Genomic DNA, 57671 nt, shown 5'->3' on the forward strand with positions numbered 1-57671 from the left:
TCCCTAATGTTTCGGCGGCCATAGCGCGAGGGAAACGCCCGGTAACATTCCGAACCCGGAAGCTAAGACTCGCAGCGCCGATGGTACTGCAAGGGAGACCTTGTGGGAGAGTAGGACACCGCCGGACCCACCTTAAGAAACAAGACCAGAAGCCCACCTCACACGAGATGGGCTTCTGGTCGTTAACGCCTCGTTTCTTTCATCTAGACTCGAACCCACATCTACACAGCGCGCGTACAACAGCAGAAGGAGTGTCATGAGCGATTCACCAGACAGGGAGAAACGCCCAGGGCGCCGCGAAGACGGTGCGCGTGCAGACGGGCCACGGGGTGGTTCAGACCGGCCCCGTAGCGCGAGGCCCCCGCAGTCCGCTTCGGGCCAGGGCTATCAGGGTGCGAACAACAAGGGTGGCAGGCCCGCCAAAGACGGCGAACGTCGCCTCTGGACGAGCGACGGCAAACCCGCGCGCAGCGCCGCCCCCGGTTCTCGCGATACCCACAGCCAGCGCGGCGGTTACCGCGATGAGGGGCTGACCCCCGAAGAGTTGATGGCGCGCGAGCTGCGTGCGGTCAGGTCTCACCACGACGACCCTGATGTTCCCGAAGACGTGTCGGTGAAAGAACTCGATCGTGGGGCCTTCAACGAACTGAAGACGCTCTCGAAAGAGAACGCCGACGGCGTTGCGAAGCACCTGGTGATGGTTGCGCGGTTGATCGAGAGCGATCCAGAGCTCGCCCACAAACACGCGACGTCGGCCTCGCGGCGCGCAGGTCGTATCGCGATGGTGCGGGAGACCCTCGCGATCACTGCCTACGCCACGGGCGACTATGCCCTGGCCATCCGGGAGCTGCGCACCTATCGCCGCATCTCTGGGTCGAACGAGCAACTGGCACTCATGGTCGACAGCGAGCGTGGCCTCGGCCGACCCGACCGTGCCCTGGAGCTCGGCCGTTCGGTTGCGCGCGACACGCTGTCGCCGGCGACGCAGGTGGCAGTAGCCATCGCGATGTCGGGGGCCAGGCTCGACCTCGAGCAGCCTGAGGCGGCTCTGGCTGAGCTCAGCATTCCCCAACTCGACCCGACGCGCGCCTACACCTACAGCCCTGAGCTGTTCTGGGCGTACGCCGAAGTTCTCGACGATCTGCACCGCGACGACGAGGCGGCCACCTGGCGGGCTCATGCGGAGCGTGCCGAGCAGGCCCTCGATGCGGCTGTGGCCGTCGACGACGATGACCTGGTCGAGGTCTTTGAAGAAGACGTTTTCGAAGACGGCGATGCCTTTGTCGTGACGGCAGAAGTCGACGACGAGAACCCCGAAGAAACGGTTGACGCACCTGTTCACGACGAAGAGAAATAGGGTGACAGCGCCCACTCCGCTCGATGGGGTCGATGTCGTTCTGGCCGATCTCGATGGAGTCGTCTACAAGGGCAAGGGCGCCATCGACCACGCTGTCGATGCCCTGAACCGGGCGGCAGGCGAAGGCCACGCTGTGGCGTACATCACGAACAACGCTTCTCGCACCGACGTGCAGGTGGCCGACCACCTCTCGAGCTTCGGGCTCAGCGTGTCCCCCCACGACGTGGTCACGAGCCCGCAGGCGGCAGTTCGACTTCTGGTCGATCTCGTGGCTCCGAACTCGAAGATTCTGGTCGTGGGTGGCGAGGGGCTCACCAGTGAGGTTGAGAAGGCCGGCTTCACCGTGGTGCGTGAGGCCTCTGATCAGCCGGCGGCAGTGATTCAGGGCTTCTCGCCCGATGTGGGGTGGAAGCATCTGGCCGAGGCGAGCTTTGCGTTGCATACCGGTATTCCATGGGTGGCGACGAACACCGACTGGACCATTCCGGTGGAGGGTGGCATCGCCCCCGGCAATGGCACTCTGGTCTCTGCGGTGCACACGGCTGTGGGCACGCTGCCTGTCGTGGGCGGAAAACCTGAGCGGGCGATCTTCGATGCGGCCGTTGCACGATTCGGTGCGAAGCAGCCCATCTTCATCGGCGACAGGCTCGACACTGACATCGTGGGGGCGAACAAGGCGGGCATGCGGTCCATTCATGTGCTGACCGGCATCGACGGGCCGAAGCAGCTCATCGCGGCCGACAAAGACTCGCGCCCCACCTTCATTCTCGACGACCTCCGTGGGTTGTTCGAGCCGTATCCGGCGCTCGAACTCTCGAAAGACGGGGCCACCGCTACGGTCGGTGCCGCAGTCGTACGCATTCGCGGCAACGATGTTGAGTTGGTGAAGCCGGGGGAGTCGAGCGTGAACAGGTTGCGGGCAGCGTGCGGGTTGATCTGGGCATCCGGGCGCCCCATCTACGGCCTCACCGTGGCTCCTCAGCTCTACAGCTGACCGGCCGCGGTACCCTAGACAGGTGACTTTCGAGCCGAACGAACCAACGGGCGAGGGCTCTGCTGCCCCGACCGACTATCCGCGCGACGGTGGCCTGGTCACGCGTCTGCGGGTCATCGAAGACCAGCCGCTCGATACTCGGGCGGGGGCGTACGTGCAGGTGTACGACGAGTTGCGGGTGCGGCTCGAAGGCGGAGACGTTTCGACCAACCGTGCCTGAGCCCGAATCTGCTCGGCTCGACCAGGCGCTGGCTACGAGCGGTCTCGCCCGGTCACGAAACCACGCGGCGCAGCTCATCGTCGACGGTTTTGTGCGGGTCGATGAGGTCGTGGTGGTGAAGCCCTCAGCGAAGGTGCGCGAGGGTCAGTCGCTGCGGGTCGAGGGCGAAGACCACTATGTGAGTCGTGGTGCCGGCAAGCTCGTTGCGGCTCTCGATGCCTTCGCGGGTGTCGTGGTGAAGGGCCGCGTCGCGCTCGATGCGGGCGCCTCGACCGGCGGGTTCAGCCAGGTGCTGCTCGAGCGGGGAGCCGCGCGGGTGCTCGCGGTCGACGTGGGGCACGGGCAGATGTCGCCGGTGGTGGCACAGGATGCCCGGGTCAGCGTCGTCGAGGGCTACAACATCAGGCACGCCACGCCCGAGTCGCTCGCGGCGGCGTCGAACGAGAGCGCGGCCCCCCAGCTCGTGGTGGCCGACCTCTCGTTCATCTCGCTGACAACGGTGCTGCCCGCGCTCGTGGCGGTGGCGGCACCCGGCGCAGATTTCGTGCTGCTGGTGAAGCCGCAGTTCGAGGTGGGCAGAACGGGCATCCGCGAAGGCGTAGTGAAGAACGCCGGGCTGAGGGCCGATGCGATTTCGACGGTCTTGTGGGCCGCGTTCGATCTCGGGTTGTCGACGGCGGGGCTCATCTCCTCCCCAATCGTGGGCAACCACGGAAATCATGAGTATCTGGTTTGGCTCAGTGCTTCGGTCGGCAGCAATCCGACAGAATGGTTAGACCGCGTTCTTTCAGTGGCAGGAGCACACACCCCGTGACGTCGACCCGATTCATTCTTGTTGTGCTGCACACGGGGCGGGGCGACTCGGTTGAGGCAGCCATGCGGGTGTGCGACCAGCTCGCCGCGTCGGGCGTGACCCCGGTGCTCTCGCCGAGCGACTTGGCAGATATCGCCGACCACCTGAGCGACCCTTCGGTGATCGCGGTGCTCGGCGAAGACGTCGAGCTGGGCGAGCTCGAACTCGTCATTGTGCTGGGCGGCGACGGAACAATTCTGCGCGCGGCCGAGGTGGTGCGGGGGTGTTCCGTTCCGCTGCTGGGCGTGAACCTCGGGCACGTGGGCTTCCTGGCAGAGAGTGAGCGTGAAGAGCTCGGCGCCTCGGTTGAGCGCGTGCTGAGCGGCGACTACACGGTCGAAGAGCGCATGACAATCGACATCGTTGTCACCGGCACCAACCATGACACGGGTGACACCGAGATTCTCTATGAGGGCTGGGCTCTGAACGAGGCGACGGTCGAGAAGGCCAGCCGGGAGCGCATGATCGAGGTCGTGATCGAGGTCGACGGCCGGCCGCTGTCGACGTTCGGCTGCGATGGAGTGGTCATGGCGACGCCGACGGGCTCGACGGCGTACTCGTTCAGTGCGGGTGGGCCCATTGTGTGGCCGAGCCTGGATGCGCTGTTGTTCGTTCCGCTGAGCCCGCACGCGCTGTTCTCTCGTGCGCTCGTGATCGGGCCCGACTCGGTGTTGGCCGTCGAACTGCTCGAGCGCACTCCGGGTGCTGGGGTGCTGTGGTGTGACGGTCGGCGCGGGTTCGACCTGCCCCAGGGCGCGCGGGTCGAGTCGCGGCGGTCGAGCGTTCCGGTTCGCCTGGCGCGGCTGACGCACGGCCCGTTCTCCGACCGGTTGGTGCAGAAGTTCTCGCTGCCCGTCGAGGGTTGGCGCGGCCCGGTGACCCGCGATGAGGTCGGTGAGGCTCGATGAGTAAGGGCCAGGTACAGGCACAGCCGGCAGTCGTCGGCGCCGCCCCCACGAACCGCGGGGTGATCGACGAGATCACCATTCGAGACCTCGGGGTGATCGCCGAGGCTGTTCTGCCGCTCGGTGCAGGTTTCACGGCCGTGACCGGTGAGACCGGCGCGGGCAAGACCATGGTGGTTCAGGCGCTCGGCCTGCTGATGGGCGAACGTGCGGTGGCCGGGCAGGTGCGCATCGGCAGCACGCAGACCTGGGTGGAGGGGCGGTGGCGGGTTCCCGTCGACGGCCCCGTCGCCGAGCGTGTGCGTGACGCCGGCGGCGAGATCGACGACCTGGGTGCTTCGCCAGAGTCGATGGGCGAACTCATCCTGTCTCGGTCGGTGTCGGGCGAGGGTCGCAGCCGAGCGATTGTGGGCGGCCGGAGTGCCCCTGTGGGCGTGCTCGGAGAGCTCGGCGAGCGGTTGGTTGTGGTGCACGGGCAGTCCGACCAGCTGCGCCTGCGATCATCCACCCAGCAACGACTCGCGCTCGACCGGTTCGCGGGCCCCACCTTCCACGCTGCCCTCGGCGTCTACGAAGAGACCTACGCGGGCTGGCAGCGGCTGCAGGTCGAGCTTGAAACGCTTGTATCGCAGCGGGAAGAGCGAATTCGCGAGGCAGACGCGCTCCGCGTTGCCGTCACCGAGATCGACGCCGTTCTGCCCCAGCCGGGCGAAGACGTCACCCTCGCCGAACGTGCGGCGCGCCTCACCAACCTCGAAGACCTCCGAGTGGCTGCTGCGGCCGCGCGGGAGGCCGTGTCAAGCGACGACCTCGACGGCCGACCCGACACCGTGAGCCTCATCGACTCGGCCCTTCGCCAGCTCGAGCGGGTGAGCGCACACGACTCGGCCCTCGAGCCGATCGTCGAGTCGCTGGCCAGCGCGTCGTTTCTCGTGGCCGAAATCTCGACCCAACTGTCGAGCTACCTCGCCGAACTCGACACCGACGGTGGGGCCGAGCTCGACGACGTGCAGGAGCGGCGGGCCGAACTCTCGGTGCTCGCCCGCAAATACGGCCCCTCGCTCGACGATGTGATTGAGTATGTCGCGTCGGCCGGCCCTCGCCTCATCGAACTCGAGAACGACTCCGACCGCATCGACGAACTCACCGACCAGGTGGCCGAACGCGCAGCGATAGTGGATGCCCTGGCCACCGATCTGAGCACCGCCCGCCTCGAGGCGGCCGGTCGTCTCTCCGGGCTGGTCTCCGACGAGCTGACAGCCCTCGCCATGAGTGGCTCGCAGCTGATCGTCGAGGTTCTGTCCGGCGACGAAGTCACCGCCTCCGGCCGTGACACCGTACATTTTCTGCTGGCTTCGCATGCCGGTACCGAGCCGCGCCCGCTCGGCCGGGGTGCTTCGGGCGGCGAGCTCTCACGCATCATGCTGGCCATCGAAGTGGTGCTCGCCGCGACCGACCCCGTGCCCACCTTCGTGTTCGACGAGGTCGACGCGGGGGTCGGCGGAGCTTCGGCCATCGAGATCGGCCGACGGCTCGCTCGGCTGGCCGAGGGTTCGCAGGTGATCGTGGTCACCCACCTCGCGCAGGTGGCCGCCTTCGCCACGAACCACCTGTCGGTGATCAAAGACAGTGACGGCGCGGTGACCGAGAGCAGTGTGCGCCAGCTCACCGGCGAAGACCGGGTGGCGGAGATGGCGCGTCTGCTGTCGGGGCTGCCCGACTCCGAGAGCGGGCTGGCCCACGCACGCGAGCTGATCGAGTTGGCGGCGAGCCGCAGCGTGTAGGTGTGCCGCGGCGTGGAGCTGACCCGTAGCGTCGAGTTGGCACGCAGCGTTCAGACGAGCGCGGTGAGCGGGCCATCGGCTTGGGCATGGCCGATTGAGTGGTCAGAAGTCCAGCAAAAAAGCGAACTCGCAATGCTCGACGTTTGCCCCTACCGTGAGAGAGCATCGCCTCCGCCAGTGTCGTCGCGATTCCAGATGCGCAATGACCTCAAGCCAGGAGATTTCGTGCCCGACAACTCAGTTCCCGAGGCGCCCGCCGCGGCCCCAGCCACGAGCAGCACCGCTGGTGCGGCACGGCGTGCGGGGGCATCCACAGCCGCCGAACAGCCCGAGCACCCTCGTCGACGCTGGGTCGTGCTCGGCATCGTGGCGCTCGCCCAGCTCACGGTGGTGCTCGACGGAACCATCGTGAACATTGCTCTGCCCGATGCCCAGATCGACCTCGGCATGAGCGACGCCGACCGCAGTTGGGTGATCACGCTGTACGCGCTGGCATTTGGCGCACTGCTGCTGCTCGGTGGTCGCGTGGCCGACTACTGGGGCCGCAAACGTTCGTTCATCGTCGGCATGGCCGGGTTTGCGCTCGCATCGGGTATCGGTGGGCTCGCGAGCAGCAGCGAGATGTTGCTCGTCGCCCGCGGCGCGCAGGGTGTGTTCGCTGCGCTTCTCGCGCCGGCAGCCCTCGCGCTCTTGTCGGTGACCTTTCCGTCGGGGCCGAGCCGCGGCAAGGCGTTTGCCGTGTACGGCACCATCGCGGGTGGGGGAGCGGCCATCGGGCTCGTGCTCGGCGGCGTACTCACCGACTACCTCAGCTGGCACTGGTGTCTGCTGGTGAACGTTCCGATCGCCATTGTGGCGGTGGCGTTTGCCATTCCGATTCTCAAAGAGAGCAAGGCCGAGGGCGACACGCGCTACGACATCCCTGGTGCGCTTCTCGTGACGCTCGGCCTGGCATCGGTGGTCTACGGGTTCTCGCGGGCCAGCAACGGCTGGGGAAACCTCGACACCATCGGGTTTCTCGTGCTGGGCGTGGCGCTGCTCGTCGCGTTCGTCGTTGTCGAGTCTCGCGTGGCGAACCCCCTGCTGCCGCTTCGCGTAGTGGCGAACCGGGTGCGCGGCGGGGCGTACCTCACGTCGATCCTGGTGGGTGCGGCGCTGCTCGGCGGCCTGCTCTACCTGACGCTCTACTTTCAGATCGTGCTCAAGTTCTCGCCGCTGCACTCGGGTATCGCCTCACTGCCCATGACGGCGTCGATCATTGTGACGGCCACGCTGATCTCGCGTGTTCTCACGCGGGTCGGGCCGCGCATCCTGATGACCGCTGGCCCCGTCGTGGCCGCGGGCGGGTTGTTCTGGCTCAGCCACATCACCGTTCAGGGCAACTATCTCACCGAGGTTCTGCCCGGCCAGATTCTGCTCGGTGTGGGGCTCGCGCTGGTGTTCGTGCCGCTGCAGAACGTGGCGCTCTCGGGCATCGAAGAACGCGACTCGGGCGTTGCCAGCGCCGCCGTGACGGCCACGCAGCAGATCGGCGGCTCGATTGGCACGGCGGTGTTCACGGCGCTCTACACTGCTGCGGCGGCCGCATATCTGTCGGTCAACCAGAGCAAGAACCCGCTGCCGAGTTTTGTCGATGGCTACTCGACTGTCTTCATCGCTGCGGCCATCACCGTGCTCGCTGCGGCACCGATTGCATACCTGCTCGTCAACATCAAGCGTGACGCATTCGCCGCGTCGCAGAGGTAGGGGCAGCCGTGCATGCTGTTAGTGTGGAACTCCGTGGATGATGATCAAAACGGCCCCCTGTTGACAGCGAACGATTCGACCGAGATTTCGGCTCCGAAGAACGGTTCGGCTCCGAAGAACAACTCGACGACGAAGCACATCTTCGTCACAGGCGGTGTCGTCTCGAGCCTCGGCAAGGGTCTCACCGCCGCAAGCCTCGGCAATCTGCTCACCGCGCGCGGTCTGCACGTCGTGATGCAGAAGCTCGACCCGTACCTGAACGTCGACCCGGGCACCATGAACCCGTTTCAGCACGGTGAGGTCTTCGTCACAGACGATGGCGCAGAGACCGACCTCGACATCGGTCACTACGAGCGTTTTCTCGACATCAACCTGAACCAGGCCGCGAACGTGACGACCGGCCAGATCTACTCGACCGTGATCGCCAAAGAGCGTCGCGGTGAGTATCTCGGCGACACCGTGCAGGTCATCCCGCACATCACCGACGAGATCAAGCGCCGTATGCGGTTGCAGGCCCAGGGCGAGAACGCGCCCGACGTGATCATCACGGAGATCGGCGGCACGGTCGGCGACATCGAGTCGCAGCCCTTTCTTGAGTCGGCCCGCCAGGTTCGCCACGAGCTCGGCCGCCGCAACGTGTTCTTCGTGCACGTGTCGCTGGTGCCGTACATGAATGCCTCCGGTGAGCAGAAGACCAAACCCACGCAGCACTCGGTAGCTGCCCTGCGGTCGATCGGTATTCAACCCGACGCCCTGGTGCTGCGAAGCGACCGGCCCGTCTCCGACCCGAACAAGCGCAAGATCGCGCTGATGTGCGACGTCGACGAAGACGCCGTGGTGAACGCCATCGACGTTCCGTCGATCTATGACATCCCCACCATGTTGCACAACCAGGGCCTCGACGCCTACATCATCGATCACTTCGGGCTCGAGGTGAGCGACGTCGACTGGTCGGGCTGGGCCCCGCTTCTCGAAGCGGTCCATGAGCCCAAGCACGAGGTCACCATCGGCCTCGTCGGCAAGTACATCGACCTGCCCGACGCGTACCTCTCGGTCACCGAGGCGCTGAAGGCCGGCGGGTTCGCCCACCGCACCAAGGTCAACCTGAAGTGGATCGCCTCTGACGACTGCGAGACCCCCGAGAAGGCCGCCAAAGAGCTGGCCGATGTCGACGGCATCTGTGTTCCCGGCGGTTTCGGGGTTCGCGGTATCGAGGGAAAGCTCGGCGCACTGCTGTTCGCTCGCGAGAACGCGATTCCCACACTCGGCCTCTGCCTCGGCCTGCAGTGCATGGTCATCGAGTACGCCCGCAACGTGGTGGGGCTCACCGAGGCCTCCTCGAGCGAGTTCAACCCCGAGACGCCCTTCCCGGTGATCGCGACGATGGCCGAGCAGGTCGACATCATCGCCGGCGGCGACCTGGGTGGCACCATGCGCCTCGGCCTCTACGAAGCCAAGCTCGCCTCCGGTTCGCTGGTCGAGAGCCTCTACGGGGCACCCGCCGTCGAAGAGCGTCACCGCCACCGCTACGAGGTGAACAACAACTACCGCGGCAAGATCGCCGAGGCAGGCCTCTGGTTCTCCGGCACGTCTCCGGATGATCACCTCGTCGAATTCGTCGAACTGCCTCGTGACGTGCACCCGTACTACGTCGGAACGCAGGCGCACCCCGAACTCAGGTCGCGCCCGAACCGTGCCCACCCGTTGTTCGATGGACTGATCTCTGCCGCCCTCGAGCGCCAGGAAGCCAGCCGCCTGTTCCCGACGGACGCCTGAGCGTGACAACTGAAGCGGGTTCCTCTGCCCCGCTCGTCGACGACGAGATCGAGCCCACCATCACCCAGAGCGACGTGGTGTTCGACGGCAAGATCTGGGATGTCCGACGCGAGACCTTCACCTACAACGGTGCCGAGGTGGTGCGCGAGTTCGTCGCCCACACCGGCGCCGTGGCTGTTCTCGCCATCGATGACGACGACAACGTTCTGCTGATCAAGCAGTACCGCCACCCCATTCGCAAGCGCGAGTGGGAGATTCCGGCGGGGCTGCTCGACGGCGACGGCGAAGACTACCTCGTCGCGGCGCAGCGCGAACTGGCCGAAGAGGTCGACCTCGAAGCGGCCGGCTTGAGCGTGCTCACCGACTACGCCACTACTCCGGGCGGCAACAATGAGATCATCCGCATCTACGTCGCCCGCGGGCTCACGGCCACCACGACGGCTTTCGACCGCGAAGACGAAGAGGCCGACATGGAGCTGCGCTGGGTGGCGCTCGACGACATCGTCGACGGCGTGCTCGCCCGCGAGCTTCAGAACCCGTCGCTTGTCATCGCGTCGCTCGCCGCGCAGGCTTCTCGCGCCCGCGGCTGGTCGACGCTGGCGCCGAGTGACGCGCCGTGGCCCGAGTACGCTCGTCTGCACCCCGAGAACGACTAACTTGGCAGCATGCACACGCTCATCGACGGGTACCTCAGGCACCTGACGATCGAGCGGGGGCTCTCGGTGAACACGCTTGCCGCGTACCGGCGCGACCTCGGGCGGTATGAGGCGTGGCTGGCGGCGGCGGGGGTCGACGACTTCGCGGCGGTGGGCGAAGACCAGATCGGCGCGTTCACGAGGCAGCTGCGCACGGTAGAGGTGCCAGGGGCGCGGGCTGTGCCGGGGGTTCCGGATGCCCGTGACCCTGTCGGTGCGTCAGACACCGTCGCGGCGCCGACAGCACCCACAGCGCCGCTCGCGCCCTCGTCGGTGGCGCGCATCGTCTCGTCGGTGCGGGGGCTGCACAAGTTTCTGGCCGAAGAGGGCACCGTGCCGAGCAACGTGGCGCGCCAGGTGAAACCGCCGAAGCTCGGCAGCCGCCTGCCTAAGGCCATCACCATCGCGCAGATGACGACGCTTCTCGAGGCGACCGGGGGAGACGACCCCCAGTCGCTTCGTGATCGGGCGCTGCTCGAGCTGCTCTACGCCACCGGCGCGCGGGTCTCGGAGGCGGTGGCGCTCAATGTCGACGATGTGCCGGCCGACTCCGACTTCGTGCGGGTGGTGGGCAAGGGCAGCAAGCAGAGGGTGGTTCCGGTGGGCAGCTTCGCCCGGGCAGCGCTCGACGCGTACCTCGTGCGGGTGCGGCCGCTCTACTCGGTGCGCGGCAGGGCGACCCCGGCGCTGTTCCTCGGGCTGCGGGGCGACCGGTTGAGCAGGCAGGGGGCCTGGCTGATCATCCAGAGCGCGGCGAAACGGGCGGGACTCGAGGCGCACATCTCACCGCACACTTTTCGGCACTCGTTCGCAACGCACCTCATCACGGGCGGTGCCGACGTTCGGGTGGTGCAAGACCTGCTCGGGCACGCGTCGGTGACCACCACGCAGATCTACACGCAGGTCACCGCCGACACGCTGCGCGACATGTACCAGACCGCTCATCCGCGCGCTCGGAGGCAGACCACGCCTGCAGGGTTCCCGGGCGAAGCGCCTGCAGCCGGTAGAGTTGAGGCACCCGCCCTGGGAGAGGTCGGGGTGAGTGAGGAGCAGCGCCTGTGACGGCAAAGAAGAATGACCTTGCTGCTGAACTGCCGGGTCTTGAAGCGCCTGAGATGGGGCCGACGGGCCGACCGAAGAGACAGTTTCCGGCACCCGCACCGCTGAAGAGCCACGGGCCTGCGCGCATCATCTCGCTCTGCAACCAGAAGGGCGGCGTGGGCAAGACGACCACGACCGTGAACCTCGGCGCAACGCTCGCCGAAGACGGCCGCCGGGTGCTCGCCATCGACTTCGATCCGCAGGGTGCCCTGTCGGCCGGGCTCGGTGTGACCACGCATGACGGCGTCACGATCTACGACCTGCTGCTCGGCACGGCGAAAGACCCGCACGACGCCATCAGGTCGACGAGCGTGCCGAACTTCGACATCATTCCGGCGAACATCGACCTGTCGGCCGCCGAGGTGCACCTCATCAACGAGGTCGCCCGCGAGACGATTCTGGCGCGGGTGCTCCGCAAGGTGAGCGACGAGTACGACGTGATCCTCATCGACTGCCAGCCGTCGCTCGGCCTGCTCACCGTGAACGCACTGACCGCGAGCCATGGGGTGCTGATTCCTCTCGAGTGCGAGTTCTTCGCCCTTCGCGGTGTGGCGCTGCTGGTCGAGACCATCGACAAGGTTCGCGACCGTCTCAACCCGGCCATCAAGCTCGATGGCATTCTGGCCACCATGTACGACCCGCGCACGCTGCACTCGCGCGAGGTCATGCAGCGCGTGGTCGAGCAGTTCGGTACCGATGTGCTCGAGACGGTCATCGGCCGCACCATCAAGTTTCCTGACGCGAGCGTGTCTGGCACGCCCATCACGCAGTTCGCACCTGATCACGCGGCGGCGAATGCGTACCGCCAGCTGGCGCGAGAACTGGTTTTTCGTGGCGCGGTCGCCTAAGACGGCCGTTCAGAGCAGTTCGCGGGCGGCGCTCGCGACGGGCAGTGCTGACGGCGAGACGGTTTCTGCGGCGCCCGGTTTCTCGCTGAGTCTGTCGAACTTCGAGGGCCCGTTCGACCTGCTGCTCTCGCTCATCTCGAAACACGAGGTCGACATCACCGACATCGCGCTGAGCGCGGTGACCGATGAGTTTCTCAGCTACCTCAGAAACCTCGACTCTGAAGAAGAGCTCGAACGGGCATCCGAGTTCCTGGTGGTGGCGGCGACGCTGCTCGACCTGAAGATTGTCGGGTTGCTGCCGCAGGGTGAACTGGTCGATGCCGAAGATGTGGCCCTTCTCGAGGCGCGCGACCTGCTGTTCGCCCGGCTTCTGCAGTATCGGGCGTTCAAACAGGTTTCGGCTTGGTTCGCCACGCACTTCGACGCCGAGAACGGCCGGCACGCCCGTGCCGTGCGGCTCGAAGAGAAGTTTCGGCAGCAGACTCCCGAGCTGGTGTGGACCCTCAGCCCCGACGACTTCGCCGCACTGGCGATGCTTGCACTGACCCCGCGCGAAGTGCCGATGGTGGGGCTCGAGCACCTGCACGCACCGCTGGTGAGCATCCGGGAGCAGGCCGCGCACGTGGTGAGCGCGCTGCGGTCGGGTGAGCCCCTGAGTTTTCGCGAGTTGATCGCCGGCATTCTTGAGAAGGGCATCGTGGTGGCGCGTTTTCTCGCGGTGCTCGAGCTGTACCGCCACGCCGCCATCTCGTTCGAGCAGATCGAGCCGCTCGGCGACCTCACCATTCGCTGGACCGCCGACACGTGGTCTGAAGAGAACCTCTCGAACCTGGGGGCCGACTATGACAACTGAGCTGACCTCCCAGGCCGAATTCGCGCCCGAGCTGGCCGCCCAAGCCGAGTTCACACCCGAGCTCATCGAGCTGACGGCACCGGATGCCCCACAGCTCGACCTCGAACGGGCACTCGAAGCGATCTTCATGGTCGCCGACGCCCCGCAGAGTCTCGTCACACTGGCCACCACCCTCGGGCGCCCCGTGGCCGCCGTGCGGCAGAGCATCGAGCGGCTCGTCGACGACTACGACGGCGCCAGCGCCACCACCCGCCGCGGCTTCGAGCTACGCGAGGTGGCGGGTGGTTGGCGCCTCTACGTACGCAGCACCTACGACGCGGTAGTGCGCGACTTCGTGCTCACCGAGAACCCCTCGAAGCTGTCTCAGGCTGCCCTCGAGACGCTCTCGGTGATCGCCTACAAGCAGCCCATCACGCGCAGCGCCATCGCTTCGATTCGCGCGGTCAACGTCGACTCTGTGGTGCGCACTCTGCTTGGCCGCAGCCTCATCACCGAGGTCTCGACCGACGGTGAAACCGGCGCGATTTACTATGGAACGACTGATTTGTTGCTCACGCAGCTGGGGCTGAACAGCCTCGACGAGCTGCCTAAGATCTCACCACTCCTAGCCGATGGTGCGGAGGGTTTTGATGACCAGTTCCACTGATTTCGACAGCGCCGATGGTGCCGGCGGAGGCACGCTCCCCGAGGGTGTGCGCCTGCAGAAGGTACTCGCCGCGGCGGGTGTCGCTTCGCGGCGCGTGAGCGAAGAGCTCATCACCGCCGGCCGCGTGCGCGTGAACGGCGAGATCGTGCGAGAGCTCGGCCGCCGCATCGACCCCGAGACCGACAAGGTCGCGGTCGACAACACCGCGGTTCAGCTCGACACCACGAAGCGCTACGTGATGCTCAACAAGCCGGTGGGCATCGTCAGCTCGCTCGCCGACCAGCACGGCCGCCCTGACCTTTCGCGCTACACCTCGCTCTACGAAGAGCGCCTGTTCAACGTTGGCCGGCTCGACGCCGAGACCTCGGGTCTTCTCATTCTCACGAACGACGGCGAGCTCGCGCACGTGCTCGCGCACCCCTCGTTCGGCGTCATGAAGACCTACATCGCGCAGGTCGAAGACCGCGTCTCGCCGCAGACCATCTCGAAGCTCACCAAGGGCATCGAACTCGACGACGGCCCCATCGTCGCCGACAAAGCGCGACTGCTCGACAGCTCTGACCGCAGCAGCCTCGTCGAGGTAACGCTGCACTCCGGTCGCAACCGCATCGTGCGCCGGATGCTCGAAGAAGTCGGTCACCCCGTCATCGAGCTCGTTCGGCGGCAGTTCGGCCCGCTGCACCTCGGTTCGCTGAAGGCGGGCGACGTGCGCGACCTCACCCGCGACGAGCTCGGAGCCCTGCTGACCCTGTCGCGCGCGGCGAAGGCGCCCGACACGGGCGACGCCCGCTCAGCCGGTGGCAATTCGACTGGCGACGCCCGTGGTTGAGAGCCGGCTCACCGGCTCGGTTCGCGTGGTCGGGGTTGGGCTGCTCGGCACGAGCATCGGGTTGGGGCTCCGCGAACGCGGGGTCGACGTGATCCTCGCCGACGCGTCGCCGACTCACCTTCGTATCGCGATCGACTACGGCGCCGGGCGCCAGGCCGCGGCCGGGGACGAACCGCAGCTGATCGTGGTGTGTGTTCCGCCCGACGTCACCGCGCGTGTGGTGGCGGCCGAGCTCGAAGCGTATCCGCACGCGACAGTGACCGATGTGGCGAGCGTCAAGCTGGCGCCGCTCAGGGAACTGCGGGCATCCGGAGCCGATGTGTCGCGCTACGTGGGCACCCACCCCATGGCGGGCGCCGAACGCGGCGGGCCGCTGTCTGGCCGCGCCGACCTCTTTCTCGGCCGGCCGTGGGTGGTGGCCGCCCACGACGGTATCTCGTACCAACGCGGCAGCGCCATCGACGACCTCATTCTCGACCTCGGGGCGACCCTGGTTGAGATGACGCCCGAAGAGCACGACCGCAGCGTCGCGCTGGTGTCGCACGTGCCGCAGGTGGTGTCGTCGCTGATGGCGCGGCGCCTGATCGATGCTCCGCACGCCGCCGTGAACCTCGCCGGGCAGGGCATTCGCGACGTGACCCGCATCGCCGCGAGCGACCCCGAACTGTGGGTGCAGATACTGGGGGCGAACGCGGCGGCCGTCGCGGGCATCCTGAACCTGTACCGAGACGATCTCACGCGCCTCATCGAGACGCTCGAGGCGCCCGAAGCTGTGGGTGCCAGCCGGCGCCTGGCCGAAGAGCTCGCCGGTGGCAACGCGGGTGTGGCACGCATCCCGGGCAAGCACGGCCTCGACCGCCGATACGCTCAGCTCGTGGTGATGGTCGACGACACACCCGGCGAGCTCGCCCGGCTGCTCGGCGAAATCGGAGAAGCAGACGTGAACCTCGAAGACCTGCGACTCGAACATTCGCCCGGCGCGCAGATCGGTTTCGCGAGCATTGCCGTGGTGCCCGAACGTCTTGCGCACCTCATCGAGTGGCTTTCGACGCGCGGCTGGCGGATCGCCGGATGACCGGGGTCACCGTTGTGGCCGTCGATGGCCCCGCCGGCAGCGGCAAATCGAGCGTCAGCAAGCAGTCAGCACGCGAACTCGGTTTCGGGTACCTCGACACCGGAGCCGCCTACCGCGCTCTGGCGTGGATGCTGCTCGACCGCGGGCTCGACGCCGCCAACCCCGAGGTGGTGATCGCTTCGCTCGCCGACTTCGGGTTCTCGATCGGCACCGACCCCGACAATTACTTCGTGAAAGTCGACTCGGATGAGATCACGGAGGCCATTCGTGAGCCCTGGGTGACGAGCGAGGTTCGACTCGTCGCGCGGGTTGCCGAAGTGCGCGCGCACCTCAGCAACCTCTTTCGTTCGATCATTCTGGGCATCGACAAACCGGGCATCGTGGTCGAGGGTCGTGACATCACGACGGTCGTTGCGCCCGATGCTACCGCACGAATCCTGCTGACAGCGTCAGAAGAGGCTAGAATGGGCAGGCGTTCACTAGAACTCGTCGATCAGTCGGCCGCCGTCGTCGGCGAACAGCTGCGATCACGAGACCGCGCTGACTCCCGGGTCGTCGACTTCATGAATGCCGCAGACGGTGTAACCACCGTCGATTCAACCGAACTCGACTTCGACCAGACCGTTTCAGCGGTGGTCAGAGTTGTCAGACTTGCAGTATTGAGGGCCACCCATGGTTAACATTCACAGCGCCGACCGCGACACCGACGGCGAGTACGAAGAGTACCCGGCGGTGTCGGGCCAGCTCGTCGAGCGTCTCTCCGACCTCGACGAAGACCTCTCGGCCCGTCGCGCCGAAGCGCTCCGCACCGGGCTCGCCGACTACGACCTCGGCGAAGACGACCTCGCGATTCTCGAGGCCGCCACCGACGACCCCGACGCCATCACGTACCTGCCGGCCCTGCCGGTGCTGGCCATCGTGGGCCGCCCGAACGTGGGCAAGTCGGCGCTCGTCAACCGCATCATCGGCCGTCGTGAGGCCGTTGTCGAAGACACCCCCGGTGTCACCCGCGACCGAGTGAACTACAAGGCAGAATGGGCCGGCCGCCACTTCACCATCGTCGACACCGGCGGCTGGGAGCCCGATGCCCGCGGCATCGACGCCTCCGTCGCCGCGCAGGCCGAGATCGCCATCGAGCTCGCTGATGCCGTTCTCTTCGTCGTCGACGCCAACGTGGGCCCCACCGCCACCGACGAGCACGTCGTGCGGATGCTCCGCAAAACCAAGCGACCGGTGTTCGTGGCCGCCAACAAGATCGACGATGTGCGTCAGGAGCCGAACGCGGCCTCGCTGTGGTCGCTCGGCCTCGGCAACCCGTACCCCGTCTCGGCCCTGCACGGCCGCGGCGTCGCCGACATGCTCGACCAGATCATGAAGGTGCTGCCCGAGATCTCGGCCGTCGCCAAGCAGGAGGTCGGCGGCCCCCGCCGCGTTGCCATCCTGGGGCGCCCGAACACCGGCAAGTCGTCGCTGCTGAACCGCGCTGCGGGCGAAGAGCGCGTCGTGGTCAACGAACTCGCCGGAACCACTCGCGACCCGGTCGATGAGCAGGTCGAGATCGGCGGCAAGATCTGGCGCTTCGTCGACACCGCGGGCATCCGGCGCCGTGTGCACCTGCAGCAGGGTGCCGACTTCTATGCGTCGCTTCGCACCTCGGCCGCGCTCGAGAAGGCCGAAGTCGCTGTGGTCATGATCGATGTGTCGCAGCCGGTGAGCGAGCAAGACGTTCGCATCATCGACCTCGTGCTCGAATCGGGCCGTGCGCTGGTGTTGGCCTTCAACAAGTGGGATCTGCTCGACGACGAACGCCGTCGCTACCTCGAGCGCGAGATCGAGCAAGACCTCGCGCACGTGTCGTGGGCGCCGCGCGTCAACATCTCAGCGAAGACCGGGCGTCACATGGAGAAGCTGGTTCCGGCCCTCGAGCTGGCGCTTGCGTCATGGGACACCCGGGTGCCCACCGGCAAGTTCAACGCGTTTCTCGCCGAACTCACGGCCGAGCATCCCCACCCCGTTCGTGGTGGCAAGCAGCCGCGCATTCTGTTCGGTACGCAGGCCTCGAGCCGGCCGCCGACATTCGTGCTGTTCACCACCGGCTTTCTCGACCCGGGCTACCGCCGTTACATCGCGCGTCGCCTTCGCGAGATCTGGGGCTTCGAAGGGTCGCCGGTCAACGTCAACATGCGGGTGCGCGAGAAGCGCAAGCGCTAGGTCTGGCTCGGTTGACGGGCGCGTTCAGAGCGCGCTTGCTACACCGTGAGTCAGAAGGCTCTGTGAGCGGCAGAAATCAGGCCGCACGCAGGGCCTTCTGTGCGCCCTCCCGCACGACCTCGGTGACGCGGTTCAGGTGGGCTGAACTGAGGTTCCAGCGCTGCCAGAAGAGGTTCACGTCGACCGGATGCCCGGGGGCAAGCTCGACGAGTGACCCGTCAGCCAGGGCGGCGCCGCACTGCAGCTCGGGCAGCAGGCCCCAGCCGAGCCCGAGCACAATGGCGCGGGCGAAGTCAGCCGAGGTGGGTACGTAGTGGCAGGGTGGCCGGGCGGTGCTACCCGTCAGCGTGCGCAGAAAGCGGTGCTGCAGGTCGTCTTTGCGGTCGAAGTTCACCATCGGCGACGACGAGAGCAGGCGCGGGTCGGCGTTGAGCCACTCTGCCACGAAGCCGGGGCTGGCGACCGCGAGGTAGCGCATGGTGCCGAGAGGCTCGGTTGAGCATCCCTGCACCGCCTCTGCGGTCGACGTGACGGCCGCCATCACCTCGCCCGAACGCAGCAGCTGGGTGGTGTGCTCTTGATCGTCGCGCTTGAGATCGAAGACGGTTCCCGTCGGCTGGGGAAGCGCGGCGAGGGCGGGCAGAAACCAGGTGGCGAGGCTGTCGGCGTTCACCGCGATGGCGATCGAGACGTGCTCGGGTTTCGCGCCCGGGTCGACGTTCGGCGAGCCCGCACCGGATGCCCTGCCGAGCGATTCGGCAGTGTCGGCGCCCAGCAGCTGCACCTGGCGCGCGTATCGAAGCACCACCTCGCCCGCCGCGGTCGTCACGACCGGTGTCGTTCGTTGCACCAGCACCTGGCCGGCGGACTGCTCCATGGCCTTCACTCGCTGCGAAACGGCCGACGCCGTGATGTGCAGGCGGGTCGATGCAGCCTCGAACGTGCCCTCGTCGACCAGGGCGATGAGAGTACTCAAGTGTTCAACCTGAAAGGGCATCATTAGTACAGCTTATGTACACGTTGAAACATTAGCTGTCGTTTATTCTCGCCGCGCCATATGGTGACTCTGTGACGTTCTCCCTGACCCTCGTGCCGGCACTTCTCGGGTTGAGCACCGGGCTCGCGCTCATCGTCGCGATCGGCGCCCAGAACGCCTTCGTGCTTCGGCTGGGCATCGAGGGTCGCGCGCGGCTCATCGGGCCCGTCGTGTTGGTCTGCGCGCTCTCTGACGCGGTGCTGATCGTCGCCGGAGTGCTGGGCATCGGAGCGGTGATCGCGTCGGTACCCGTAGCGCTGGTGATCATCCGCGTTCTTGGCTCCGGCTTTCTCATTGTCTACGGGCTGTTCGCGGCCCGGCGGGCTCTGCGCCCGGGCGTTCTGCTCGCTTCCGCTGCAGTGCCCGCGCTCTCTCCCCGAATTGCGGCCACCACGGCGATGGCGCTGACCTGGCTCAACCCGCACGTCTACCTCGACACCGTGATCTTTCTCGGCTCGGTCGCGAACCAGCAGGGCGATGCCGAGCGGTGGTGGTGGGCGGGGGGAGCCATCGCGGCCAGTTTCCTGTGGTTCTCTGCCCTCGGCTTCGGCGCCCGGCTGCTGCGACCCGTCTTCGCGCGGCCCGGTGCGTGGCGTGTGCTCGATGGGCTGATTGCTGTGGTGATGGTGGGGCTGGGCATCCGGATGGCCGTGGGATTCTGAATTCGAGCCTCGGCGTCTCAGGGGGCTAGGCTTTTTTCATGGCAGAACTTCTCGCAGCGTGTGTCGTGCACCAGCTGATCGCCGACGCCGGATCGGTCGGAACCACGGCCATCGACAAACGCCCCGTTGAGGGCCCGGTTCGCGTGCGAAAGCTCGGCCTGCACGCCGATGTTCAGGCCAGTCGTAATCACCACGGCGGCGAAGCCAAGGCCCTGTACGTCTACGCCCAAGAAGACGCCGACTACTGGCAGCGCGAGTTGAACCGCCCCCTCGCTGCTGGCTGGTTCGGCGAGAACCTGCGCGTCAGCGGTGTTGACATTTCGGGAGCACGCGTGGGGGAGCGCTGGCAGATCGGTGAGCGCGTCGTGGTCGAAGTGACTTCGCCGCGTTCGCCCTGCGCCACCTTTGCCCGCTGGGTGGGCGGCCCGGATGCCCGGGGCTGGGTCAAACGCTTCTCCGACGCGCGCCGGCTCGGTGCCTACCTGCGCGTGGTGACCGCGGGGGAGATCGAGGCCGGTGACGCCATCGTTGTGCTGTCGGTTCCCGCGGGTGCGCCCACCATCACCGAGGTCTACGTGGGCTGAGCTGCTTTTGCACCCCGCCTCGGTACCCCGCGACGCGCGCGAGCGGCGCCCGTGGTTCGCGGCGCTGCCGAATCTGGGCTAATATAAACAGGTTGTCACGGGCTGTGGCGCAGCTTGGTAGCGCACTTGACTGGGGGTCAAGGGGTCGCAGGTTCAAATCCTGTCAGCCCGACACAAGAAGGCCGGAATCCTGCGGGAGTCCGGCCTCTGGTCTGTTACCAGCGCGCGTGTTTTCCGCCGCAGCTACGGCTACGCCGAATCGTCGGCCTCGCTCAGACGGCGGCAAATACGGCGGAGGTTTGAACGAGGGCCGGCGATTCAATGTGCGCACCCGGTGCTTGCCCATCAGAATGATCAGCACGTAGTTGCTGCCGGCGCCGGCGCCAGTGACTGGTTCAATGGAGGTCGCTTTCGCGAAGATCGCCGGCCAGGTTCACTCGCCGGCGCCGAACGTGCTCGTCTGAGCCGAGCCTGCGCCGAGTTGCAGTGAGAGATCTGCAGCGATACTGGCGACGAGCTCTCCCACCGCATCGAGGTGTCGCCCCAGCCGAGCTTTCGGCGCGCTGACGTTGATGGCAGCAACGATGTTGCCGCGAAAGTCGAAGACCGGCGCAGAGACTCCGACGACACCCATCTCGAATTCCTCATCGACAGTGGCGTACCCGCGCTCGCGAATGCGCGTGATTTCGCTGATGAAGCTGTCGAAGTCGGTAATGAGGGGAGTGCCGGTCTCGGTGCTGGGCGAGGGGATGCCCTCATCGGAGAGCGGAACAGACGCGGTGGCCGAGCGATCGGCGGCGAGCGACACGGGAGCAACGGGCCCGGTGACAGGACGATCGTGGCCGTGCCGGTCATACCAGTCCCTGACGTCAGCCTCGCTTCGATCGCTGATGAGTACGCGGCCAGACGATGTCATCCACGCGGCGACACTGACCCCCTCCCAACCTATGCCTCTAAAGGCATACTCGCTCAGCTGGCTGCTGAGTGTGAGTACGTTGTCGCCTCGCAGCACGCACAAATGCGCAGTTTCATGGGTCGCGGTGACAACTCGGCGAAGGAATGGCAGCGCCTCACGCACGAGTCGGGATTCGAGCGTGCGGGCCGCGAGCGCGTAGAGCTGATAGCCGAGCCGGTAGTTCAGGGTCGATTGGTCGCGAGCAACGAGGCCCGCATCGGCCAGAGTCGCGAGAGTGCGTGACACCTGGCCTTTGTCTCGGCCCACGATCTCCGCGATACGAACCACGCCGAGGCCCCCGTTGGCCTCCGACTCGGGCGAGCCCAGGGTCTCGAGCAACTCGAGGTCACGGCGGAGACCAGCGGAGTTTCGGCGTGGTGCTGTAGGCGAATCCATGCCGCAACACTAACGGGTAGTTGCCATATACACAACAGTAGTTGCGCAAAAGGACACTCAGCCCATATGGTCACTTTTGTCGCACTTCACCCCGAGCCTCGGGCTGAAGCACTACTCAACGAAGAGCAAAGGAGACGAACGTTCTGTGACCGGATTCGATCTCTCGGGCCTCCTGGCCTTCTGGGCCAAACGCCACGACGACATACTCAGTCTGATCGGCGAACATCTGCTCGTCGTCGCCATCGCCCTTCTCCTGGCCACCATTGTGGGCGTAGGAGTGGGCCTCCTGGTGTGGAACAGGCCAGTCGGCCGTTCGCTCGCCGTCACCAGCGCCGCTGTCGTTCTCACGATTCCCTCGCTGGCGCTGCTCGCCGCCATGATTCCGCTGTTCGGCCTGGGCTGGACGCCCACGCTGATCGGCTTGACTCTCTACTCGCTGCTTCCGATCATCCGCAACACCGTTGTGGGTCTTCGCGAAGTGTCGCCCGCCATTATGGAGTCGGCCAAGGGAATGGGTATGAGCCCGCCCACCGTGCTGCTGCGCATCCAGCTGCCCATGGCGTGGCCCGTCATCGTCACCGGCGTGCGCGTGGCTGCACAACTCACGATCGGCATCGCTGCCATCGGCGCGTACGTCGGCGGCCCGGGCCTTGGCCAGATGATCTTTCAGGGCCTCAGCTCGCTCGGCTCGAAGAACGCACTGAACTTCGCCCTCACCGGCACACTCGGCGTCATCGTTCTGGCCCTCATCGTCGACGGCCTGTTCACCATCATCACGAAATACACGACCTCGAAGGGGCTGAGGGCCTGACATGACCGACGCTACGACAGACACTGGCAGCAACCGGATGCTCGGCGGCACGGCGACCGAGAAGACCATCCACACCACAACGAGCATCACGACCGTTCGCAATACCAGCGGTGCCCACATCGAACTGCGTGACGTGAACAAGGTGTACGCCGACCAGTCGGTTGCGGCGGTCGAGAACTTCTCGATGAACGTCGAGCCCGGCGAGCTCATCATGTTCGTCGGCCCGTCGGGCTGCGGCAAGACGACCACGATGAAGATGATCAACCGCATCATCGAACCGACCTCCGGCACCATCACCATCGACGGCAGAGACGTTCTCTCACTCAACCCGAACGAGCTGCGGCGCCACATCGGCTATGTGATTCAGCAGATCGGCCTCTTTCCGCACATGAGCATTGCCGAGAACATTGCTGTGGTGCCGAAGCTGCTGGGCTGGTCGAAGGAGAAGACGCGAAACCGAGTCGACGAACTGCTCTCGGTGGTGCAGCTCGACCCGCGCGAGTTCGCCGACAGGTACCCCAAGCAGCTGTCGGGCGGCCAGCAGCAGCGTGTCGGGGTTGCTCGTGCGCTCGCCGCCGACCCGCCGGTGATGCTCATGGACGAGCCGTTCGGCGCGACCGACCCCATTACCCGCGAGAAGTTGCAGCTCGAGTTTCTGCGCCTGCAGGAGAGTATCGGCAAGACGATCATCTTCGTGACTCACGACTTCGATGAAGCTGTGCGTCTGGGTGACCGCATCGCCGTGCTGAGCGAGAAGTCGAAAATCGAGCAGTTCGACACCCCCGAGAACATTCTCGCGTCACCGGCGAACGCCTACGTCGCCTCGTTCATCGGGCGGGGTGCTGCACTGAAGAGGCTCGGCCTCATCACGGTGGGCGACGCCGAGTTGGGGAGGGCATCGGATGCCCGGGGTGATGCCTCGGTCGACGAAGGCGACTCGCTGCGCGATGCCCTCGACCTGCTCATGCTGACAGGGCTGCCGGCCATCGCCGTCACCGCAACCGGGGGGCGCACAGTGGCGTCGATCTCCGTAGCGCAGGTCTCTGCCGCGCTGGGAGCCGGCGCCGCAGCCCTCGACGCGCCCGCTGCCGGAGAGCGCTCATGACACTCGCCGTGGTACTCGAGAGCGACACTACGGCCGCTCTGGTTGATCCGCAGGCCAGGCGCGCCCGGTTCTGGAGCCCGCGCCGCGTGGCCACGCCGATCGTGGTCGCGGTGGTGCTACTTGCTCTGTACCTGTGGGTGGCGAACATGACGCTCGACTCCATCATGCAGCGAACGCTCAACTGGGACTACATTCTGTTGCGCACGCGGGAACACCTCGTGCTCACCTTTGTAGCGTCGGCACTCGTGGCCGTGCTGGCGATTCCTGCCGGAATCGTGGCGAGCCGTACCCGATCACGGGTGCTGCGCGGCGCGATCCTCACCATCGCGAACATCGGGCAGGCCACTCCGGCCATCGGGTTCATCATTCTGCTCGCGATCATCTGGCAGATCGGTTTTCAGACCGCGTTGATCGCGCTCGTTGCATATTCGTTTCTGCCCGTGCTCCGCAACACGATGGTCGGGCTTTCGCAGATCGACGCGCATGTCACCGAGTCGGCTCGGGGGATGGGCATGACCCCGAATCAGGTGTTGCTGCGCATCGAGCTTCCGCTGGCCGTGCCCGTGATCCTGGCGGGCCTGCGCACCTCGCTGGTGTTCTGCGTGGGGGTGGCGACTGTCGCCACCTTCATCAACGCCGGAGGCCTCGGCGACATGATCGTCAACGGCCTGAAACTCCAGCGGTTTCCTGTGCTGATCGCCGGCGCCGTGATCGTCTCCTGCATCGCCCTGCTCATCGACTGGCTTGCCAGCATCGCCGAAGACGTACTCCGCCCGAAGGGCGTTTGACCCACTGATTCACCCCCACAGTTTCACCCCACAGTTTCACCCCACACAGCTTCACCCCATACAGAAAGAGCACCATGAACAAGACAAGAACCACCGCACTGCTGGCTGTACTGGCCGTCGGAGCCCTCGCCCTGAGTGCCTGCGCGGGTGGCGGAAGCAGCGCTGCTTCGTCATCGGGCAAAGGCTCAGAACTGGCCGGCCTCACCGGTGAGATCGGAGCGAAGGACTTCTCTGAACAGTACATTCTGGCGAACATCACGAGCCAGCTCTTCAATGCCCACGGCGCCTCGACGAAAGCCAACACCAGCGTGGTGGGCTCGGCCAATGTTCGTGCTGCTCTGGTGAGCGATCAGTTTCTCGGCTACTGGGAGTACACCGGAACGTCGTGGATCACCTATAACAACAACACCGTTCCCGTGCAGGGTGTCGAAGCACAGTTCGCGGCAACCAAGAAAGCCGACGCGGCCAACGGCATCGCCTGGCTCGACCCGGCGCCGCTCAACAACACGTATGCCTTCGCGATTCGCTCTGACAAGGCCAAATCGCTCGGCGTGACAAAGCTCAGCGACATCGCGAAGCTGCCCCTTTCTGAGCAGACGTTCTGTATCGAGAGCGAATTCTCGACGCGTGACGACGGCTGGCCGGGCGTCAAGAAGGCGTATGGCCTGCAGAGTGTTCCTGACTCGAATGTGGCTCTGCTCGACACCGGAGTCATCTACACGACCACGCAGAAAGGCGACACCTGCAATTTCGGTGAGGTCTTTCAGACCGACGGTCGTATTCCTGCTCTTGGCCTGACCGTGATGCAAGACGACAAATCGTTCTTCCCCGTCTACCAGGGTGCTTTCACCGTGAAGCAGGCGACCCTCGACAAGTACCCCGGCATGGCTGCTGTCATTGCCCTCATCGCTCCGAAGCTCACCACTGAAGAGATGCAGAAGCTGAACGCCAAGGCAGATGTCGATGGAGACGACCCCGCCGACATCGCGAAGCAGTGGCTCACAGAGCAGGGCCTCATCTGATGCAGCAACCCATGAGTCTGGGTGAGAGTTTCATCGGCGACGGGGTGAATGCCGCACACGTCAACACCGTGTTCGGGCATCGTGACGGCCCGGCGGGCGTCGCCTGGGCCACCTCCCTGGCAAGCCCCAGCGCCGGTCACGTTCCCTTTGTCACCGTGTTACGCCCGTCGCTCCCGGTCAAACCGTTGACGCTGTTCGTGACCAAGGCGGCGCCCGCCTCCGACGAGCACGGCCTCCTTGTCTGGGGCCCGGCACAGGCCGGCATCGCAGCCGGTGTGGCGGATGCGTTGGCCGACGGCATCATCACCCTGCAGCAGGCAGACACCCACGTCATCATCGCGGCGGTGTGGGTCAATCCGGCGGCAGACGACGCAGAAGCGGTCTACGAGAACAACCGACGCTCGGTTCGCACTGCGTTGGAGAACGGCATCCGGCTGCTGCCGGAGACACAGCACGTCATCGCCGCTCGAAACTCCGCGTCGAACCCGTTCTACACTCCGAAGGCGGCCGTCGTATGAAGATCACCGACATTCGTCTCACTCGGCTGAATCTGCCACTGACGCCGCCCTTCAACGCGGCATGGGACCCGCAGCCGCGCCGCAACTTCGCTGCGACGCTCGTGGAGGTGCACACTGAGGAGGGTGTGACGGGCGTTGGTTCCGGTGACACGATGGACGGGTTCGAGAGCTACCGCGATCTCTTCATCGGTACTGATCCGCTGCAGATCATCAACCAGGTTCGCCGCATCGAGACCATCAACTTCCACGGCGGCCGTTACTGGCCGCTGGAGGCTGCGCTCTGGGACATCATCGGGCAGGTCGCCGGCCTGCCCGTGAGCGTTCTGTTCGGCGGAGCCCGGGATCGGCTGCCGGCCTACGCCTCCTCTGGCGAACTGAGGCCCGCGGGCGAGCGGGCGGAATCCGCGCTCGCCGCTCGTGAACTCGGTTTTCGCGCCATGAAGATCCGCATTGCGCGGGGCCGGCTGGCCGAGGGAATCGAGACGGTTCGCCGAACCCGCGAGGCGGTAGGCGACGACTTCGACCTGATGGTCGACCTCAACCAGATGTGGCGCATGTCGGGAGACATCGAAGCCGCGCTGCCGTTGGCGCAGGTGCAGCGTGTCGCGTCGCAACTCGCCGAACTCGGGGTGCTGTGGCTCGAAGAACCTCTGCCTCAGGTCGATGTGGCGGGGGCCAGACGGGTACGGTCGCAGACGGGCATCCAGATCTCCGGCGGCGAGATGGTTCGCTCGCTGCCCGAGATCATGTCGCTCATCGAGCAGGATGCGTTCGACATCTACCAGCCCGATGTCGCGCTGGCGGTGGGCATGTATCGCGCTCGCCAGGTGGCCGAGTCTGCGAATCTGCGGCACCGCCTGTTCACGCCTCACACCTGGAGCAACGGCCTCGGGCTGCTCGCCAACCTGCACGTCGCTGCGGGTGTCGATGCGGGCCCGTACATCGAGTTTCCGTTCGACCCACCGGGGTGGACACCAGAGCGGCGAGACTTCTTCATGCAGCCGCTGATGATCGATGCCCAGGGTGACTTGGTGGTGCCAGAGGCAGCCGGTCTCGGCGCTGTGATCGACTGGGCTGCCGTCGAACGCTTCACCGTGTGACCCGGCGCTCCGCACGCGACACACACGAAACGAAACGAAAGAGAAGATGACCGACTGGATCTCAGCCGCCGCCGCCCTGGCGCCCGAAACACGACTCTTCATCGGAGGGGAATTCTGCGCCGCCGCTGACGAAGCAACCTTCGACACGATCTCACCCCGCGACGGCCACGTGTTCGCCCGGGTCAGTTCGGCGGGCGATGCTGACGTCGACCGCGCTGTACGCGGCGCCGCCGCCGCATTCGACAGCGGCGTATGGTCGCGGGCCGACCGCCGAACGAGGCAGGCCGTTCTGTTCCGGCTCGCCGACCTGATGCTCGAGAATCTCGACGAGCTGGCCCTGCTCGAAGCCGTCGACTCGGGGCACCCCATCGGCGATGCCAGGGCTGTCGATGTGCCGACCGCGGCGCGAACCGTGCGCTGGTACGCGGAGGCGCTCGACAAGGTGTACGACGAAATTGCGCCCACGCCCGAGAACGCGCTCGCCCTGATTAGACGCGAACCGCTCGGCGTGATCGGTGCGGTTGTTCCGTGGAACTACCCGCTCATCATCACGGCCTGGAAGATCGCACCCGCGCTCGCCGCCGGCAACTCGGTTGTTCTGAAGCCAGCCGAACTGACCAGCCTGTCGGCCCTGAAACTCGCCGAACTCGCCCGTGAGGCGGGGCTGCCGGCAGGCGTGCTTCAGGTCGTGCCCGGTGTGGGGCGGGTGGCCGGTCAGGCATTGGGCCGGCATCCACTGGTCGACAAGATCGCGTTCACGGGATCGCCCGCGGTGGGCAAAGGTTTTCTCACGTACGCGGGGGAGTCGAACGGTAAACAGGTTTCGCTCGAATTGGGCGGTAAATCAGCCCAGGTGGTGCTGGCCGACGTCGCCGACCTCGACGCCTGCGCCTCAGCCATCGCGTGGGGAATCTTCTACAACGCGGGGCAGACCTGCCACGGGGGCAGCCGGTTGATTGTGGATGCCCGGGTGCACGATGAGCTCGTCGAGAAGGTCATCGCCGTTGGTCGCTCACTGGTTCTGGGCGATCCGCTCGACGAATCGACCCAGGTCGGATCCATCGCGAGCGAGGTGCAACTCGATCGTGTGCTGGCGTACACCGCCATCGCACGCGCCGAGGGCGCTGTGGTGCACGGCGGAGAACGGGTTCGCCCCGACGGGTTGGGCGACGGGTTCTACGTCGAACCGACGGTGTTCGACGGTGTCGACAACGCCGGTCGCATCGGGCAGGAAGAGATTTTCGGGCCGGCTCTCTCTGTCACGACCGTGCACGGTGCGGCAGAGGGCATTCGAGTCGCGAACGAGAGCGCGTACGGCCTCGCCGCGAGCGTGTGGACCCAAGACCTCACGACAGCCCACCGTGCGGCGCGCGACCTGCGTGCCGGAACGGTCTGGGTGAACACCTTCGACGTCGCCGACGTCATCACCCCATTCGGAGGCGTCAAGCAGTCGGGCTCTGGCCGTGACCGCTCACTGCACGCCTTCGACTCGTACACCGCACTGAAAACAACCTGGATCAGCCTCGATTCAGCCAGCACCACGAAAGAGTGAGAGAAATGACGAACAGCCAACCGACCACGGTCGGTTTCATCGGCCTGGGCAATATGGGCTCGGGCATGACCCGCAACCTGCAGAAGTCGGGCTTCGCGCTCATTGTGAACGACATCCGCCGGGAAGCCGCAGCAGAGCTGCTCGCGGGCGGCGCGATCTGGGCTGACACGCCCGCGGAGGTGGCGGCGGCCAGCGACGTGGTCATCACGATGCTGCCCACCCCGCGACACGTCGATGCCGTTGTGAACGGTCTCGACGGCATCCTGGCCGGCATTCGTGACGGAGGTACTTGGATCGACATGTCGACGTCAGTGCCCGAGGTGGCCAACCGGGTACGGGCAGACCACCCAGACCGGGGTCTGCACATCGTCGACGCTCCCGTCTCGGGCATGTCGGTGGGTGCTTCCAACGGCATGCTGCAGATCTTCGTCGGCGGCGAGGCGAGCGACCTGCAGCGCCTGCGACCGATTTTCGAGGCGATGGGCGACCCTGAGCGGATTCTGCATGTCGGGAAGGCCGGTGCGGGGTACGCCGTCAAACTGATGATCAACCAGCTCTGGTTCTCGCACCTCGTGGCCACGGCCGAAGTGCTGGCCATCGGGGTCAAGGCCGGGGTCGACCTCGAGGTGCTGCGCCAATCGCTCATCGCGAGCCCGGCGAACAGCAACTTTGTAGAGAATGATGTGCTGGGCATCCTCGATCACGGCGACTACGACGAGGGCTTCGCCATCGCGCTGGCCTGCAAAGACCTGGGGTTGTCGATCGATCTTGCCCGTTCCGTGGGGGTTCCCGCCGAGCTGTCGGGGCTCGTCGAACAGATCTACCGTCGGGCCAAAGCCCAGTACGGCGACCGGGCCGGTGAGATGACTCCGGTGAAGCTCTACGAAGACCTGATCGGTGTCGAGCTGCGCCGCGCGCCGGCGACCGTGGGCGAGCAGGTGTTCGCATGAGCATCCTTCCGGCCCAGAACGTCGCGCTCAGCGACATGAACCTCGATCTCGACCCGAAGCCGTTTGCGTACTTCGGCCGCGGGCGGGTCTTGGAGGTCGGTCGGGTGACCGCCGCTACGGGGGCAACGAGCGCGCTCATCGTCACCGACGCATTTCTCGCGGCATCGCCGGTCGTGGCAGCCGTTCGCGCGTCACTCGAAGCCGCCGGAATCGCCGTGTCGGTCTACGGCGGCGTGACCCCGAACCCGACCACCACCTCGGTCGACGAAGGGAGCGATATCGCTCGCGACACCGGTGTCGGCGCCCTGGTGGCGGTCGGCGGAGGCTCGTCGATGGATGCGGCGAAGGGCATCGCCCTCGGGGCCGTGAATACCAACCGCGGTATCGAACTCGACTACCGCAGTGACTTCGCGGTTGCGGCACTGCCGATCGTGGCGGTGCCCACGACGGCCGGCACCGGCGCCGAGGTCAATGCCTTCGGCGTCGTCACCGACGTCGTGCAGCATCGCAAGTTCTACGTGGGCTCGTCGAGTGCACTCGCGCGTGCAGCTGTGCTCGACCCTGACCTCACGGTGGGCCTGCCCGCCTCGGCGACGGCGGCGACCGGTATGGATGCCCTCACCCACTCACTCGAGTCGTACCTGTCACGACAGCCCAACCCCTACAGCGATGGCATCGCTCTGCAGGTCATCTCGACGGTTGCAGAGTTTCTGCCGCGGGCGGTCAGCGACGGGAGCGACATCGAAGCGCGTTCACAGTTGTTGCTCGCGTCGCACATCGCCGGCGTCGGCTTCTCGCACACGGGCCTGGGGCTGGTGCACGGCATCGCCCACCCGCTGGGCGGCCGGTTCAACATTCCGCACGGCCTCGCACTCTGCATCGTGATCGAGCGCGTGCTGCGGTTCAACCGCTCGGCGCGCGAAGAACGGTTGGCCCGTGTGGCTTTCGCCCTGGGCGTGGGCGACAGCCGGGCATCCGTGGCCGAGAACGCCGACGCGGCTATCGCCGCTATCGCATCGTTGGCCCGCGCGGTGGGCATGACGGCGACGCTGTCGGGATTCGGCGTCACGCAGAAAGATCTTGCATCGCTCGCCGACGACACGCTTGCCGATGCCGTCACCATCAACAACCCCATCGAACCCACCGTCGGCGACATCGTCGCGATTCTGGAGGCAGCACTGTGAGCATCGTTTCGGCCAACCCGACTCCCGCCGACGAGCGGGCGCTGCTCGCGTCGCTGCCTACGGGTCTGCTCATCGACGGTGTCTGGCGCCCGGCCAGCGACGGCGGCACCTTCGACGTGATCGACCCGTCGACCGGTGATGCCTTGCTCACCATCGCCAGCGCCACACCCGCTGACGGGGCCGCCGCCCTCGATGCGGCTGTCGGTGCGCAACGCCCGTGGGCACGCACAGCCCCTCGGGAGCGTGCCGAGATTCTGAGGCGCGCATTCGACGCGGTCACGGCGCGTTCCGATGACTTTGCACTGCTGATGACGCTGGAGATGGGCAAGCCACTCGCCGAGTCGCGCGGCGAAGTCGCCTACGGTGCCGAATTTCTGCGGTGGTTCTCAGAGGAGACTGCTCGAATCGCCGGGCGATTCGCTATGGCGCCCGATGGCAACAGCCGTCTGCTCGTCATGAAACGGCCGGTGGGCCCCAGCCTGTTCATCACTCCGTGGAACTTTCCGCTCGCGATGGCCACGCGAAAGATTGCTCCGGCGATCGCCGCCGGCTGCACGATGGTACTGAAACCCGCTGCGCTGACGCCCCTCACCGCCCTGCTGTTCGCTCAGGTGCTCAGCGAAGCGGGCCTGCCCGATGGGGTGCTGAACGTGATTCAGACGACCCGTGCCGGCGCTGTGACCGGGCCTCTGATTGCAGATTCCCGGCTGCGCAAGCTCTCATTCACCGGCTCGACAGAGGTGGGCCGACGGCTGATCGCCGACGCGGCACAGCAGGTTCTCCGCGTGTCGATGGAGCTCGGTGGCAACGCGCCGCTCCTGGTCTTCGACGATGCCGACCTCGACAAGGCAGTCGACGGTGCCATGCTCGCCAAGCTCCGCAACGGAGGGGAAGCCTGCACGGCGGCGAACCGCATTCTGGTGCAGAGGGGAGTGGCGGGTGAATTCTCCCGCCGTCTCACCGAGCGAATGGCGGCGCACACCATCGCGCGGGGCACCGACCCGGCATCGAAGATCGGCCCGCTGGTCGACGAATCCACGCGTCAGAAGGTGCACGAACTGGTCACCTCTGCTGTCGCCGAGGGGGCGACGCTGGCGCTCGGGGGGCGGGTGGTGCAGGGAGCGGGCTACTTCTATGAGCCGACAGTGCTCACTGACGTGCCGGCGGGCGCGCGCATCCTGAGCCAGGAGATCTTCGGCCCGGTTGCACCGATAGTCACGTTCGACACCGAGGAAGAGGCGGTGCGGCTGGCCAATGACACCGAATTCGGGCTCGTCGCCTACGCGTTCACGCGTGACCTGAACCGTGGGCTTCGGCTCGCCGAAGAGCTCGAGGTGGGCATGTTCGGCCTGAACACGGGAATCGTGTCGAACCCCGCAGCTCCCTTCGGCGGGGTGAAGCAGTCGGGCACCGGTCGGGAGGGGGGCATCGAGGGCATCGAGGAGTACCTCGAAACCCGCTACGTCGGGATCGCCGACCCGTATCGGGAGTAGAGAGGGGTGGAATTGCGGAACAAGGTGGGGTTCCGCTCCGCCCGGTCGCTTCTGCGTGACACAGTGGGCTCGTGGATTATGACAACGCGATCGAGCAACTAGTCGAATGGGCGCTGAAGAACGCCGTTGTGCGCGGCGTGATTCTGACGGGCTCGGGATCGACCGGAGAGACGCATCCGTTATCTGACCGCGACGTGGAGATTTACACAACAGATCCTGCGACGCTTCTTTCGGATGACTCCTGGTGGGCTCGTCTGGGAGAGGTTCTCGTCGTCGAGCGTCTTGACATGCCTGGCTGGCACCCGTCGCGTCTCGTCTACTACGTCGGCGGAAAGCTCGACCTGACCGTCATTCCCGCCGCTGCCATCAGCGAAGTGCCACGGCAGCGCCCATTCACCGTTCTTCTTGACAAAGACAACGCGGCGGCGCACCGTGAGCCAGATGAGGTGATCGGTCTCCACCCGAGTGAATCAGATTTCGACGAACGACTGAATTGGGCGTACGCGGCTGCACTCATGTGCGCGAAAGCCATCGCCCGAGATGAGCCGTGGTCGAGCAAGATTCGTGATCGCGACCTCAAACACTCACTGCTTGTCATGATCGAGTGGGATCATCGCGCTCGGTATGGGCTCGAGTTCGACGTTCGTTTTCTCGGGTCGGGCATGAGGCAGTGGATGGATCGCGGTGTTCAGGATGCTCTCGAGAAATGCTGGGCCCGCTTCGACTCAGACGACTCGGAGAGAGCACTTCTCGCTACAGTGGCCCTCTTCGCTGCGCTGAGTACTCGTGTGGCTGTCACGCTCAGATTCGCGCCGTTCGATCACGAACGCGTCAGTGCCGAAATCGCAGCTGTTCTTTCGTCGCGTTAGCCGTCATCGCAATAGTCGGCATGGTGAGCCCATGCTCCTCGATGCCACCATCGAGGCGGTACTCGCCGTTCGCGACCGTTTCGATCCAGTCGATCGATTTCACACCGCTATCGTGCACCCTGAGGGTAAGTTGAGTCCATGAATTCACGCGTTGGTCGAATGGTTCTGGTGGTTGTCGGCGTGATCGCTCTCGTCGTGGGCGTGGTGTTCGCGGGGCAGGGTGCCAACCTGATCCCCGGCAGCTCGATGACCGGTGACCGCATGTGGCTGTACATCGGTGTCGTTGTTGCCGTGGTCGGCATCGTACTGATTGTGCTCGGCCTCCGGCGACCGGGTCGAGGTCACACGAACGTCTGAGAAGGTGACGGTGACGCTGACGGTGTGCAGCTGCGTAATTTCGGCATGATCGTCACTGGTCGATACGTCACTCGAGCGCGGCCGACTGGTGCAGTTGAAGCGCTCCGATGACGCTCAGAAGGTGCAGGCGTTCGTAGCTGTCTGTGCCCGGTTTCGCGGTGAAGATCAAGAGGCACTGTTCTTGGTCGGGGTCGAGCAACACCTGGCAGTTGAGGCTGAGCTCGCCGACTTCCGGATGCACAAACCACTTGTCATCGGAATGCAGGAGCCCGACTTCGTGGTCAGCCCAGATGGCCGCAAATTCGGGGCTCTGCTCGGTCAGCCGTCGCGCAAGAGCTGCCGCGCGCGAGGTCGACCCCTGCTGCGTGACGACGCCGCGGTGTTGGGCAACGAAGACGCGGCCGAGGCGTTCATGATCGCGTTCGGGGTAGATCTGGCGGCTCTCGGGTTCGGTGAACCAACGGTAGAGATTGCTTCGCCGATCACCGTGGAACTGCGTCTGTTCGCCGAGCAGCGCAACGGCCAACGGGGTCTGCGCGAGCGTCTCACCCATGCTGTTCATGACCTGTGCAGGCGTATCGTGAAGCCGGTCGAGCACGCGCATCAAGCCGGGATTGATGTGATCGCCCCGCTGGGCACGTGTCGGCGTCGTGTGGCCGGTCAGGTGAAACAGGTGATCGCGTTCGGTGAGCGACAGGCGAAGTGCCCGCGCAATCGCTCCGACCATCTGCTCTGAGGGCGCGGGGGCGTTGCTTCGCTCGAGGCGGGCGTAATAGTCGGTCGACATGCCCGCAAGCTCGGCGACCTCTTCTCGTCGCAATCCGTTGGCTCGTCTTCTGGGCCCCCGCGACAATCCGACGTCTTCTGGTTGCAGCGCCTCTCTGCGCGTACGCAGAAAACTGGCCAATTCGGGGCTATTCACACCTTGAGTCTCACAGAACAAGCGGTTCTGAGCCACGACTTCTCATTCAGTGGATAAGCGCGTCCTTGTTCGCTCATTTCACTTGCGTTGTAGTGGAGTCATCAACAAATGGACCACAACGATCTGAACGGCGTACATCTCATGAAACTCACCGCAAACACCATCTTCATACCCGGTGCCACCTCTGGCATCGGCCTCGGACTCGCTCTGCGTTTTCACCGAGCGGGAAACACCGTCATCATCGGCGGTCGTAGGCAAGCGCTTCTCGAGCAGATCGCTCGGGAGAACCCGGGCATCCATACCGTCGTCATCGATACAGCCGATGCGTCATCGATCACCTCCACTGCAGCTGACGTTCAGAAGCGGTTTCCGCAGACGAACGTCGTGATCACCGTTGCCGGCATCATGCTGCCCGAAAACCTGAACACCGCCGATTTTCTCGCGACTGCCGAGAGCACGGTGCACACCAACCTGTTGGGCCCCATCCGCCTGATCGCCGCGTTCACCGAGTTTCTGGCCGGCCAAGACGAGGCAACGATCATGACAGTGTCATCCGGACTCGCGTTCGTGCCGTTGCCTTTCACGCCCACCTACAGCGCAACGAAAGCGGCCATCCACTCGTTCACACAGAGCCTTCGGGTGCAGCTGGCCGCAACCAGCATTCAGGTGATTGAGCTCGTGCCACCCGCCGTTCAAACCGCCCTGATGGGTCAAGAAGAGTCGGCAAACGCAATGCCTCTGAACGACTTTCTCACCGAAGTCATGGCGATTCTCGAGGCGCAACCAGAAGCCGACGAGATTCTCGTGGAGAACGTCAATTTTCTGCGTTTCGCAGAGGCTCGTGGGTCTCACGACGAGGTTCTCAGCCTGCTCTCCGGTCACTGAGCCGGCACGCCGCAGGCACGCCACGGTAACGTCACAGTCACGTCGCAGGGTTCACGCTTCTGCGGCGCGACTGTCGACGGCGTCGAGTGAGATCTCCTCTGAATCGAGTGCGGCACGCAGCACGTCAATCGTTTCGGAGGAGAATGCTCCGCGCTCGTAAGCATCACGAAGGGCGTCGCGTTCGGCGACGAGTTGCACGCGGCGCAGCTGCTGAAACTGCACGACCTCGTTCGCTTCGTCAGAGAGATCGGCATTCGCCCAGACCTCGAGGCGGCCCATCCACATCTCGGCTTGTGCGTTCACCTCGTGCAGCACGCCCTCCTGAAGGGGGGTTCCGGATGCTTCGGCGGCGGTGACAGCGGACGCGACGGCTGTGTCGCCGGCGTCTTTCATGAGCTTACGCAATTCATACAGCTCGGCCCGCTCGCTTCCGGGCGCATCTTTCGCGGGCCGCAGTCGGCGAACAACCGGCGGCAGCAGAAGGCCCTGGGCCACCAGTGTGACGATAGCAACGGCGAACGCGATGAGTACCAGGGATTCACGCATGGGCTGGCCGTCAGGGATGGTCTGCACGGCCGCCACGGTCACCACACCGCGCATGCCGGAAAGCCCGAGAACAACCCCGTCGCGCCAGCCGAGTGCCTGGTCGCGCTCTGCGGTGAGGTCGTTGTTCTGTTGGTCGAGGCGCTTTCGAAAGTTCTGAAAGGTCGTGGAGAAGCGCGCCCGCGCGGTCGCGTCGATTTCGACGGGCACTGGCGGGGGATTCTTCTCGAGTTCTGCCAGCTGGGCGACGATACGATCTCGGGCCGAGCTGTCTTTCTTCGTGACAAGGCCGAATCGTGCGCGAACGCCGCGCGTGAAGCTCCGAAAGGGGGACTGCGTGATGCCGAGCTGCCTGAAGTTCGCGGCACGCCGCTGAAAGTCCTCCTCGGTCACATCGTCGAAACGCCCCTTGGTCTGATCTGCCCGCGCAACACGCTTTCGGTACCGCTTGCGAATCGTGGAGAGCAGTGGTGGCATTGCGGCGAAGCGTACGCCGATGAGCAGCACGATCACGAGCCCGGCAACCCCCAGGGTGCCGAACAGTTCGTTCGAACCCGCCACGGCATTGACGATGGGCCAGAGCTGAAAACCCATGAAGAGAAACACCGCGTTCTCGACCAGCAGCGTGACGATACGCCAGGTACCCGATTCTGCGAGCCGGAAGGAGGCGCGAATGCGGTACGCCCCCTGGTTGCCGACCAGGATTCCCGCGACAACCACTGCAACGACTCCTGAAGCGTGGCAGAACTCACCGGCGAGGTAGGCCACGAAGGGTATGACGAGCGAGATGGCAGCATCGAGAACCGGATCGGTGATGCGGCGGCGAAGCGCCACAGCAACGGCCCCGAGAATGCCGCCGATCAGCACAGCGCCGACAACGGCCCAGATGAACGTGATCGTGATCATCCAGCCGCTCGGCGACGCCACCGTCGTGGTCACGATCGCAAGCATGGTCGACAGCAGCACGAGTGCGGTCGCGTCGTTGACGAGCCCCTCGCCTTCGAGAATCGTGACGATGCGCGGGGGCAACCCCAGGCGCTTGCCCAAACTTGTGGCGGCGACCGCATCGGGAGGTGCGACGACCGCCCCCAATGCAATCGCGAGTGCCAGGGGAACGGTCATCCAGAGCAGGTGAACCAGCACTCCGACCAGCACGGCCGACACCACAACCAGCACAATGGCGAGAAACCCGATCACCCGAAGGTTCCGGCGGAAGTCGACGAACGGCACTTGCCTGGCCGCCGCATACAGAAGCGGTGGCAGGATCACGGTCAAGACGAGAGAGGGTTCGACCTCGAAGTGGGGAATCGCGGGAACGGCACCCACTCCGACCCCGACAACGGTGAGTGCCAGTGGGGCAGCGACCCCGATGCGGCTCGCGAAAAACGAGACGACTCCGATGACCAGCACCACACCGATCACCACAAGCGTGACCAGCTCAGTGCTCTCCATGGCCTCAGGTTACCTGAGCGCACAAACGCACAGTCCCAGTGCTCGGTCGGTGGGACCGGCACTGGGACCGTTGGTTTGGTTGCGGGATGCCCGGGGCTCAGACCAGCAGGCCCGTGATGGTGCCCAGAAGGGTGTCGACATCGAAGTCTGAGGTGGGGGCATCCTTCACGATCTTGCCGAGTCGCAGAACCACGATGCGGTCGGTCACTTCGAGAATGTGCGGCAGGGTGTGCGAGATGAAAATCACGCCGAGCCCTTTGGCCTTGGCCGCACGGATGACCTGCAGCACCTCTTTCGACTGACGTGCACCGAGGTGGTTCGTGGGCTCGTCGAGGATGATGACCTTGCGAGCCCACGACACCGTGCGCCCGATCGCGACGGCCTGGCGCTGACCACCCGAGAGCTGCGATACGGGTCGGTTCGACGCGGGCACGGCGATGCCGACACGTTCGAGGTCGGCGTGGGCCTCGGCATCCATTTTCTTCTGGGCAAGAAATCCGAGTTTGCCCAGCAGCCCGGGGCTCACGATCTCGCGGCCGAGAAACACGTTCGCGCTCACCGAGAGGTGCGGCGCGAGGCTCGATTCCTGATAGAGGGTTTCGACGCCGGCCTGCAGTGCTTCGTGCGGGCTGGCCCAGTGTCGCTCGATTCCGTCGAGAAAGATCTGGCCGCTGTCGGGGCGGTGTGCACCTGCGAGTGCTTTGACGAGCGTCGACTTGCCGGCACCGTTGTCGCCGACCAGGCCGACAACTTCACCGGCTCGTACGGCGAGGCTGGCGTTGTCGAGCGCGATCACGCTGCCGTAGCTCTTGGAGATGTTGCGTACTTCGTAGAGGGGAGCGCTGGTGTCGGTCATGATCGTTTTCCGTTCGCACGCAGGGCCTGCAGCGAGACGGCTGCGGCAATGAGGATGGCGACGACAACCTGTTTCCAGTTGGGCTCGACGCCGATGATGATGAGACCGCTGGTGACCGTGGCCAGAATGAGCGACCCGAGCACGGTGCCCGACATGCGGCCGATGCCGCCGGCGAGGGCAACACCTCCGATGACCACCGCAGCGATGGCGTCGAGCTCGTCACCGACACCAGAGGTCGGTGCGCCAGAACCGAGTCGTATATAGAGGAACATGCCCGCAAGACCGGAGAGCAACCCTGACAGCACGTAGATCTTGGTGAGGTGCCGCTTCACGTTGATTCCGGCGGCGAGGGCGGCGAACGGGTTGGAGCCGATGGCGTACGTGTAGCGACCGAACCGTGCCTTGTGCAGAAACAGGCCGGCAATGATGACGACGACGATGACCACGATGAGTGGCCACGACAACGGGCCGAGCCACGGCACGCTGAGGTCGATTGCGCTCTGTGGGCCGTCGCCGACCGGTGCGCCGCCCGTGAGCACGATCGACATGCCGCCAGCGGCGCCGAGGGTGGCCAGGGTGGCGATGAAGGGTACGAGGTGCAGCCGGTTGATCAGCAGGGAGTTGACGAAGCCGACGAACATGCCGGTCGCTGCGGCAACGAGGGTTCCGCAGAGAATGGTGATGCTGTCGCCCATGCCGGCGGCGGTCATGGCCTGCATTGCGTAGGCGGCGATGACGCCAGAGAAGCCGAGGGTTGCGCCCACCGAGAGGTCGATGCCGCCGGAGATGATGACGAAGGTCTCAGCGACGGCGATCAGGGCGACAGGGCCCCAGTCGAGAAGCACGTTGCCGAACACGTCGAGCGAGAAGAAGATGGGGTTCAAGATCGAGAAGACGACCACCATGCCGATGAGAACAAGGAGAAGGATGGTCTGCTGGTTGGTCAGGAACCCGGTCAGCCGCTCTGACAGAGGGGTGGAGTGCGATTCGGGTGAGGCCGGCGGTCGCGGGTTCGCGCCCGGCGCCAGCTCCGGTGATTCGGTGAGTGCCACAGTGTGCCTTTCGCGTCGTTGAACGCCGTTCGTGAAGAAAGTGTGGGGGGTGCGCCGGCACAGATTGGTGACCGCGCCGGCGCACGGGATGAAGCGGGGATGAAGCGGGTGGTACTACTGAACGTAGGTGTACTTCGTCAGGTCAGCAGCCGACGTGTCTTTGTTCATGGTGATGTTGGGCAGCGTGACCTTGGCAGCGATGCTCGACTTGCCGGTCTGAATGAACGACTGGCACGCGTCGATGGCCTGTTTTGCCTCTTCGGCCGGGTTCTGGGCGATGAGAGCGGTGAAGACGCCCTTCGCGATGAGATCGACATTGGTCTTGTAGGCGTCGTAGCCGATCAGGGCGACCTTGCCCGTGAGGCCCTTGGCCTGCAGGGCTGACGATGCGCCGGTGGCGTTGGTACCGTCGATGGCGAAGATGCCCGCCAGGTCGGGGTACTTGGTCAACCAGTTGCTGACGTTGCTGTTGGCGGTCGCGGGCTGCGACTGCGAGTAGGCCGTGTCGACGACGGTGACGCCCGGGTACTTCGCGGCCAGCTGGTCTTCGAAGCCCTTGAGGCGGTCGACGTTCGTGGTGGCGGTGGCCGAGGTGAGGCCGGCCACGACCTTGTAGCTGCCGCCTGCCTTGTAGCCGATGGCGGTGGCCATCTGGTCTGCCGCGGCAGCGCCGCCCTGGGTGTTGTCACCCGTGATGAATGACACAACGTTACTGAGATCGGTGACGTGGGTGTCGACGTTCACCACAGGAATCTTGGCTGCGGTGGCCTTGGCCACTGATGCCTGCAGGGCGTCGGGGTCTGTCGGGATGAGGACGAGGCAGTCGGGCTTCTGCGCCAGTACCTGATCGACGATCGGAATCTGCGTGGCGGGGGAGTAGAGCGAGGGATCGCCCTGCCAGATCAGCTTGTCGCCGTTGGCGGAGGTCTCGGCGGTCGCGCCGACCTTCATGGCCTTGAAGAACGGGTCGGCTTCTGCGCCCATGACAAAAGCAATGGTCAGCGACTTCGCGCCGGGGGTCGAGGGTGTTGCGGTTGTCGTGCTGCTACAAGCTGACGCCACCAGCAGCAACGAGGTTGCAATGCTGACTGCTCCGACGGTTTGGATGATGCGCTTCATTGCGGTGACTCTCCTTTGAGTGCGAGCTGGCGGCCGGTCTTCGGTCGTCATACTCGCCGTGCTGCTGCGGGTTCGTGGAATATCATGACAGTTGCAATGAGATCGATCTCAACAATAAGGTGAGATCGATCTCGGTGATGATGGGTATGATCATCACACCGTTCATCCTCGCTGTCAAACCATCTGGAAAAACGCAATGACACAATCGGCCAAAGGCGCCCTGCCCACCATCACTGATGTGGCGAACCATGCAGGCGTCTCCCGTGCCACCACGTCACGGGCCCTCAGCAACTACGGAGTCGTGAACGCGGCCACGCGGGCAAGGGTGCTTGAGAGCGCAGCCGAACTGGGCTACGTGCCCAACGTTCTGGCCCGCTCGATGCGTGCCGGCAGCACGCACACGCTGGGGCTGATCATCGCCGAAGTGGGTCTGAGCGTGTTCGATCTGGCCATGCGATCGGTCATCGAATCTGCCCGTCTCGAGGACTACCAGGTGCTGGTCACGAACACGAACGAAGACCTGCGTGCCGAGCGAACGTCGGTTCGGGTGATGCTCGAGAAGCAGGTCGACGGCCTGATCGTGGTGCCCAGCTCGGTCGATGAGCTCGAATTTCTCAGCAAGGCCGACCTCAAAGGCAAGCCGGTCACTCTGCTCGACCGCTCTCTCGATTCTCTCGGTATCGCGAGTGTGACCGCCGACAACCTGCAGGGCACACGAGATGCGGTCGAGCACATGCAGGCGCTCGGCCATACGAAGATCGGGTTGATTGTGGTCACCGCGAACCTTTCGGGCGAGACGGGCGAGCGACCCGCGGGGCTCATCACGACCATCCATGACCGGGTCGAAGGCTACTACCGCGCGATGGCCGACGCCGGCATCGACATCGACCCCGCCTGGGTTCGCTACTGCGGTGATGCAGACGAGTCAGCGACGCAGGCCGTGAACACCATTCTCGATGCCGAGAACCCGCCTACCGCCCTGATCGCCTCCAACGCCAACATGTCGCTCGCTGTTCTGCGGGTGGCAAAAAAACGTGGTCTGGTCATCGGCGACGACCTCTCTCTCGTCGGATTCGACGATGCGCCGTGGGCTGCCGTTCTCACGCCGGCACTCACGGTCGTCGACCTGCCGATCGAGCAGATGGCGAAGGCAGCCGTCGACAACCTGCTGGCCCAGATTCGTAATCCCGACGCCGAACCCACGTCTGTCGTCTTGCCCACCCGCCTGCTGATCAGAGACTCGGTACGAGACCTGTCGACCGCGTAGGCCCCGCCGCGCTCGACGACCTCGCACACACCTTCGACCGCACCAAGAGAATCGATGCCTGCATGACCGTCTCCCTCTATGCCGAGTTCACCGCCACCGCGGGAAACGAACCGGCCGTGTACCAACTCATCACCGACTTCGCCAGCGCAGTGCGAGCCGAACCCGGCAATCTGCGATTCGACCCGCACTTTCGTGACGACAACCCGATGACCATTTTCGTGTACGAACAATATTCTGACCAGACAGCGTTCGACTCACACCTCGCCAGCGCCCACGGCATTGCCTTCAACACCGAACTCGCGCCGCTGGTGAGCGGGGGAGGCTCGACCCTGACCATGCTCAAAACGATCGGTGAGACCAATGACAACTTCTAGCCCCGCCCCCGCCGCTGACGCCGCCTCGGTAGTCGTTGTCGGCGAGGCCCTGACAGACATCGTTCAGCGCCAGCACGAGGTCACCGAGCATCCCGGCGGATCGCCCATGAACGTCGCCATCGGCCTCGCCCGGCTCGGCGACGAGGTAGAACTGGTGACGCGCATCGGTAGCGACGAGCGAGGGGCCGCTCTCACGAGCCACATCGAAGAATCGGGAGTCACGTTCTTTCCCGGCTCGATCGTCGACGAGGCCACGTCGACCGGCACCGCGGTGCTCGACGAGACCGGCGCGGCCCGGTACGAGTTCGACATTCGTTGGTCGCTCGACTTCGTCGACCAGCTGTCGCCGGCTGCCCTGGTGCACACGGGCTCGATCGCCGCGTATCTCAGCCCCGGAGCCGCCGATGTTCTGCGACTGCTGACGGCTACGCCGGCATCGACTATCGTCACCTTCGACCCGAACGTGCGCCCGTCTCTTCTCGGCACGCCCGACACCGAACGCCGCACCGCTGAGAACCTGATGGCGGTGTCGAACGTCGTGAAACTCAGCGACGAAGATGCCGAGTGGCTGTACCCGGGGGTGCCGCAGAGCGAAGTGCTCGACCACATTCGCACGTTCGGCCCCGCGCTTGCGATCATGACGCGGGGGGCATCCGGTGCCCTTCTCTCGAGCAGCCGCGCGAACATCACCGTTCCCGGCCGAACGGTTGTCGTCGCCGACACCATCGGTGCGGGCGACTCCTTCATGAGCGCGGTCATCCATGTGCTGCTCCGGATGCTCGCCGACGGCACCACGCCAGAGTCGATCTGTGACGGCTCGGCTTTCACCCTGGCCGCGCTCACCGACATCGGCGCGTTCGCTGTCGAATGCGCTGCGGTCACCGTCTCGCGCGCAGGAGCCAACCCGCCGCACCTCACAGACGTCACGGGGTAGGGAGCACCGTGGGCGACGGCCTGCGGGGGTAATGCGCCCGAAACAAAGCACGCCTATGGTCATCGTGTGACTGTTCCCGACCCCGACCTGACACTCGAGTTGCTCGCGGCGCTGTCGACCCATCTTGGGCTCGAACTCTCGGGCCGGTCGGTCACGATGGCCGACGGTGTTCGGCTGCAGATCGATGGCGTCGACGAATCGGGCCGGCTGCTGGTTCAGTGCGTTGCGAGTTCGGGTGTTGTGAAGTCGACGCAGCGCAACAAGGCCATGGCCGACGCCCTCAAGCTGGTCTGGCTTCGTTCGACACTTTTCGTGGGCGCCCGCGTGGCCCTCTGCATCAGCGAACCGGTGGGGCGCTTCTTCACCAAACCGGCGTGGCTCGCCCAGGCGGTGGCCGACCTGCACGTCGAGGTGTACGTCGTGGCGGCCGGCGGCCGCGTCGAACGGCTCTAGCCGTACCGCACGAGGCGAAAAGCTCCGCGCCCCTCGAAAATCGTCGCGATTCGAAAAGTCACACGCTCGAAACACGAGCGTACGTTCTTTGTAACAGGGCACCCCTAACGTTATGAATGTCAACGATCCCGCGGGCCGTCGACATCTGCTTCCGCCCGCCTCTCCCGTCGTCTCAATGCATTTCAACGAGAAGAACACCGGAGGGCCATATGGGCCACGCATTTAACGAGGTCACACTCGAATCAGACCACGACCCCGCCCTGTTGCGGAGGGCGTTGTCGCAGCTCGCCACGTCTGTGACGGTCGTCACCACAACCCACGAGGGGCGTCAGCACGGCTTCACTGCGAACAGCTTCACGTCGGTTTCGGTGAACCCGCCTTTGGTGCTCGCATGCCTCGCCGACACTGCTGAGTGTTACGACGCGTTCAGCCAGACCGACCGGGTGGCGATCAATGTGTTGAGCGAGGGGCAGGCAGAGCATGCCCGGCTGTTCGCCACTCGCGGCGCAGACAAGTTCGGCCAGGTCGAGGTCGATTCCGGCCGATTCGGTGTGCCGGTCATCCGGGGCGCCATGGTGACCATCGAGGGAACCATTCACGACCGGGTCGTGGCCGGCGACCATCTGATGATTCTGGTGCGGGTGGAGCACGTGAGTCTCGACGACTCTGCCCCGCTCACATATCAGGCTCGTGCGTTCAAGAAGCTGGGTTGAGGCCGATGACGAATACCCACAGTGCCGGCGCTTCGCTGGAGTACGCGTCTCCTGACGAGATCGTGGTCTCTGACGCGCTGAAGGTCTACGGTTCGGGTGCGGGCGAGGTAACGGCCCTGTCGCACGTCGATCTGACGGTCAAACGAGGCCAGTTCGTGAGCGTGATCGGCCCGAGCGGCTGCGGAAAGTCGACCATGCTGCGCATGATCGCCGGGCTCGAACAGCCAGACTCCGGCGAGGTGAGCGTGTTCGGCGCCCACCCCGACGAGGCGTGTGCTGCAAAGATGATCGGCTTCGTGCCGCAGGTTCCTGCACTGCTGCCCTGGCTGAGCGTGCTCGGCAACGTCACCATTCCTTCGAAGGTGAACAGGCGAGCGGATGCCCTGCGGCGCACTCTGCCCGGTCACGTCGCCCGGCCCGCCACTGACCCCCGGGTGTTGCTGACCAAACTCGGTCTCGGTGACGCCATCGACCGGCTGCCGCACCAGCTTTCGGGCGGCATGCAGCAGCGCGTGGCCATTGCCCGAGCGTTCTCGATTCAGGCCGACGTGCTGCTGATGGACGAGCCCTTCTCTGCCCTCGACGAGTTCACCCGTGAAGCAATTCAGGTGCAGCTGCTCGAACTGTGGGAGCAGATGCGAACCACGGTGGTGTTCGTCACGCACTCCGTCTCTGAAGCGGTCGTGCTCTCAGATGTGGTTGTCGTGATGTCTGCGCGGCCGGGGCGAATCGAGGCCGTCATCCCGATCGATCTACCGAGACCCAGGCGGCAGGGCCTGCTCGAAGCGGCCGCGATGCACGAATACGAAGACCTCATCCGCGAGAAGCTGCAGACGGCCTGGGCGTCAGGGCCGGTTGTGCGATGACCCAGCAGATGAATTCGTCAGTGATCCGCTCGTCTTCGGCGACCCGCTCTTCCTCGTCGTCTCCCACCCGTTCCTCTCCGGTGGCTCGCTCGTCTGGGGCGACCCGCTCACCGTGGCGGCCGCGCGTCTGGGCGCCCGCCGTCATCGCCATTCTGATCGCAGCACTGGTGTGGGAATACGTGGCGACGAACAACACATATCTCCTGCCTCGGCTCGGCACCATCGGGCAGGCCCTCGCGACGCAGCCGGCTTTCTTTCTCGACAACGCCTGGGTGACACTCTCTGAGGCGCTGGTGGGCCTCGTGATCGGGTTCGTGGCCGCCTTCGTGGTGGCTGTGCTCGTCACGGAGTCGGGCATTCTGCGCCGCGCCATCATGCCGCTCGCCGTGGTGCTGAACGTCACGCCGGTGGTTGCCATCGCACCTGCACTGGTCGTCGCGTTCGGCTTCGGGCCGGCGCCGAAGCTCATCGTCACCGCGCTCATCACCTTCTTTCCCATCCTGATGAACGTGATCACTGGGCTGAACTCGGTGTCGCCACCGATTCTGCAGGTCTTCTCGACCCTGCGGGCGAACCGGTTCGAGGTGCTCACCCGGCTGCGACTGCCGTCGAGCCTGCCCTATGTCTTCGCGGCACTGAAGGTGGTCTTCCCGCTCTCGGTCGTCGGCGCGGTCGTCGCCGAATTCTCGGCGCCGGGAGCCGCGAAGGGGCTCGGCACCGTCATCAGCGTCGCGTCGTCGAACTCGCGCCTCGCTGTGGTCTACGCGGCGATCGCGTGCCTGGCCCTGATGGGCGCGGCGCTGCTTCTGCTCATCACTCTGCTCGAGAAGCGCGTCTTGCGCTGGCACGAATCCCAGCTTCTGAAACGCGAGTGAGCGCGCGCGCCCGCTAGCGGCGCGTCCGGCCTCTCGTTCCTCGGCTTCGCCCGACAGACACGCACCACATTCCTCATAACCCACCCCACTAGGAGACAGCTATGCCTACTCGACGTACTCTTCGCCTCACTCAGGTGGCCGCGCTCGCCGCCGCTGCTGCACTTGCCCTGACCGGATGCTCGACTGCGAGCTCGTCGGCCCCCGCTGCCTCGTCGGCTTCGGCCATCTCGGCCGAACGCTGCGCAGCGAACAAAGCTGCCGGCCCCATCACCTACGTCACCGGTTTTCAGTACCAGGCCTCGGCGTCGATCCTCGACGTGCTCGCTGCGAAGAAGCTCGGCTACTTCGACGCGCTGTGCCTGAATGTCACCATTCAGCCGGGCACCGGCGACACCGCCGGCAACTCACAGCTCGTCGCGGCGGGCACGGCAACGCTCACTGACGTGGGCGGCGACTCCGACCTGCTGCTGGCGCACTCGAACGGTGTCGACGTGACGGGCATCGCGACGTACGGCCAGGTTCCCATCACCACCCTGATGACGGCGACCTCGATCACCGACCTCAAACAGCTCGAGGGAACAACGCTCGGCCAGAAGGGCCAGCTGCCGCCGGAGATTCAGGCGATGCTGGTGAAGAAGGGGGTCGACGTCTCGAAGATCACCCAGGTCACGGTGGGCTACGACCCGAGCATCCTGCCCCGCGGCCAGGTGCAGTCGCTCACCGGCTACAAGTCGAGCGAGCCGCTGACGCTGAAAGCTGCCGGTGACACGATCACGCAGTGGAACCCCGAAGACTACGGAATTCCGGGAACGTTCGGCACGGTCGTCGCCAACCCTGCCTTCGTGAAAGCCAACGCCACGGCGACACAGGATTTCTTGCGCGCCTCGTTTCACGCTTACGACTACTGCCTGACGAATGCATCTGAGTGCGTCGGTTTTGCCGCTGACCTGGCCGGTGGGGGAGCCAGCTACGACGTCGATCACAACGTTCAGGTGTGGCAGACCGAGACGGCTCTCGTCACCAAATCTGAGCCCGCGGGTACGCCCCTGGGGTCGCTGAATACCACGCTCATGGCGAAGGAGGCCCAGTTTCTGCTTGACAGCAAGCAGCTGACGGCCCTGCCCGATGTGAGCACTTTCACTGACCCGTCATTCGTTTCGGCGATCTACACGGGCACCGACCTGATCTGGCCGGCGCCGTAACCTCTCACCGCACGAAGAAGGAGCACCACACCGTGAATGACCGCGAATACGGAATCTTTCTGCCGATCGGCAACGGCGGCTGGATCATGTCTGACACAGCGCCGCACCCCGAGGCGACCTACGAGTACAACCGCACGGCAGCAATGCTGGCCGAGCAGGCCGACTTCGACTTCATCATGTCGATGGCGAAGTGGCGTGGCTACGGCGGAACGACCGATCACTGGGGCCAGACGCTCGAGTCGATCACCATGATGGCGGCGCTCGCCGAGGCCACCGAACGGGTGAAGATCTGGGCGACGGTTCACACCAACCTCATTCACCCGGCGGTGGCCGCGAAGATGTATGCCACGCTCGACCAGATCAGCCACGGCAGATCGGGCATGAACATCGTTGTGGGCGCCTACGCTCAGGAGTTCTCGCAGATGGGCCAATGGCGAGACGACTTCGACCACGAGACGCGGTACCGGTATACCGAGGAGTGGCTGAAGGTCGTCGAGCTGCTGTGGGCGAACGACACGGTCACGTTCGACGGTGAGTTCTTCACGCTCGACGACTGCCAGTCGCGGCCGCACCCGGCCGTGCATCCGACGCTCATCAGCGCGGGCAGATCGCCGCGCGGCCTCGACTTTCAGTCGCGGTTCGCCGACGGCTCGTTCTTGACCGCCGACGACCTGCCCGGGCTTCGAGACAACAGCCAGCAGGTCAAAGAGCTCGCCGCGGCACAGGGCCGCTCAATCAAGACCTACTCGATGCTCACCGTCGTGATGGATGAGACGGATGCCCTGGCCGAAGCCAAGTTCGCTGAGTACGGCCGCGGGGTCGACACCGAAGCCATCGTCAACATGAAGCTCTCGTGGGGTCTGCCCCTCGACAAAGCACTGTCGATGACGGCCGACAGCTCGGGCTACGAGGCGTTTCAGACGGCGGTCGTGAAGGGCTCTCCCGACACGGTGCACGAACGTATCGACGAGCTGATGCAGACGACGGGCATCGACGGGCTCATGCTGATCTTCCCCGACTACCACGCCGATCTGCCGCCCTTCGGTGAGCAGGTGATGCCGAAGCTGCGCGAGCAGCCGCAGCCGCAGCCGCTGAGCCAGCAGTCACACCACAGCGCGTCGGCCAGTATGTCGGGGGTGACCGCGTGAGCGCCCTCGAGCGGCAACTCGACGCCCTCACCGCGGGCGGTCAGACGAGTGCGTTGCTGGTGGTGGATGTTCAGCGATCGTTCGCCGACCCCGCCTACCTGCCCTGGGTGGAGCCCGCCGCGCTCGACGTGGTGGCGAACACCGTGACCACCATTGCCACCCTCGTCGACGAGGCGAGAGTGGCGGGTGTGCCGGTGGTCTGGATCCAGCTCGGCCAGACGAAAGACAAGCCGTGGTCGTCGTCGCTGTGGCTGCGCGGAATCGACCCCGAGACACCCTGGCCCTCGCCCGACGAGCCGTGTGTGCTCGGAACCGCGGGTGCCGAGTGGTACGGCATGGCGCCGCACTACGGCGAACTGGTGATCACCAAACGCGGCTACAGCGGCTTCTTCGGCACTGACCTCGAACAGCAGCTGCATGAGCGCGGCATCGACTGGGTGACGGTCGTGGGCTTGACGGTCGACTGCTGTGTCGACGCGACCGCCCGCGACGCTTTTCAGGCTGGGCTGCCGGTTATCGTCGCTTCGGATGCGACCGCAGCGTACGAGGCCGACCTGCAGGTCAATTCCCTGGCCAACATCGCGCTCAACTCGGCCGTCATCCTCACCGCCGCAGAGGTTTCGGCACTCTGGAACAGACAGCAGGCGACCCTCTGATGACCGAACCGAAGCAGATGAACCTTGCGTTCGACCTCTCGTTCACCCACACCGAAGGAAAGTGGGCCAACCCCGGTTCGTGGGTGGGGCGTGACTACCCTGACGTGCGCATGTTCCAGGAGATCGCGGTGCTTGCCGAGCGCGGCGGTATCGACATGCTGTTCTTCGGTGACGGCACGAGTATCCCCGACACGTGGCAGGGCTCGATGGACGCGGCGGTGAAGTGGGGCATCCAGTGGCCGAGGCAAGACATGAGCCCGTACATCGCCGCGATGGCGCAGGTGACGACGCACATCGGGTTCGGGCTGACGTACTCGTCGACCTTCATGCACCCCTACTACGTGGCGCGCCTGCTCAACTCCCTCGATCATGTGACCGCCGGGCGCATCGCGTTCAACGTCGTGGCGTCGACGCGGGTTTCGGATGCCGCGAACTACGGTTTCGACGCTCTGCCGAGCCACGAGGCACGGTACGAGCGCATGGAGGAGTTCATGGCTGTCTGCCAGGCGCTCTGGGACTCGGTCGATGCATCGGCCATCGTCGCCGACCGCGAGACGGGGGTATTCGGCAACCCCGCTGGTGTTCACCGGGTCGATCACCGGGGCGTGAACTTCGCGGTGCGCGGCCCGCTGAATTCGATGCCGAGCCCTCAGGGCCGACCGGTCGTGGTACAGGCGGGTTCGTCGCCGCGGGGTGTCGCGGCATCGGCCCGTTTCGCCGACATCATCTTCGGCCTCGGCGGCCACCTCACGTCTCAACAGCGGCACCGCGCTTCGCTCGATGCGGCCCTCACCGAGGTCGGTCGTGACCCTGCCGGGGTGGGAATCCTCTGGGCGGTGCAGGTCATTCTGGGGCGCACGGCAGACGAAGCAGACGCCCGCAAGCAGGCCATGCTCGAGGTGTGGAGCCACGAGGCGGTCGGGGCATATCTTTCGTACAACTCAGGGTTCGACTTCTCGACTCTGCCAGCCTCGTTCGTTCTGAGCGAGGTGGCCGAGCGCATCAGAGAAGCCGAAGGTACCCAGGCTGGTTTCGTTCAGCTGGTGATCGACGAGTGCGGTGCCGACGCTCGACTGTCGCGCAACGAGTTCTTCGAGCGCGGCTGGCGTTACGCGACAGGCTACGACCAGACCTACTCTGGCACGGCCGAGACGGTTGCGGATGCCCTGCAGGAGAACTTCGAAGCGACCGGTTCGCGCGGGGGATTCATGATCGCCAACCCGTTGTCGACACCCTCGTCGCTGGCCGATGTCGTTGAGCTGTTGACGCCGGAGCTGCGCCGCCGCCACGCCGTGGCGCCGGCGTACCCCGGCACGACGCTGCGTGAGAATCTGCGACTCGGCGGGTGAGCAACGGCACCGATTCGGAGCCGATGACCTCGGCGGTGCGCTCAGACAGACTTCGGTGGGAGCAGATCATCATGGTCTGTGCGCTCGTCGGCACCTCGCAGATGACCTGGGGCGCGCTCATTCCCGCGCTGCCGCAGTACGCTCTGAAGTTCGGGGCGTCGGCTCTCCTCCTGGGGTTGATCGTCTCGTCGTTCGGAGTCGGCCGGTTGCTGGTGAACATTCCCGCCGGAATGCTGCTGCAGCGGGTACCCGCACGGGCGCTGCTGCTGACGGTGACCGGGCTTCTCGCCGCAGTGACCCTGGTCACCGGTTTTCTCGACAGCGTCGTGCTGCTGGTGGTGGCGCGCTTCGTGGCAGGTGTGCTCGGGGGCGCGGCGGTGACCATCGGGCTCGCCGTGCTGACGCAGCGAACCACCGCGGCCACGAGAGGGTCGATTCTCTCGACCGTGCAGGCGGTGCAACTCGCCGGTGCCGCGCTCGGCCCGGTACTGGGTGGTGTTGTGCTGACGGTCAGTACGCTTCCGTTCGTCTTCGTGGTCGCAGCCGTTCCACTGCTGCTCGTCATTGCCTGGGCACTCGTGCGCCCCGACGCACACTTCTGGTCAGACCAATACGGTCGCGACGTGCCGCCCGGCATCGGAGTTGCCACTGGTGCGGCTGACCAGAGCGCCGAATCCGATGAGCGCCAGAGGCTGTCGGCGCGACGTCTCGCGGCCGTCTGTGTACTCGCGTTCGGCATCTTCTTCGTGCGTTTCGGGGGTGACCAGTCGCTTATTCCACTTCTGGCATATGACCAGGGCAAGCTCACTCCGTTGACTCTGGGGCTGGCGTACGGGCTCACCACCGTCGTCTCTCTGCTGCTCTTGCCCTGGATCGGTCGCCGGTTGAACTCGGGCCACAGAGTGGGGTTGCTGGTCATCCCCACTGCGCTCGCGGCCGGCCTGATCTGCCTGTACCCGCTCGCCGACATGCCCTGGTTCTTCGGCGGTCTCATCGTGTCGACCGGCGTTCTCTCCGGCATCGGCAGCCTTGTTCCAGGTGTTCTGCTTGCCGACCAGACGCCCCGCTCTCGGGTGGGCACCGCGATGGGAGTCTTTCGCAGCGTCGGTGACGTCGGTGCCGTCGTGGGCCCGCTCGTGCTCGGCGCCGTTCTCGACGGTGGGGGCGCTGGGCCGGCCACCCTGTTGCTCGCCGCCGTGAGTCTCGCGGCTCTGGCCGGGTACTTCCTCCTCTCGCGGCAATCCGTCTGAGCGCCGCGACGCACTTCTCGGCGTCGACTCGATGGTGCATGTCTGTGAGCTGGCCGATGGAGGCGAGCGCGAAAGCGCGGCACGCGTCGACGATCAAGCGCGTGACCCCGCCATCGCAGCGGAGAGAAGACATGACCACTTCGTGCGTTGCCAACAGTACGTTTGACGCCGTATCGGTGAACAGCGCAGTAGATGAGCGAATCAGGCCGACGGGCCGCGCTCGGTCGGCAGCCCCGCCTGAACCCACCCGTTGGTTCCGCCGGCCACATTGGTTGCATCGAGGTCACGGCTGGCCAGGTAGTCGGTGGCCCGGGCGCTTCTGCCACCGGATGCACAAATCACGTACAGCGGCTCATCAGGCAGCTCGGCCTCCGTCAGCTGGCCGAGGGGAATATTGATGACCCCCGGCACGCGCACGGCTGCGTACTCGTCGGGCTCCCGCACATCGATGACGGTTGCGCCTGTGAGCGCCGCGAGTTCGGTGACAGTGATTTCTTTCATGCGGGGACTCCTCGAGGTTCGACGTTCACTACCTCTGAGTAACGATACGTCAGCACAAGGCCGTCGAGAGCCTTGCTTCTTTCGGGGGAGAAGACCCGCGCGAGCGTGCCCCGTTGCATAGGGTCGAAACTGCACAACTTGCGTCGCTGTGCAATTTGTCGACCCCCCTGTTCGGGTACCATTGCCGCAAGAGTCAGTGCCCATCGTCGGGCCGTCTGCGATTCGGCGACAGTGGGGAAATACGATGTTAGTACGTGATGTATTCGGGATCGCTCCCGTCATCCATGCCGATTCGTACGTTGACCGAGGCGGGCTCGACGGCCACGTTCGCAGACTTCTCGAACGACACATTCACCTCGCCATCACCGGTGAGTCCCGCTCGGGCAAGTCGTGGCTGCGCCAGAACACCATCATCGACGCGCTTGTCGTGCAGTGCCGCAGCGGCCACACGGTGCTCGATCTCTACACCCTGGCGCTGAACACTCTGGGGCTTCGGCTGAGCTTCGAGTCGGCTTCAGCTGGCTCGATGGAGGGGCGCCTGTACTCGGCAGGGTCGCGCGGCGAGAAACTGCTGCGCGAAGTACTGATGGCCGACCTCTGTGGTTTCGCAGAAGAGGTCTCGTCGACCGGAATCATGTTTCACGGCGCAGACCACCTCGCTCTCATCGCAGCCGTCTTTCAGGCCTCACACCGTCGACTCGTCATCGAAGACTTCCACTATCTCGCGTATGCCGAGCAGCGCCTCTTCGCCTCCGACCTCAAAGCATTCTGGGATCTCTCGACGTACGTCGTTGTGATCGGCGTGTGGAATGGCCCGAACCTGCTCGCCGAGCTGAACCCTGAGCTTCACGATCGTCAGAACGAGCTTGTCATCTCGTGGACAGACTTCGAGCTGCGCCGGGTCATCAGCCAGGGCTCGGCCATGCTGATGCTGCCGGTCGCCGAGGCCATCGTCGAGCGCATTCTGATGCTGAGCCTCGGCAACGTGGCCCGCCTTCAGCTGCTCACCCTGCAGACCCTCGAAGAGGCCGAAGACGCCACGGCCAGCTTGCCGCACCTGCTGTAGCCGGCTACAACCGCTGGGTGCGCGAGAGTACGGTCTGAATGATCACGACGATAGCCAGGAACGCACCCGACACGACCGCCTGCACCGACGAGTTCAGCGACCCCACCTGATTGATCAGGTTCTGAATCACACTCAGCAGCAGCACGCCGGCCACGGTGCCGACCAGGTTGCCGCGCCCGCCCACCAGCAGTGTTCCGCCGATGACCACGGCCGAGATGGCGTTCAGCTCGAGCCCGACCCCCACCGTGGGTACTCCCGATGACGAGTACGCCGCGTTCAGCGCACCGGCCAGCCCCGCGCAGAGCCCACTCACCACGTACACGCTGAACTTCACCCGGGCGACGGGCAGCCCCATCAGGGTCGATGCGCTCTCTGACCCGCCCACAGCCAATACCGACTGACCGCCGCGGGTTCGTGCCAGCAGCACACTGCCGACGACCACCACAACGATCGCGATGAAGACGGGCCAGTGGATGCCGAAGACCGCCCCCTGGCCGAGGTTCACCACCGCGGGGTCACTGATCAGCGGGGTCGTCGAACCCCCGTCTGTCGCGGCGAGCACCAGCCCGCGTACCCCCAGCAGACCGGCGAGCGTCACGATGAACGGTGCCATTCCGGCGTACGCGACCAGCAGGCCCTGCACTGCACCGATGGCGCCGCAGACGATCAGCGGAAACAGCAGTGCCCCCACGATGCCGTACGTCGAACCGAACGCCGCCAGCACGCCGCCGAGGGCGAAGACCGAACCCACCGAGAGGTCGATGCCGCCGGTGAGGATGACGAACGTCATTCCCGCACCAACGATGAGAAGGAATGACGACTGCGTCAGAACGTTGGCGAAGTTGCTGCCGGTGGCGAAGGTGGGAAACGCGATGCTGCCGAGCACGAGCAGAATGACGAGCACGATAGCGGCGCCATAGCTCTGCAGAAGGCTGGCGATGCGCTCGCGGGTGGCCTGGGCATCCGTTGTGGGCCCTGCCGCCGGTTCGAGGGTGGTGGTCATTTGACTCTGGCCTTTCCGCGCTGAATGTAGACCGCGAGCAGAATGATGATGGCCTGGGCTATCTGCGAGTACGCGTCGGGAACGTTGTGTTTGATGAGGGTGGCGCTGATGAACTGCAGTAGCAGGGCGCCGGCGAGGGTGCCGAGCACCTTCACCTGCCCGCCGCTCAGCGGGGTGCCGCCCACCACCACCGCGGTGATGGCTGAAAGTTCGATGAGGTTGCCGAGGGTGGAGGGCACGGATGCTCCCAATCGGGCCGTACCGATGACACCGGCCACCGCGGCCAGCGCCGCACAGAGTACGTAGACGAGAAGCAGTATGCGCTTGACCGGCAGCCCCGAGAGTTCCGCCGCCCGGCGGCTGCCGCCGATGGCGATCAGCTGCTTGCCGAACGTGGTGCGGTTCACCAGTATCGCCACACCACCCACAAGCACCGCAGCAATGATCACGCTGATCGGTACCCCGAGAACGGAGTCGCGCCCGAGCGAGAGCACGCCCGGGTCGGTGACCGACTTGAGTTGCTCGTTCGCAACGAGCAGCGCCAGCCCGCGGCCGGCGACCATCACCGAGAGTGTGGCGACGATCGGCTGCACCCCGATGAAGGCCACCATCGAGCCGTTCACGGCGCCGATCACGGCACCCACCAGAATGGCGATCAGCAGGGTGGGAACCAGCCCGTACCCCACATAGAGAGGAATGACGGCGGCGGCCAGGGCCATCACGGCACCCACCGAGAGGTCGATTCCCTCGGTGCCGATAACCAGGGCCATGCCGAGTGCCACGATGAGCACCGGCACCACCTGCACGAACTGGGTGCGGAAGTTGTCGACCGCGAAGAAGTTCGGCGTGAAGAAGAGGTTGTAGGCCAGCAGCAGAACGATGGCGATGTAGACGCCGTACTTCTGAAAGAGGCCGAGCACCGAGCCGCGGGTGGGCACGGAGACCGACACGGTTGCCTGGGTCATGCGTCTGCTTTCGTCGGGAATTCGTCAGGGTTCGCGGTAGTGGTGGCTCCGGGGGTGACCGCGCCGGCGCCGGCCGAAGAATCGCCCGCGAGAGCGGCGAGAAGCGACTGCTCGTCGACATCGTCGCCACGCAGCTCGGTCTCGATCGAGCCGTCGCGCAGCACGATGACTCGTGCCGAGCCTTCGACCACCTCTTCGACCTCGCTCGACACCAGAACGATGGCAAGACCTTCGTGCGCGAGCTCGTCGATGAGCGACTGCACCTCGGCCTTCGCCCCCACATCGATGCCCCGGGTGGGTTCGTCGAGCAGCAGCACCTTGGGGGTCATCGCGAGCCAGCGGGCGATCATCACCTTCTGCTGGTTGCCGCCCGAGAGCTCGGAGACGATCTGGTCGGGGCTCGACACCTTGATGTGCAGGCGCTTGATGAACACGTCGACCACGGCGTCTTGTTTGCGTTTCGAGGTGAACCCGGCGCGCGAGAGCTTCGGCAGCGCAGCGAGCACGATATTGTCGCGCACCGAGAGATTCGGCACGATGCCCTCGCTCTTGCGGTCTTCTGGCAGCATCACGATTCCGGCGCGGATGGCCGCCGGCACCGATCCGCTGCGAACGGTCTTGCCGTCGATCGACACGCTGCCGCGATCGAGTTGCATCACTCCCGAGAGCCCCTTGAGGGTCTCTGAGCGGCCGGAGCCGAGCAGCCCGCCGAGCCCCACCACCTCGCCCGGGCGAATGACGAGGCTGATGCCGTCGATCTGGTGTTTGCGGCTGAGGTCGTCGGCGACGAGCACCGGGGGAGCGTCGCTCTCGTTCGCGTCGGTGAACTCGGTGACGCCGCCGCGGCGCACCTTCTCCACCGATCGGCCGAGCATCATCGAGACGAGCTCCATGCGTGGCAGGTCGTGCAGCGAACCGACGTGAACGACGTGGCCGTCGCGCAGCACGGTCACCGTCTCGCAGACGCGGTAGATCTCATCCATGCGGTGCGAGACGTAGATGATGGCGATGCCGCGTGCGCGCAGCAGACCGATCACCCGAAACAGCGTCTCCACCTCGCGGGCCTCGAGAGAGGAGGTGGGTTCGTCCATGATGACGACGCTGGCGTTGATGCTCACGGCGCGGGCAAGTGCCACCATCTGCTGAACACCGAGGGCAAGAGTGCGAAGTGGGCGGCGAACATCCACCTCGATGCCGTATTCGTTCAGCAGGGCGCGCGCATCGCTGTACATACGCCGAAAGTCGATGAGGCCGAGGCGCGAACGCGGCTCACGGCCGAGGTAGATGTTCTGGGCCACCGACATCAGCGGCACCAGGTTCACCTCTTGGTAGATGGTGCTGACGCCCGACTTCTGGGCGTCGAGCGGCCGGGCGAACGAGGTGACCTCGCCGTGCAGAAAGAGTTCGCCGTCGTCAGGCTGGTAGACGCCGGTGAGCACCTTGATCAGGGTCGACTTGCCGGCGCCGTTCTCGCCCATCAGAGCGAGACTCTCGCCGGGCCGCACGCTGAAGGTCACGTCGCTCAGCGCAGTGACGCCGGCGAAACGTTTGGTCACACCGCGGGCTTCGAGCACGGGAACGTCAGTGTTCGCGGGGGAGGCGGCGGGAGCATCCATCGTCGCGGCCGTACCTTTCTTGTCGATGAAAAGAGAGTGTGCCGGCGACGCTGTTCGCATCGCCGGCACAGGGTTCGGCTAGAAGGCCGAGTCGACCTTCGCCGCAGCGTTCGACGAGTCGTACTGCGAGTCTTGAATCACGATGTCTTGCCCGACGGCGTCACCGGCGAGAAAGCTTTTGAGCGTGGCGAAGGCGAGCGGCCCGAAGCGCGGGTTCGACTCGATCACGCCGTTGTAGGCACCGGTCACGATCTGCGAGACGGCGTTCTTCGTACCGTCGATCGAGTAGATCTGAATGTCTTTGCCGGGGGTCTTGCCTGCCGCGATGATGGCGGCCTGAGCGCCGAGGCCCATTTCGTCGTTCTCGGCGTAGATGGCGGTGATGTCGGGGTTCGACTGCAGCAACTGCTCGGTCACCGACTGGCCCTTGTCGCGGGCGAAGTCACCCGTCTGCTGGGCGACGATCGTGATGCCGGGGCCCTTCGCCTTGATCTCGTCGACAAAACCCGAAGTGCGGTCGGTGGTCACGCCGTTGCCCGACGAACCGAGCAGCACGGCGACCTTGGCGGTGCCCTTGGTACCGGCGATGAGCTGGTCGGCCGCGCGCTGGCCCTGCTGCACGAAGTTGGAGCCGAGAAACGAGACATAGTCGCTGCACGCGGTGGCGTTCAGCTTGCGGTCGATGGTGATGACCGGAATGTTCTTGTCACGTGCGGCCTTCAGTGCCGGCTCGAGACCGTCGGAGTTCAGGGGAGCCACGATGAGCACCTGCGCGCCCTGAGAGATGAGGTCGTTGATGTCGGAGATCTGCTTCGAGAGGGTCGATTGCGCGTTGGTCTTGATGAACTTCTTCACGCCGATCTTCGCGGCCTCGTCGGTGATCGACTGGGTCTCGGCGATGCGGAACGGGTTGTCTTCCTTCTCCGACTGCGAGAAACCGACAATGGCCTGGGTGAGGTCGATCTTGTCGCCCTTGTAGTCGGCGAGTGAGCAGGTGGGCCCGCTCACGGCGGCGGCGGTCTGGGCCGCGTCGGTGGCTGAGCCGGTGCTGGCGCTGGAGGTGGTGCCGGTATTCGTGCAACCGGTCAGAACGAGTCCGACGGCTGCGACACACGCCGCTGCACTGAGCAGAGCGCGACCCTTTCGGTACGTTTTCATTGCTGTCAACTTCCTTGTTGGTGTGGGTGCAGAGCGTCTGGGTTTCCCGAGACGATCAAAACGTAGCAATTTCTCTCAGAAGAGAAAGTGCTAATGATGCATTGTTGCTAAATCGTGTCCAAAAGTCCAGTACCGGGTTTTGCGACATGCAGCGTGGTGCCGCTTCTGGCA

General features: G+C 65.2%; 58 protein-coding genes, 1 tRNA gene and 1 rRNA gene (1 of these 60 running past the window's edge). 47 read left to right on the top strand and 13 right to left on the bottom strand.

Annotated features, from left to right (window positions below):
- Positions 1–10: 10 nt before the first annotated feature.
- The 18 genes from rrf (at position 11) to der (ending at position 17893) form a co-directional block, all read left to right on the top strand.
- Positions 11–127 (top strand): 5S ribosomal RNA (gene rrf / locus D4765_RS11070).
- A 129-nt stretch (positions 128–256) separates the two neighbouring features.
- Positions 257–1357, top strand: a complete 1101-nt coding sequence (locus tag D4765_RS11075; RefSeq protein ID WP_237280387.1) for a tetratricopeptide repeat protein — start codon at positions 257–259, stop codon at positions 1355–1357.
- Between the two features lies 1 nt (position 1358).
- The gene (locus D4765_RS11080) at positions 1359–2351 is read left to right on the top strand and encodes an HAD-IIA family hydrolase (RefSeq protein ID WP_136642364.1); all 993 of its coding nucleotides are present in this window, start codon (positions 1359–1361) and stop codon (positions 2349–2351) included.
- Positions 2352–2373: 22 nt separating this feature from the next.
- The gene (locus D4765_RS11085; protein WP_136642365.1) at positions 2374–2571 is read left to right on the top strand and encodes a hypothetical protein; all 198 of its coding nucleotides are present in this window, start codon (positions 2374–2376) and stop codon (positions 2569–2571) included.
- Entirely contained in the window at positions 2564–3385 is an 822-nt protein-coding gene (locus tag D4765_RS11090) for a TlyA family RNA methyltransferase (protein WP_136642366.1), read from the top strand. Before D4765_RS11085 ends, D4765_RS11090 begins: the two co-directional genes overlap by 8 nt.
- Positions 3340–4332 (top strand): NAD kinase, encoded by a 993-nt coding sequence (locus D4765_RS11095; protein WP_136642367.1) that lies wholly within the window; start codon positions 3340–3342, stop codon positions 4330–4332. Before D4765_RS11090 ends, D4765_RS11095 begins: the two co-directional genes overlap by 46 nt.
- Positions 4333–4391: 59 nt before the next feature.
- Positions 4392–6113: a DNA repair protein RecN gene (gene recN / locus D4765_RS11100; protein ID WP_136642416.1), complete on the top strand. Its 1722-nt coding sequence runs from the start codon at positions 4392–4394 to the stop codon at positions 6111–6113.
- 225 nt (positions 6114–6338) lie between these two features.
- On the top strand, positions 6339–7859 hold the full coding sequence (locus tag D4765_RS11105; protein WP_237280389.1) for an MFS transporter: 1521 nt from the start codon (positions 6339–6341) through the stop codon (positions 7857–7859).
- Between the two features lie 84 nt (positions 7860–7943).
- On the top strand, positions 7944–9635 hold the full coding sequence (locus D4765_RS11110; protein ID WP_237280395.1) for a CTP synthase: 1692 nt from the start codon (positions 7944–7946) through the stop codon (positions 9633–9635).
- 2 nt (positions 9636–9637) lie between these two features.
- Positions 9638–10291, top strand: a complete 654-nt coding sequence (locus D4765_RS11115) for an NUDIX domain-containing protein (protein WP_136642369.1) — start codon at positions 9638–9640, stop codon at positions 10289–10291.
- A gap of 9 nt (positions 10292–10300) precedes the next feature.
- Complete coding sequence (locus D4765_RS11120) at positions 10301–11392, top strand: site-specific tyrosine recombinase XerD (protein WP_136642370.1); 1092 nt, start codon at positions 10301–10303, stop codon at positions 11390–11392.
- Between the two features lie 53 nt (positions 11393–11445).
- Positions 11446–12279 (top strand): ParA family protein, encoded by an 834-nt coding sequence (locus tag D4765_RS11125; protein ID WP_136642418.1) that lies wholly within the window; start codon positions 11446–11448, stop codon positions 12277–12279.
- Positions 12227–13132: a segregation and condensation protein A gene (locus tag D4765_RS11130; protein WP_136642371.1), complete on the top strand. Its 906-nt coding sequence runs from the start codon at positions 12227–12229 to the stop codon at positions 13130–13132. The genes D4765_RS11125 and D4765_RS11130 overlap by 53 nt, the downstream gene beginning before the upstream one ends.
- A complete protein-coding gene (gene scpB, locus D4765_RS11135) occupies positions 13122–13778 on the top strand; it encodes an SMC-Scp complex subunit ScpB (protein WP_136642372.1) in 657 nt (218 codons plus the stop codon). The genes D4765_RS11130 and scpB overlap by 11 nt, the downstream gene beginning before the upstream one ends.
- Complete coding sequence (locus D4765_RS11140) at positions 13762–14607, top strand: pseudouridine synthase (RefSeq protein WP_136642373.1); 846 nt, start codon at positions 13762–13764, stop codon at positions 14605–14607. The genes scpB and D4765_RS11140 overlap by 17 nt, the downstream gene beginning before the upstream one ends.
- Positions 14576–15682, top strand: a complete 1107-nt coding sequence (locus tag D4765_RS11145; RefSeq protein ID WP_420824535.1) for a prephenate dehydrogenase — start codon at positions 14576–14578, stop codon at positions 15680–15682. Before D4765_RS11140 ends, D4765_RS11145 begins: the two co-directional genes overlap by 32 nt.
- Positions 15679–16362: a (d)CMP kinase gene (cmk, locus tag D4765_RS11150; protein ID WP_136642374.1), complete on the top strand. Its 684-nt coding sequence runs from the start codon at positions 15679–15681 to the stop codon at positions 16360–16362. The genes D4765_RS11145 and cmk overlap by 4 nt, the downstream gene beginning before the upstream one ends.
- Positions 16355–17893 (top strand): ribosome biogenesis GTPase Der, encoded by a 1539-nt coding sequence (gene der, locus D4765_RS11155; protein ID WP_136642375.1) that lies wholly within the window; start codon positions 16355–16357, stop codon positions 17891–17893. Before cmk ends, der begins: the two co-directional genes overlap by 8 nt.
- A gap of 76 nt (positions 17894–17969) precedes the next feature.
- Here der and D4765_RS11160 read toward each other — a convergent pair whose 3' ends face one another.
- Positions 17970–18893: a LysR family transcriptional regulator ArgP gene (locus D4765_RS11160; protein WP_338054634.1), complete on the bottom strand. Its 924-nt coding sequence runs from the start codon at positions 18891–18893 to the stop codon at positions 17970–17972.
- Positions 18894–18961: 68 nt separating this feature from the next.
- On the opposite strand from D4765_RS11160, the gene D4765_RS11165 reads away from it, so the two are divergent.
- The 3 genes from D4765_RS11165 (at position 18962) to D4765_RS11175 (ending at position 20347) form a co-directional block, all read left to right on the top strand.
- Entirely contained in the window at positions 18962–19591 is a 630-nt protein-coding gene (locus D4765_RS11165; protein ID WP_136642376.1) for a LysE/ArgO family amino acid transporter, read from the top strand.
- 38 nt (positions 19592–19629) lie between these two features.
- The gene (locus tag D4765_RS11170; RefSeq protein WP_136642377.1) at positions 19630–20175 is read left to right on the top strand and encodes an MOSC domain-containing protein; all 546 of its coding nucleotides are present in this window, start codon (positions 19630–19632) and stop codon (positions 20173–20175) included.
- Positions 20176–20273: 98 nt separating this feature from the next.
- Positions 20274–20347, top strand: a tRNA-Pro gene (locus D4765_RS11175).
- Positions 20348–20608: 261 nt separating this feature from the next.
- Here the strand turns inward: D4765_RS11175 and D4765_RS11180 are convergent.
- A complete protein-coding gene (locus tag D4765_RS11180; RefSeq protein ID WP_136642378.1) occupies positions 20609–21526 on the bottom strand; it encodes an IclR family transcriptional regulator in 918 nt (305 codons plus the stop codon).
- 145 nt (positions 21527–21671) lie between these two features.
- On the opposite strand from D4765_RS11180, the gene D4765_RS11185 reads away from it, so the two are divergent.
- The 12 genes from D4765_RS11185 to D4765_RS11240 all read left to right on the top strand — a co-directional run bounded on the left by D4765_RS11185 (position 21672) and on the right by D4765_RS11240 (position 33275).
- Entirely contained in the window at positions 21672–22337 is a 666-nt protein-coding gene (locus D4765_RS11185; protein ID WP_136642379.1) for an ABC transporter permease, read from the top strand.
- A 1-nt stretch (position 22338) separates the two neighbouring features.
- Complete coding sequence (locus tag D4765_RS11190; protein WP_170225120.1) at positions 22339–23442, top strand: ABC transporter ATP-binding protein; 1104 nt, start codon at positions 22339–22341, stop codon at positions 23440–23442.
- On the top strand, positions 23439–24230 hold the full coding sequence (locus tag D4765_RS11195; protein WP_136642380.1) for an ABC transporter permease: 792 nt from the start codon (positions 23439–23441) through the stop codon (positions 24228–24230). Before D4765_RS11190 ends, D4765_RS11195 begins: the two co-directional genes overlap by 4 nt.
- A 74-nt stretch (positions 24231–24304) precedes the next feature.
- Entirely contained in the window at positions 24305–25252 is a 948-nt protein-coding gene (locus tag D4765_RS11200; RefSeq protein ID WP_136642381.1) for a glycine betaine ABC transporter substrate-binding protein, read from the top strand.
- A gap of 11 nt (positions 25253–25263) precedes the next feature.
- A complete protein-coding gene (gene fae / locus D4765_RS11205; RefSeq protein WP_237280390.1) occupies positions 25264–25770 on the top strand; it encodes a formaldehyde-activating enzyme in 507 nt (168 codons plus the stop codon).
- Positions 25767–26870, top strand: a complete 1104-nt coding sequence (locus D4765_RS11210) for a mandelate racemase/muconate lactonizing enzyme family protein (protein WP_136642383.1) — start codon at positions 25767–25769, stop codon at positions 26868–26870. The genes fae and D4765_RS11210 overlap by 4 nt, the downstream gene beginning before the upstream one ends.
- 46 nt (positions 26871–26916) lie before the next feature.
- Positions 26917–28422 carry an aldehyde dehydrogenase gene (locus D4765_RS11215; RefSeq protein ID WP_136642384.1) on the top strand — a complete coding sequence of 502 codons (1506 nt, stop codon included), beginning with the start codon at positions 26917–26919 and terminating at the stop codon, positions 28420–28422.
- Positions 28383–29372: an NAD(P)-dependent oxidoreductase gene (locus D4765_RS11220; RefSeq protein WP_237280397.1), complete on the top strand. Its 990-nt coding sequence runs from the start codon at positions 28383–28385 to the stop codon at positions 29370–29372. Before D4765_RS11215 ends, D4765_RS11220 begins: the two co-directional genes overlap by 40 nt.
- Entirely contained in the window at positions 29369–30556 is a 1188-nt protein-coding gene (locus D4765_RS11225) for an iron-containing alcohol dehydrogenase family protein (protein WP_136642386.1), read from the top strand. Before D4765_RS11220 ends, D4765_RS11225 begins: the two co-directional genes overlap by 4 nt.
- The gene (locus D4765_RS11230; RefSeq protein WP_237280391.1) at positions 30553–32049 is read left to right on the top strand and encodes an NAD-dependent succinate-semialdehyde dehydrogenase; all 1497 of its coding nucleotides are present in this window, start codon (positions 30553–30555) and stop codon (positions 32047–32049) included. The genes D4765_RS11225 and D4765_RS11230 overlap by 4 nt, the downstream gene beginning before the upstream one ends.
- A gap of 71 nt (positions 32050–32120) precedes the next feature.
- Complete coding sequence (locus D4765_RS11235; protein ID WP_136642387.1) at positions 32121–32918, top strand: aminoglycoside 6-adenylyltransferase; 798 nt, start codon at positions 32121–32123, stop codon at positions 32916–32918.
- Between the two features lie 138 nt (positions 32919–33056).
- Complete coding sequence (locus D4765_RS11240; protein ID WP_136642388.1) at positions 33057–33275, top strand: hypothetical protein; 219 nt, start codon at positions 33057–33059, stop codon at positions 33273–33275.
- Between the two features lie 67 nt (positions 33276–33342).
- Here D4765_RS11240 and D4765_RS11245 read toward each other — a convergent pair whose 3' ends face one another.
- Entirely contained in the window at positions 33343–34197 is an 855-nt protein-coding gene (locus tag D4765_RS11245; RefSeq protein ID WP_136642389.1) for a helix-turn-helix transcriptional regulator, read from the bottom strand.
- 141 nt (positions 34198–34338) lie between these two features.
- Here D4765_RS11245 and D4765_RS11250 point away from each other — a divergent pair, with 141 nt between their 5' ends.
- Positions 34339–35082, top strand: a complete 744-nt coding sequence (locus D4765_RS11250) for an SDR family oxidoreductase (protein WP_136642390.1) — start codon at positions 34339–34341, stop codon at positions 35080–35082.
- Between the two features lie 51 nt (positions 35083–35133).
- On the opposite strand, the gene D4765_RS11255 is transcribed toward D4765_RS11250, so the two are convergent.
- The 4 genes from D4765_RS11255 to D4765_RS11270 form a co-directional block, all read right to left on the bottom strand.
- Positions 35134–37077 carry a cation:proton antiporter gene (locus D4765_RS11255; RefSeq protein WP_136642391.1) on the bottom strand — a complete coding sequence of 648 codons (1944 nt, stop codon included), beginning with the start codon at positions 37075–37077 and terminating at the stop codon, positions 35134–35136.
- 97 nt (positions 37078–37174) lie between these two features.
- On the bottom strand, positions 37175–37933 hold the full coding sequence (locus tag D4765_RS11260; protein WP_136642392.1) for an ATP-binding cassette domain-containing protein: 759 nt from the start codon (positions 37931–37933) through the stop codon (positions 37175–37177).
- Positions 37930–38985, bottom strand: a complete 1056-nt coding sequence (locus D4765_RS11265; RefSeq protein ID WP_136642393.1) for an ABC transporter permease — start codon at positions 38983–38985, stop codon at positions 37930–37932. The genes D4765_RS11260 and D4765_RS11265 overlap by 4 nt, the downstream gene beginning before the upstream one ends.
- Before the next feature lie 114 nt (positions 38986–39099).
- Positions 39100–40104, bottom strand: coding sequence for a substrate-binding domain-containing protein (locus D4765_RS11270; RefSeq protein WP_161580425.1), 1005 nt, complete (start codon positions 40102–40104; stop codon positions 39100–39102).
- Between the two features lie 196 nt (positions 40105–40300).
- Here D4765_RS11270 and D4765_RS11275 point away from each other — a divergent pair, with 196 nt between their 5' ends.
- The 12 genes from D4765_RS11275 (at position 40301) to D4765_RS11330 (ending at position 51191) form a co-directional block, all read left to right on the top strand.
- Complete coding sequence (locus D4765_RS11275) at positions 40301–41371, top strand: LacI family DNA-binding transcriptional regulator (RefSeq protein ID WP_136642395.1); 1071 nt, start codon at positions 40301–40303, stop codon at positions 41369–41371.
- Between the two features lie 62 nt (positions 41372–41433).
- Positions 41434–41745 (top strand): putative quinol monooxygenase, encoded by a 312-nt coding sequence (locus D4765_RS11280; protein WP_136642396.1) that lies wholly within the window; start codon positions 41434–41436, stop codon positions 41743–41745.
- Positions 41732–42679: a carbohydrate kinase family protein gene (locus D4765_RS11285; protein ID WP_136642397.1), complete on the top strand. Its 948-nt coding sequence runs from the start codon at positions 41732–41734 to the stop codon at positions 42677–42679. The genes D4765_RS11280 and D4765_RS11285 overlap by 14 nt, the downstream gene beginning before the upstream one ends.
- Before the next feature lie 66 nt (positions 42680–42745).
- Positions 42746–43132: a hypothetical protein gene (locus D4765_RS11290; protein ID WP_136642398.1), complete on the top strand. Its 387-nt coding sequence runs from the start codon at positions 42746–42748 to the stop codon at positions 43130–43132.
- A gap of 209 nt (positions 43133–43341) precedes the next feature.
- Positions 43342–43845, top strand: a complete 504-nt coding sequence (locus tag D4765_RS11295; protein ID WP_161580426.1) for a flavin reductase family protein — start codon at positions 43342–43344, stop codon at positions 43843–43845.
- A 5-nt stretch (positions 43846–43850) separates the two neighbouring features.
- The gene (locus D4765_RS11300; RefSeq protein ID WP_136642400.1) at positions 43851–44711 is read left to right on the top strand and encodes an ABC transporter ATP-binding protein; all 861 of its coding nucleotides are present in this window, start codon (positions 43851–43853) and stop codon (positions 44709–44711) included.
- Between the two features lie 20 nt (positions 44712–44731).
- Positions 44732–45586 carry an ABC transporter permease gene (locus D4765_RS11305; protein WP_237280392.1) on the top strand — a complete coding sequence of 285 codons (855 nt, stop codon included), beginning with the start codon at positions 44732–44734 and terminating at the stop codon, positions 45584–45586.
- Positions 45587–45687: 101 nt separating this feature from the next.
- Positions 45688–46788: an ABC transporter substrate-binding protein gene (locus D4765_RS11310; protein WP_136642402.1), complete on the top strand. Its 1101-nt coding sequence runs from the start codon at positions 45688–45690 to the stop codon at positions 46786–46788.
- Positions 46789–46820: 32 nt separating this feature from the next.
- Complete coding sequence (locus D4765_RS11315; protein ID WP_136642403.1) at positions 46821–47936, top strand: LLM class flavin-dependent oxidoreductase; 1116 nt, start codon at positions 46821–46823, stop codon at positions 47934–47936.
- A complete protein-coding gene (locus tag D4765_RS11320; protein ID WP_136642404.1) occupies positions 47933–48592 on the top strand; it encodes a cysteine hydrolase family protein in 660 nt (219 codons plus the stop codon). The genes D4765_RS11315 and D4765_RS11320 overlap by 4 nt, the downstream gene beginning before the upstream one ends.
- Positions 48592–49941, top strand: coding sequence for an NtaA/DmoA family FMN-dependent monooxygenase (locus D4765_RS11325; protein WP_237280393.1), 1350 nt, complete (start codon positions 48592–48594; stop codon positions 49939–49941). Before D4765_RS11320 ends, D4765_RS11325 begins: the two co-directional genes overlap by 1 nt.
- The gene (locus D4765_RS11330) at positions 49938–51191 is read left to right on the top strand and encodes an MFS transporter (RefSeq protein ID WP_136642405.1); all 1254 of its coding nucleotides are present in this window, start codon (positions 49938–49940) and stop codon (positions 51189–51191) included. Before D4765_RS11325 ends, D4765_RS11330 begins: the two co-directional genes overlap by 4 nt.
- Before the next feature lie 201 nt (positions 51192–51392).
- On the opposite strand, the gene D4765_RS11335 is transcribed toward D4765_RS11330, so the two are convergent.
- Complete coding sequence (locus D4765_RS11335) at positions 51393–51692, bottom strand: rhodanese-like domain-containing protein (RefSeq protein ID WP_136642406.1); 300 nt, start codon at positions 51690–51692, stop codon at positions 51393–51395.
- Positions 51693–51936: 244 nt separating this feature from the next.
- Here D4765_RS11335 and D4765_RS11340 point away from each other — a divergent pair, with 244 nt between their 5' ends.
- Positions 51937–52758, top strand: a complete 822-nt coding sequence (locus D4765_RS11340) for a hypothetical protein (protein WP_136642407.1) — start codon at positions 51937–51939, stop codon at positions 52756–52758.
- 4 nt (positions 52759–52762) lie between these two features.
- On the opposite strand, the gene D4765_RS11345 is transcribed toward D4765_RS11340, so the two are convergent.
- The 5 genes from D4765_RS11345 to D4765_RS11365 form a co-directional block, all read right to left on the bottom strand.
- Positions 52763–53761 (bottom strand): ABC transporter permease, encoded by a 999-nt coding sequence (locus tag D4765_RS11345; RefSeq protein WP_136642408.1) that lies wholly within the window; start codon positions 53759–53761, stop codon positions 52763–52765.
- Positions 53758–54726, bottom strand: a complete 969-nt coding sequence (locus tag D4765_RS11350; protein WP_136642409.1) for an ABC transporter permease — start codon at positions 54724–54726, stop codon at positions 53758–53760. The genes D4765_RS11345 and D4765_RS11350 overlap by 4 nt, the downstream gene beginning before the upstream one ends.
- The gene (locus D4765_RS11355; protein ID WP_237280394.1) at positions 54723–56402 is read right to left on the bottom strand and encodes a sugar ABC transporter ATP-binding protein; all 1680 of its coding nucleotides are present in this window, start codon (positions 56400–56402) and stop codon (positions 54723–54725) included. The genes D4765_RS11350 and D4765_RS11355 overlap by 4 nt, the downstream gene beginning before the upstream one ends.
- 18 nt (positions 56403–56420) lie before the next feature.
- The gene (locus D4765_RS11360; protein ID WP_136642410.1) at positions 56421–57500 is read right to left on the bottom strand and encodes an ABC transporter substrate-binding protein; all 1080 of its coding nucleotides are present in this window, start codon (positions 57498–57500) and stop codon (positions 56421–56423) included.
- 107 nt (positions 57501–57607) lie between these two features.
- Positions 57608–57671, bottom strand: partial view of a DeoR/GlpR family DNA-binding transcription regulator gene (locus D4765_RS11365; RefSeq protein ID WP_136642411.1) — the final stretch only. The gene runs 701 nt beyond the window's last position; 64 of the gene's 765 nt are visible here — the last part of the coding sequence; its start codon lies off the right edge, out of view; it ends in the stop codon at positions 57608–57610.

Origin of the sequence: Subtercola vilae (genome assembly GCF_004923255.1) — a bacterium.
In the GTDB taxonomy this organism is placed as follows: Bacteria; Actinomycetota; Actinomycetes; order Actinomycetales; family Microbacteriaceae; genus Subtercola; species Subtercola vilae.

Coding starts and splice junctions, on each gene's coding strand:
- D4765_RS11075 (WP_237280387.1), top strand. CDS start 257: ATGAGCGATTCACCAGACAGGGAGAAACGCCCAGGGCGCCGCGAAGAC.
- D4765_RS11095 (WP_136642367.1), top strand. CDS start 3,340: ATGGTTAGACCGCGTTCTTTCAGTGGCAGGAGCACACACCCCGTGACG.
- D4765_RS11120 (WP_136642370.1), top strand. CDS start 10,301: ATGCACACGCTCATCGACGGGTACCTCAGGCACCTGACGATCGAGCGG.
- D4765_RS11125 (WP_136642418.1), top strand. CDS start 11,446: ATGGGGCCGACGGGCCGACCGAAGAGACAGTTTCCGGCACCCGCACCG.
- D4765_RS11130 (WP_136642371.1), top strand. CDS start 12,227: ATGCGTACCGCCAGCTGGCGCGAGAACTGGTTTTTCGTGGCGCGGTCG.
- scpB (WP_136642372.1), top strand. CDS start 13,122: ATGACAACTGAGCTGACCTCCCAGGCCGAATTCGCGCCCGAGCTGGCC.
- D4765_RS11140 (WP_136642373.1), top strand. CDS start 13,762: ATGACCAGTTCCACTGATTTCGACAGCGCCGATGGTGCCGGCGGAGGC.
- cmk (WP_136642374.1), top strand. CDS start 15,679: ATGACCGGGGTCACCGTTGTGGCCGTCGATGGCCCCGCCGGCAGCGGC.
- der (WP_136642375.1), top strand. CDS start 16,355: ATGGTTAACATTCACAGCGCCGACCGCGACACCGACGGCGAGTACGAA.
- D4765_RS11160 (WP_338054634.1), bottom strand. CDS start 18,893: ATGATGCCCTTTCAGGTTGAACACTTGAGTACTCTCATCGCCCTGGTC.
- D4765_RS11170 (WP_136642377.1), top strand. CDS start 19,630: ATGGCAGAACTTCTCGCAGCGTGTGTCGTGCACCAGCTGATCGCCGAC.
- D4765_RS11180 (WP_136642378.1), bottom strand. CDS start 21,526: ATGGATTCGCCTACAGCACCACGCCGAAACTCCGCTGGTCTCCGCCGT.
- D4765_RS11190 (WP_170225120.1), top strand. CDS start 22,339: ATGACCGACGCTACGACAGACACTGGCAGCAACCGGATGCTCGGCGGC.
- D4765_RS11195 (WP_136642380.1), top strand. CDS start 23,439: ATGACACTCGCCGTGGTACTCGAGAGCGACACTACGGCCGCTCTGGTT.
- D4765_RS11200 (WP_136642381.1), top strand. CDS start 24,305: ATGAACAAGACAAGAACCACCGCACTGCTGGCTGTACTGGCCGTCGGA.
- fae (WP_237280390.1), top strand. CDS start 25,264: ATGAGTCTGGGTGAGAGTTTCATCGGCGACGGGGTGAATGCCGCACAC.
- D4765_RS11210 (WP_136642383.1), top strand. CDS start 25,767: ATGAAGATCACCGACATTCGTCTCACTCGGCTGAATCTGCCACTGACG.
- D4765_RS11215 (WP_136642384.1), top strand. CDS start 26,917: ATGACCGACTGGATCTCAGCCGCCGCCGCCCTGGCGCCCGAAACACGA.
- D4765_RS11225 (WP_136642386.1), top strand. CDS start 29,369: ATGAGCATCCTTCCGGCCCAGAACGTCGCGCTCAGCGACATGAACCTC.
- D4765_RS11240 (WP_136642388.1), top strand. CDS start 33,057: ATGAATTCACGCGTTGGTCGAATGGTTCTGGTGGTTGTCGGCGTGATC.
- D4765_RS11250 (WP_136642390.1), top strand. CDS start 34,339: ATGAAACTCACCGCAAACACCATCTTCATACCCGGTGCCACCTCTGGC.
- D4765_RS11255 (WP_136642391.1), bottom strand. CDS start 37,077: ATGGAGAGCACTGAGCTGGTCACGCTTGTGGTGATCGGTGTGGTGCTG.
- D4765_RS11260 (WP_136642392.1), bottom strand. CDS start 37,933: ATGACCGACACCAGCGCTCCCCTCTACGAAGTACGCAACATCTCCAAG.
- D4765_RS11270 (WP_161580425.1), bottom strand. CDS start 40,104: ATGAAGCGCATCATCCAAACCGTCGGAGCAGTCAGCATTGCAACCTCG.
- D4765_RS11275 (WP_136642395.1), top strand. CDS start 40,301: ATGACACAATCGGCCAAAGGCGCCCTGCCCACCATCACTGATGTGGCG.
- D4765_RS11280 (WP_136642396.1), top strand. CDS start 41,434: ATGACCGTCTCCCTCTATGCCGAGTTCACCGCCACCGCGGGAAACGAA.
- D4765_RS11285 (WP_136642397.1), top strand. CDS start 41,732: ATGACAACTTCTAGCCCCGCCCCCGCCGCTGACGCCGCCTCGGTAGTC.
- D4765_RS11295 (WP_161580426.1), top strand. CDS start 43,342: ATGGGCCACGCATTTAACGAGGTCACACTCGAATCAGACCACGACCCC.
- D4765_RS11300 (WP_136642400.1), top strand. CDS start 43,851: ATGACGAATACCCACAGTGCCGGCGCTTCGCTGGAGTACGCGTCTCCT.
- D4765_RS11310 (WP_136642402.1), top strand. CDS start 45,688: ATGCCTACTCGACGTACTCTTCGCCTCACTCAGGTGGCCGCGCTCGCC.
- D4765_RS11325 (WP_237280393.1), top strand. CDS start 48,592: ATGACCGAACCGAAGCAGATGAACCTTGCGTTCGACCTCTCGTTCACC.
- D4765_RS11335 (WP_136642406.1), bottom strand. CDS start 51,692: ATGAAAGAAATCACTGTCACCGAACTCGCGGCGCTCACAGGCGCAACC.
- D4765_RS11340 (WP_136642407.1), top strand. CDS start 51,937: ATGTTAGTACGTGATGTATTCGGGATCGCTCCCGTCATCCATGCCGAT.
- D4765_RS11345 (WP_136642408.1), bottom strand. CDS start 53,761: ATGACCACCACCCTCGAACCGGCGGCAGGGCCCACAACGGATGCCCAG.
- D4765_RS11350 (WP_136642409.1), bottom strand. CDS start 54,726: ATGACCCAGGCAACCGTGTCGGTCTCCGTGCCCACCCGCGGCTCGGTG.
- D4765_RS11355 (WP_237280394.1), bottom strand. CDS start 56,402: ATGCGAACAGCGTCGCCGGCACACTCTCTTTTCATCGACAAGAAAGGT.
- D4765_RS11360 (WP_136642410.1), bottom strand. CDS start 57,500: ATGAAAACGTACCGAAAGGGTCGCGCTCTGCTCAGTGCAGCGGCGTGT.